The organism is Rhodococcus sp. NPDC056516 (assembly GCF_042794655.1).
Classification (GTDB): domain Bacteria; phylum Actinomycetota; class Actinomycetes; order Mycobacteriales; family Mycobacteriaceae; genus Rhodococcus_F.
Map to the genome: position 1 here is coordinate 481,272 of NZ_JBHTTG010000001.1, position 55,381 is coordinate 536,652.

General features: G+C 61.8%; 54 protein-coding genes and 1 pseudogene (1 of these 55 running past the window's edge). 32 read left to right on the forward strand and 23 right to left on the reverse strand.

Annotation, left to right across the window (positions count from 1 at the left end):
* Positions 1-117: 117 nt before the first annotated feature.
* Positions 118-849: a TetR/AcrR family transcriptional regulator gene (locus ACFQ6Y_RS02265; protein WP_378628469.1), complete on the reverse strand. Its 732-nt coding sequence runs from the start codon at positions 847-849 to the stop codon at positions 118-120.
* A 145-nt stretch (positions 850-994) separates the two neighbouring features.
* Here ACFQ6Y_RS02265 and ACFQ6Y_RS02270 point away from each other — a divergent pair, with 145 nt between their 5' ends.
* The 6 genes from ACFQ6Y_RS02270 to ACFQ6Y_RS02295 all read left to right on the forward strand — a co-directional run bounded on the left by ACFQ6Y_RS02270 (position 995) and on the right by ACFQ6Y_RS02295 (position 8,175).
* Positions 995-2,017, forward strand: coding sequence for an ABC transporter substrate-binding protein (locus ACFQ6Y_RS02270; RefSeq protein WP_378628471.1), 1,023 nt, complete (start codon positions 995-997; stop codon positions 2,015-2,017).
* Positions 2,014-3,561, forward strand: coding sequence for a multicopper oxidase family protein (locus ACFQ6Y_RS02275; protein ID WP_378628473.1), 1,548 nt, complete (start codon positions 2,014-2,016; stop codon positions 3,559-3,561). The genes ACFQ6Y_RS02270 and ACFQ6Y_RS02275 overlap by 4 nt, the downstream gene beginning before the upstream one ends.
* Before the next feature lie 10 nt (positions 3,562-3,571).
* Positions 3,572-3,919 (forward strand): plastocyanin/azurin family copper-binding protein, encoded by a 348-nt coding sequence (locus ACFQ6Y_RS02280; protein WP_378628475.1) that lies wholly within the window; start codon positions 3,572-3,574, stop codon positions 3,917-3,919.
* An 89-nt stretch (positions 3,920-4,008) separates the two neighbouring features.
* Positions 4,009-5,730, forward strand: a complete 1,722-nt coding sequence (locus tag ACFQ6Y_RS02285) for an ABC transporter ATP-binding protein (RefSeq protein ID WP_378628478.1) — start codon at positions 4,009-4,011, stop codon at positions 5,728-5,730.
* Positions 5,727-7,460, forward strand: a complete 1,734-nt coding sequence (locus ACFQ6Y_RS02290) for an ABC transporter ATP-binding protein (RefSeq protein WP_378628480.1) — start codon at positions 5,727-5,729, stop codon at positions 7,458-7,460. Before ACFQ6Y_RS02285 ends, ACFQ6Y_RS02290 begins: the two co-directional genes overlap by 4 nt.
* Before the next feature lie 25 nt (positions 7,461-7,485).
* Positions 7,486-8,175, forward strand: coding sequence for a vancomycin high temperature exclusion protein (locus ACFQ6Y_RS02295; protein WP_378628483.1), 690 nt, complete (start codon positions 7,486-7,488; stop codon positions 8,173-8,175).
* Positions 8,176-8,270: 95 nt separating this feature from the next.
* Here ACFQ6Y_RS02295 and ACFQ6Y_RS02300 read toward each other — a convergent pair whose 3' ends face one another.
* From ACFQ6Y_RS02300 to ACFQ6Y_RS02335, 8 genes are all read right to left on the reverse strand, one after another.
* Entirely contained in the window at positions 8,271-9,107 is an 837-nt protein-coding gene (locus ACFQ6Y_RS02300; protein WP_378628485.1) for a methylamine utilization protein, read from the reverse strand.
* Between the two features lie 73 nt (positions 9,108-9,180).
* Entirely contained in the window at positions 9,181-9,504 is a 324-nt protein-coding gene (locus ACFQ6Y_RS02305; protein WP_378542181.1) for a biphenyl 2,3-dioxygenase, read from the reverse strand.
* Positions 9,504-9,851, reverse strand: coding sequence for a plastocyanin/azurin family copper-binding protein (locus tag ACFQ6Y_RS02310; protein WP_378531099.1), 348 nt, complete (start codon positions 9,849-9,851; stop codon positions 9,504-9,506). The genes ACFQ6Y_RS02305 and ACFQ6Y_RS02310 overlap by 1 nt, the downstream gene beginning before the upstream one ends.
* Before the next feature lie 27 nt (positions 9,852-9,878).
* Complete coding sequence (locus ACFQ6Y_RS02315; protein ID WP_378628488.1) at positions 9,879-11,468, reverse strand: multicopper oxidase family protein; 1,590 nt, start codon at positions 11,466-11,468, stop codon at positions 9,879-9,881.
* The gene (locus tag ACFQ6Y_RS02320; RefSeq protein ID WP_378628491.1) at positions 11,465-12,784 is read right to left on the reverse strand and encodes a hypothetical protein; all 1,320 of its coding nucleotides are present in this window, start codon (positions 12,782-12,784) and stop codon (positions 11,465-11,467) included. Before ACFQ6Y_RS02320 ends, ACFQ6Y_RS02315 begins: the two co-directional genes overlap by 4 nt.
* Positions 12,781-13,452 carry a methylamine dehydrogenase light chain gene (locus ACFQ6Y_RS02325; protein ID WP_029256402.1) on the reverse strand — a complete coding sequence of 224 codons (672 nt, stop codon included), beginning with the start codon at positions 13,450-13,452 and terminating at the stop codon, positions 12,781-12,783. The genes ACFQ6Y_RS02320 and ACFQ6Y_RS02325 overlap by 4 nt, the downstream gene beginning before the upstream one ends.
* A 75-nt stretch (positions 13,453-13,527) precedes the next feature.
* Positions 13,528-14,136 carry a redoxin domain-containing protein gene (locus ACFQ6Y_RS02330; protein WP_378531105.1) on the reverse strand — a complete coding sequence of 203 codons (609 nt, stop codon included), beginning with the start codon at positions 14,134-14,136 and terminating at the stop codon, positions 13,528-13,530.
* 43 nt (positions 14,137-14,179) lie between these two features.
* Positions 14,180-14,770, reverse strand: a complete 591-nt coding sequence (locus tag ACFQ6Y_RS02335) for a MauE/DoxX family redox-associated membrane protein (RefSeq protein ID WP_378531107.1) — start codon at positions 14,768-14,770, stop codon at positions 14,180-14,182.
* Positions 14,771-15,118: 348 nt separating this feature from the next.
* Between ACFQ6Y_RS02335 and ACFQ6Y_RS02340 the strand changes: the two genes are divergently transcribed.
* Positions 15,119-16,657, forward strand: coding sequence for an APC family permease (locus ACFQ6Y_RS02340; RefSeq protein ID WP_378628493.1), 1,539 nt, complete (start codon positions 15,119-15,121; stop codon positions 16,655-16,657).
* On the forward strand, positions 16,654-17,439 hold the full coding sequence (locus ACFQ6Y_RS02345; protein ID WP_378628496.1) for an IclR family transcriptional regulator: 786 nt from the start codon (positions 16,654-16,656) through the stop codon (positions 17,437-17,439). Before ACFQ6Y_RS02340 ends, ACFQ6Y_RS02345 begins: the two co-directional genes overlap by 4 nt.
* A 2-nt stretch (positions 17,440-17,441) precedes the next feature.
* On the opposite strand, the gene cobU is transcribed toward ACFQ6Y_RS02345, so the two are convergent.
* From cobU to ACFQ6Y_RS02365, 4 genes are read right to left on the reverse strand one after another with little or no spacing between them, the layout of a single operon-like run.
* Positions 17,442-18,764 (reverse strand): bifunctional adenosylcobinamide kinase/adenosylcobinamide-phosphate guanylyltransferase, encoded by a 1,323-nt coding sequence (gene cobU, locus ACFQ6Y_RS02350; protein ID WP_378628498.1) that lies wholly within the window; start codon positions 18,762-18,764, stop codon positions 17,442-17,444.
* Complete coding sequence (locus ACFQ6Y_RS02355) at positions 18,764-19,552, reverse strand: ABC transporter ATP-binding protein (protein ID WP_378628500.1); 789 nt, start codon at positions 19,550-19,552, stop codon at positions 18,764-18,766. Before ACFQ6Y_RS02355 ends, cobU begins: the two co-directional genes overlap by 1 nt.
* Positions 19,549-20,583: a FecCD family ABC transporter permease gene (locus ACFQ6Y_RS02360; RefSeq protein ID WP_378628502.1), complete on the reverse strand. Its 1,035-nt coding sequence runs from the start codon at positions 20,581-20,583 to the stop codon at positions 19,549-19,551. Before ACFQ6Y_RS02360 ends, ACFQ6Y_RS02355 begins: the two co-directional genes overlap by 4 nt.
* Before the next feature lie 7 nt (positions 20,584-20,590).
* The gene (locus ACFQ6Y_RS02365) at positions 20,591-21,550 is read right to left on the reverse strand and encodes an ABC transporter substrate-binding protein (protein ID WP_378628504.1); all 960 of its coding nucleotides are present in this window, start codon (positions 21,548-21,550) and stop codon (positions 20,591-20,593) included.
* A 308-nt stretch (positions 21,551-21,858) separates the two neighbouring features.
* Between ACFQ6Y_RS02365 and ACFQ6Y_RS02370 the strand changes: the two genes are divergently transcribed.
* The 3 genes from ACFQ6Y_RS02370 to ACFQ6Y_RS02380 are packed head-to-tail and all read left to right on the forward strand — an operon-like array spanning position 21,859 to position 24,196.
* Positions 21,859-22,275, forward strand: a complete 417-nt coding sequence (locus ACFQ6Y_RS02370) for a GntR family transcriptional regulator (protein ID WP_003939899.1) — start codon at positions 21,859-21,861, stop codon at positions 22,273-22,275.
* Positions 22,272-23,141: an ABC transporter ATP-binding protein gene (locus ACFQ6Y_RS02375; RefSeq protein ID WP_378628506.1), complete on the forward strand. Its 870-nt coding sequence runs from the start codon at positions 22,272-22,274 to the stop codon at positions 23,139-23,141. The genes ACFQ6Y_RS02370 and ACFQ6Y_RS02375 overlap by 4 nt, the downstream gene beginning before the upstream one ends.
* On the forward strand, positions 23,138-24,196 hold the full coding sequence (locus ACFQ6Y_RS02380) for an ABC transporter permease (protein WP_378628508.1): 1,059 nt from the start codon (positions 23,138-23,140) through the stop codon (positions 24,194-24,196). The genes ACFQ6Y_RS02375 and ACFQ6Y_RS02380 overlap by 4 nt, the downstream gene beginning before the upstream one ends.
* Before the next feature lies 1 nt (position 24,197).
* Here the strand turns inward: ACFQ6Y_RS02380 and ACFQ6Y_RS02385 are convergent, their stop codons facing one another.
* Positions 24,198-24,839 carry a DUF4232 domain-containing protein gene (locus tag ACFQ6Y_RS02385; protein ID WP_378628510.1) on the reverse strand — a complete coding sequence of 214 codons (642 nt, stop codon included), beginning with the start codon at positions 24,837-24,839 and terminating at the stop codon, positions 24,198-24,200.
* Positions 24,840-25,029: 190 nt separating this feature from the next.
* Between ACFQ6Y_RS02385 and ACFQ6Y_RS02390 the strand changes: the two genes are divergently transcribed.
* Together ACFQ6Y_RS02390 and ACFQ6Y_RS02395 are read left to right on the forward strand one after the other, a co-directional pair.
* Positions 25,030-25,875 carry an alpha/beta hydrolase gene (locus tag ACFQ6Y_RS02390; RefSeq protein ID WP_378628512.1) on the forward strand — a complete coding sequence of 282 codons (846 nt, stop codon included), beginning with the start codon at positions 25,030-25,032 and terminating at the stop codon, positions 25,873-25,875.
* Between the two features lie 24 nt (positions 25,876-25,899).
* Positions 25,900-26,973 carry a VIT1/CCC1 family protein gene (locus ACFQ6Y_RS02395; RefSeq protein ID WP_042924901.1) on the forward strand — a complete coding sequence of 358 codons (1,074 nt, stop codon included), beginning with the start codon at positions 25,900-25,902 and terminating at the stop codon, positions 26,971-26,973.
* An 8-nt stretch (positions 26,974-26,981) separates the two neighbouring features.
* Here ACFQ6Y_RS02395 and ACFQ6Y_RS02400 read toward each other — a convergent pair whose 3' ends face one another.
* Positions 26,982-28,814 carry an APC family permease gene (locus ACFQ6Y_RS02400; protein ID WP_378629779.1) on the reverse strand — a complete coding sequence of 611 codons (1,833 nt, stop codon included), beginning with the start codon at positions 28,812-28,814 and terminating at the stop codon, positions 26,982-26,984.
* A 94-nt stretch (positions 28,815-28,908) separates the two neighbouring features.
* Positions 28,909-30,120, reverse strand: coding sequence for a DUF2254 family protein (locus tag ACFQ6Y_RS02405; RefSeq protein WP_378628515.1), 1,212 nt, complete (start codon positions 30,118-30,120; stop codon positions 28,909-28,911).
* A 117-nt stretch (positions 30,121-30,237) separates the two neighbouring features.
* Here ACFQ6Y_RS02405 and ACFQ6Y_RS02410 point away from each other — a divergent pair, with 117 nt between their 5' ends.
* Both ACFQ6Y_RS02410 and ACFQ6Y_RS02415 read left to right on the forward strand, forming a co-directional pair.
* Positions 30,238-32,604, forward strand: a complete 2,367-nt coding sequence (locus ACFQ6Y_RS02410) for an arylsulfatase (RefSeq protein WP_378628517.1) — start codon at positions 30,238-30,240, stop codon at positions 32,602-32,604.
* Between the two features lie 44 nt (positions 32,605-32,648).
* Positions 32,649-32,786: a hypothetical protein gene (locus ACFQ6Y_RS02415; RefSeq protein ID WP_153211511.1), complete on the forward strand. Its 138-nt coding sequence runs from the start codon at positions 32,649-32,651 to the stop codon at positions 32,784-32,786.
* A gap of 8 nt (positions 32,787-32,794) precedes the next feature.
* On the opposite strand, the gene ACFQ6Y_RS02420 is transcribed toward ACFQ6Y_RS02415, so the two are convergent.
* From ACFQ6Y_RS02420 to ACFQ6Y_RS02430, 3 genes are all read right to left on the reverse strand, one after another.
* A complete protein-coding gene (locus ACFQ6Y_RS02420; protein WP_378628520.1) occupies positions 32,795-34,450 on the reverse strand; it encodes an FAD-binding dehydrogenase in 1,656 nt (551 codons plus the stop codon).
* A complete protein-coding gene (locus ACFQ6Y_RS02425; RefSeq protein WP_378542219.1) occupies positions 34,447-35,112 on the reverse strand; it encodes a TetR/AcrR family transcriptional regulator in 666 nt (221 codons plus the stop codon). Before ACFQ6Y_RS02425 ends, ACFQ6Y_RS02420 begins: the two co-directional genes overlap by 4 nt.
* A gap of 142 nt (positions 35,113-35,254) precedes the next feature.
* Entirely contained in the window at positions 35,255-36,586 is a 1,332-nt protein-coding gene (locus tag ACFQ6Y_RS02430; protein ID WP_378628522.1) for an MFS transporter, read from the reverse strand.
* Between the two features lie 157 nt (positions 36,587-36,743).
* Between ACFQ6Y_RS02430 and ACFQ6Y_RS02435 the strand changes: the two genes are divergently transcribed.
* The 3 genes from ACFQ6Y_RS02435 to ACFQ6Y_RS02445 all read left to right on the forward strand — a co-directional run bounded on the left by ACFQ6Y_RS02435 (position 36,744) and on the right by ACFQ6Y_RS02445 (position 39,314).
* Entirely contained in the window at positions 36,744-37,907 is a 1,164-nt protein-coding gene (locus ACFQ6Y_RS02435) for an LLM class flavin-dependent oxidoreductase (protein ID WP_378628524.1), read from the forward strand.
* A gap of 150 nt (positions 37,908-38,057) precedes the next feature.
* Entirely contained in the window at positions 38,058-38,594 is a 537-nt protein-coding gene (locus ACFQ6Y_RS02440; protein WP_378628527.1) for a hypothetical protein, read from the forward strand.
* An 87-nt stretch (positions 38,595-38,681) separates the two neighbouring features.
* Positions 38,682-39,314, forward strand: coding sequence for a hypothetical protein (locus ACFQ6Y_RS02445; RefSeq protein ID WP_378628529.1), 633 nt, complete (start codon positions 38,682-38,684; stop codon positions 39,312-39,314).
* 10 nt (positions 39,315-39,324) lie between these two features.
* Here the strand turns inward: ACFQ6Y_RS02445 and ACFQ6Y_RS02450 are convergent, their stop codons facing one another.
* Complete coding sequence (locus ACFQ6Y_RS02450; protein ID WP_378531147.1) at positions 39,325-39,840, reverse strand: CGNR zinc finger domain-containing protein; 516 nt, start codon at positions 39,838-39,840, stop codon at positions 39,325-39,327.
* Between the two features lie 25 nt (positions 39,841-39,865).
* Here ACFQ6Y_RS02450 and ACFQ6Y_RS02455 point away from each other — a divergent pair, with 25 nt between their 5' ends.
* The 4 genes from ACFQ6Y_RS02455 (at position 39,866) to ACFQ6Y_RS02470 (ending at position 42,948) form a co-directional block, all read left to right on the forward strand.
* Positions 39,866-40,057 (forward strand): hypothetical protein, encoded by a 192-nt coding sequence (locus ACFQ6Y_RS02455; RefSeq protein ID WP_378531149.1) that lies wholly within the window; start codon positions 39,866-39,868, stop codon positions 40,055-40,057.
* 103 nt (positions 40,058-40,160) lie between these two features.
* Positions 40,161-41,768 (forward strand): AMP-binding protein, encoded by a 1,608-nt coding sequence (locus ACFQ6Y_RS02460; protein ID WP_378531151.1) that lies wholly within the window; start codon positions 40,161-40,163, stop codon positions 41,766-41,768.
* Positions 41,769-41,895: 127 nt separating this feature from the next.
* Complete coding sequence (locus tag ACFQ6Y_RS02465) at positions 41,896-42,180, forward strand: hypothetical protein (RefSeq protein WP_378542231.1); 285 nt, start codon at positions 41,896-41,898, stop codon at positions 42,178-42,180.
* Between the two features lie 36 nt (positions 42,181-42,216).
* Complete coding sequence (locus ACFQ6Y_RS02470) at positions 42,217-42,948, forward strand: hypothetical protein (RefSeq protein ID WP_378628532.1); 732 nt, start codon at positions 42,217-42,219, stop codon at positions 42,946-42,948.
* Between the two features lie 18 nt (positions 42,949-42,966).
* Here ACFQ6Y_RS02470 and ACFQ6Y_RS02475 read toward each other — a convergent pair whose 3' ends face one another.
* Positions 42,967-44,922: an ABC1 kinase family protein gene (locus tag ACFQ6Y_RS02475; RefSeq protein ID WP_378628535.1), complete on the reverse strand. Its 1,956-nt coding sequence runs from the start codon at positions 44,920-44,922 to the stop codon at positions 42,967-42,969.
* 243 nt (positions 44,923-45,165) lie between these two features.
* Between ACFQ6Y_RS02475 and ACFQ6Y_RS02480 the strand changes: the two genes are divergently transcribed.
* Both ACFQ6Y_RS02480 and ACFQ6Y_RS02485 read left to right on the forward strand, forming a co-directional pair.
* Positions 45,166-46,062, forward strand: a complete 897-nt coding sequence (locus ACFQ6Y_RS02480) for a hypothetical protein (RefSeq protein ID WP_378628537.1) — start codon at positions 45,166-45,168, stop codon at positions 46,060-46,062.
* A 106-nt stretch (positions 46,063-46,168) separates the two neighbouring features.
* Entirely contained in the window at positions 46,169-47,194 is a 1,026-nt protein-coding gene (locus ACFQ6Y_RS02485) for a hypothetical protein (protein ID WP_378531161.1), read from the forward strand.
* Positions 47,195-47,314: 120 nt separating this feature from the next.
* Here the strand turns inward: ACFQ6Y_RS02485 and ACFQ6Y_RS02490 are convergent, their stop codons facing one another.
* On the reverse strand, positions 47,315-48,289 hold the full coding sequence (locus ACFQ6Y_RS02490; protein ID WP_378628540.1) for a CehA/McbA family metallohydrolase: 975 nt from the start codon (positions 48,287-48,289) through the stop codon (positions 47,315-47,317).
* 161 nt (positions 48,290-48,450) lie between these two features.
* On the reverse strand, positions 48,451-49,332 hold the full coding sequence (locus tag ACFQ6Y_RS02495) for an alpha/beta fold hydrolase (RefSeq protein WP_378628543.1): 882 nt from the start codon (positions 49,330-49,332) through the stop codon (positions 48,451-48,453).
* Positions 49,333-49,445: 113 nt separating this feature from the next.
* Here ACFQ6Y_RS02495 and ACFQ6Y_RS02500 point away from each other — a divergent pair, with 113 nt between their 5' ends.
* From ACFQ6Y_RS02500 to ACFQ6Y_RS02535, 8 genes and pseudogenes are all read left to right on the forward strand, one after another.
* Positions 49,446-50,090, forward strand: coding sequence for a TetR/AcrR family transcriptional regulator (locus ACFQ6Y_RS02500; protein ID WP_378628546.1), 645 nt, complete (start codon positions 49,446-49,448; stop codon positions 50,088-50,090).
* A gap of 9 nt (positions 50,091-50,099) precedes the next feature.
* Positions 50,100-50,549 carry a MaoC family dehydratase N-terminal domain-containing protein gene (locus ACFQ6Y_RS02505; protein WP_378628548.1) on the forward strand — a complete coding sequence of 150 codons (450 nt, stop codon included), beginning with the start codon at positions 50,100-50,102 and terminating at the stop codon, positions 50,547-50,549.
* Positions 50,546-50,986: a MaoC/PaaZ C-terminal domain-containing protein gene (locus tag ACFQ6Y_RS02510; RefSeq protein WP_378628551.1), complete on the forward strand. Its 441-nt coding sequence runs from the start codon at positions 50,546-50,548 to the stop codon at positions 50,984-50,986. The genes ACFQ6Y_RS02505 and ACFQ6Y_RS02510 overlap by 4 nt, the downstream gene beginning before the upstream one ends.
* Positions 50,987-51,148: 162 nt before the next feature.
* The gene (locus ACFQ6Y_RS02515) at positions 51,149-51,448 is read left to right on the forward strand and encodes a DUF4259 domain-containing protein (RefSeq protein ID WP_378531173.1); all 300 of its coding nucleotides are present in this window, start codon (positions 51,149-51,151) and stop codon (positions 51,446-51,448) included.
* A 75-nt stretch (positions 51,449-51,523) separates the two neighbouring features.
* A complete protein-coding gene (locus ACFQ6Y_RS02520; protein WP_378628555.1) occupies positions 51,524-52,585 on the forward strand; it encodes an NAD(P)/FAD-dependent oxidoreductase in 1,062 nt (353 codons plus the stop codon).
* A 120-nt stretch (positions 52,586-52,705) separates the two neighbouring features.
* Positions 52,706-53,893 carry an AAA family ATPase gene (locus ACFQ6Y_RS02525; protein WP_378628558.1) on the forward strand — a complete coding sequence of 396 codons (1,188 nt, stop codon included), beginning with the start codon at positions 52,706-52,708 and terminating at the stop codon, positions 53,891-53,893.
* Entirely contained in the window at positions 53,890-54,609 is a 720-nt protein-coding gene (locus ACFQ6Y_RS02530) for a M50 family metallopeptidase (RefSeq protein ID WP_378447295.1), read from the forward strand. Before ACFQ6Y_RS02525 ends, ACFQ6Y_RS02530 begins: the two co-directional genes overlap by 4 nt.
* A gap of 209 nt (positions 54,610-54,818) precedes the next feature.
* A pseudogene (locus tag ACFQ6Y_RS02535) lies at positions 54,819-55,381 on the forward strand (SDR family oxidoreductase); it runs 237 nt beyond the window's last position.

The window sequence follows — 55,381 nt, forward strand, 5'->3', positions numbered from 1 at the left end:
TGGACCACGCCCCCCCCCCACCTAGCGTTTTCGCCCCCCGCTGGCGCCTCCCGCCGCCCCCACACCCCGCCCGGCGGGGGGGGGGGCTGCGCCCTCCCCCCCCCCCCCACCCCTCGGTCATTTCTGTGACTCTTTGATTGCGTCCAGTCGCGCTTCGAGACCGTCGAGGACACGGTCGAGTGTGTAGCGATAGTGTTCTGCCCGTGTCGCTTCCGCAGTATCCGGTGGCCCCGCGAATTTCCCGATCAGTGTCTCCATCGATGAACGGGGATCGGCGGGCCCGTCGTTGCTCAGTCGTTCCAGCATCGCGCCGTGATCGGGTGAAGGCTGACCGCTGGGAATGCGCCTGGCGTCGTTCATGGCGATCAGCGTGGTTGTCGAGGTGAAGGCGACGGTATAGGCCTGGGCGGCTTCCGCTCCGAACCCGGCGTCTGTCAGCGATGCCAATCCGGCCTCCATGAGTACCCGGCTGCGCTCGGTGGCAACTCCGTTCATCAGCAGCCACTGCGCCGCGCCCGGACACCCGATCAACGCTTCTCGCATCTGCAAGAGTAGATGTGTCAACCATTGACGCCAATCTTCTTCTGCGGACGGCACGTTCACGGCCGACATCGCACCGTCGACCACCGCCGCCGAGAGTGCTTCGCGATCTCCGACGAGCCGATAGACGACGGAGAACGACGTATCGAGTTCGCCGAGAAGCTGCCGCAGCGACCAGCCCTCGACTCCGTGCTCGCGACTGAGCCCGAACGCAACGGACAGCACTGCGTCCGCAGTGATCCCGGTGTTGTAACTCCGGCGGCGCGGTGATTTCGCGGCGGGCTTTTTGTCAGGTGATGGCGCAGTCATGGTCCGACCGAGCTTAGCGGCGTCGGATCGGGTCGCGTAGTCGGCGCAAGCGATTGACGGATGAACTTAGGTGAGGTTTACTTGCCAAATCCGAGCAGTGCTCGGATTTGTGCGAATCCCCGATTTTTCGAAGCTGAAGGACACCATGAAGTTGAAAACGCGACCCGGTTATCTATCAAGGCTGGGTGCTTCGCTGCTGGTCAGTGTCGTTGCCCTGACTGCGGCCGCCTGTAGCTCGAGTGAGGCCGGACCGACGACGGAACCTGTCGAGGGAACGCGTGTTGTGTCCCATGAATTCGGTGAGACGTCGGTTCCGGGCGACCTCGGGCGAATTGTTTCCCTCGACGAATACGCCGCACTCGGTCTCCTTGCCGTCGGTATTACGCCCGACGTGGTCTTCACGTCGTGGGGATCGGAGATCGGCCAGGACATCCTGGCGTCAGCTGGTACCGAGGTGGTCACAGTGCCGCCGCTCGGTGCACCCCCGATCGAGCAGGTCCTCGCCCAGGATCCGGGACTGGTCATCTTCACGTCGATGGGTGATCGGAGCTACTACGACTCCCTCGCATCGACCGTCCCCACAGTGCCGGTCCCGGCCGTCACCACTCCGTGGCGTGAGAATCTTGCCTTCTTCGGGCGTGCTTTCGATCGTCAGGCGGTCGCCGACAAGTTGACTGGCGCTTTGGAGAGCAAGATCGCTGACGTCTCTGCTCACTCCGGTGGTGAAACGAACACAGTATCGGTGTTGATGAGCAGTTCAGGAATTCTCGCCACCACCACCGAACAGGCACCGCCGTCGTTGTTGTTGGCGGAGAGCGGCTTCGGGCGTCCGGAATCCCAGCGAGCCAACGCCGCTGGAGGTCTGCCGTATGCACCCCTGTCCGACGAAGCAATTCCCGCGCAGGACGCTCGGATCGTGGCCGTGTTCGACGAGGGCGTGTACGAGTTCGGCAAGGTTGCCAGTGTTCCCGGATTCTCGAGTCTTCCAGCGGTGCAGGAGAACCGAGTGGCCAAAGTCAACGGAGACATGTGGCTCGCGACTCATCCTTTCGCCACCTTCTGGATGATCGAGGACATGGATGCCATGGCTACGGGCAATCTGGCTGGTGCGGGTACCGAATCTCTTGCCGCGAAGCGCTATCAGGATTTCACGGCGCTGACAGCATGAGTTCGAGTGCGTTGAGTCGGCGTCTGGCTCTGAAATGGGGAGCGTTGACGCTCGGCTCTGCGGCACTCAGTTCGGCGGCGTTGAGTGCGTGCAGCCGTGATTCGGCGAACGAAACCAGTTCCGAGATTTCGCCGTTCGACGACGAGGTTCGTGCTGCCGAGCAATTGCGTTTTCGTAGCGGACATACAGTCGAACGAAACCTGACATCTACGCCGGCTCGGGTGAGCCTGGGCGGTAGAGAGGTCGACACGTGGTCGTACGGCGCAGAAGCGGTGGGTCCGGAAATCCGAATCTCCAAGGGAGACCGGCTCAAAGTCCGGTTGCAGAACAATCTTCCGGCGGAGACCTCGGTTCACTGGCACGGCATTGCGATCCGCAACGACATGGACGGTGTCCCGCCGATCACCCAGGAACGAATCCAACCAGGCGAGGAATTCACCTATGACTTCGTGGCCCCGGACCACGGAACCTACTGGTACCACTCTCATTCAGGGTTGCAGGCTGATCGAGGGCTCTTCGGTGCGCTCGTGGTCGAGGACCCGAACGATCTGACCGGCGCAGACGAGGACGTTGTCATCGTGATCGACGACTGGCTCGACGGGCTGGGAACAACCCCGGAGGCAGTGCTTCGCGCATTGTCACCGGACGTGCAGGGAGGACACCACGGGCACGGCGGCACTCCATCGGAAGTCGATGGTGCAGAGATTGATTCTGCCGCAGAACTTCTCGCCAGTGGTCACGGAAATTCCGAGGCGCTCGGTGGAATGGCAACGCACATCACGTATCCACTGCACCTGATCAACGGACGGCCTGTGGAAGATCCCTTTGTCATCAGTGTGACGGCCGGAACTCGGCTTCGATTGCGGGTGATCAATGCCGGGGCGGAGACTCCGTACCGTTTCTCGGTCGCCGGGCACGAGATGACCGTTGTCAGTGCTGACGGGCAGGACGTTGCCTACACAGCCGGAGACGAGATTCTGATCGCACCCGCGCAGCGATACGACGTGTTGGTGACGGTGCAGCCCGGTTCGTGGCCTATTGCCGCGAAGGTGGAAGGGAAGCCAGGTGGAGCCGCGTGCCTGCTCCGGACACCGGATTCGGTAACGAGCGTCGATCTGACTTCTCCTGCAGTGCTGTCAGGTTCCGGCGGTCGACTCGTTCTGGAATCGGAGCTTCGTCCGTCAGGCGCACGGGAACAGCGGGTGCCGGATCGTGAGTATTCGGTGGATCTCATTCAGGCCGGCGATCGATATGTCTGGGGCATGGCGGGCGCCGATGCAGGTCGGTTGATCATGAAGCAGGGCGAGCGGATACGAATCGTCATGAACAACAACACCGATATGTGGCACCCGATGCACACCCACGGGCACACCTTCTCGGTTCCCTCGTACGGTGGGCTTCGCCGAGACACCGTGATCTCGCTTCCGCGTACACAATTGGCGATCGACTTCGACGCCGACAATCCAGGACGGTGGATGTTCCACTGTCACAACGCGTACCACTTCGAGGCCGGGATGACTGCCGACCTCCACTATGTTCGATGAGGAGAGTGCAATGTCAGTTCGCACCGGGTTGACCACATTGATCGCTGTTGCAGCGGTGTTCACACTGACGTCGTGCGGTGACGATTCGACGGGATCTACCGAGCAAGCGCCGGTCGAGATCTCGGTGAAGAACCTTGCGTACACACCGGACTCCGTCACGGTACACAAAGGACAGACCGTCACGTGGATTTTCGAGGACCAGGGTATGCCACACGATGTCGTGTTCGCAGAACTGGGGACCAAGAGTGAACTGCAAGGAAGTGGAACCTACAGTCAGACCTTCGACAAAGTGGGAACCTTCACGTACACGTGCACACCACATCCGAACATGACCGGCACGATCATCGTCGAAGAGTGAGTGGCGCAATGAAAGTGAATGAGGCTGCAGCCTCGAAAGATTCTACTGGTCTCGTCGACCGAGACGCTTTGGGCAGGATGATCGCGCCCGTGAGAAATCGACTCCTCCTGGGGGCTGGTTTGTCGGCGCTGTCGGTGCCGCTGCGTTTCCTGCCCTACGTAGCGGTGGTCGAGATCGCGCGAGTGCTTCTGACCGACGCGTCGTTGAATCTGGTCTGGTGGTGGGCCGCGATCGGCGCAGCGGGCACAATTCTCGGTTTTGTCGTCTACAACGCGGCCCTGACGGTGTGTCACACTGCCGACGCGCATTTCAAGTACTCGATCCGCTCGCGTATCGCTCGGCATCTGTCTCGAGTTCCTCTGGGCTGGTTCGCAAACGGCGGAACCGGCGAAGTGAAGCAAGCGATGACCGACGACGTCAAACGGATGCATCTCCTCGTCGCCCATCTTCCCGCCGACGTGGTGCCTGCCATCCTGTCGCCGCTAGTGGCTCTGGTCTATCTGGTGGCGATCGACTGGAAGTTCAGCCTGGTCCTGGTGGGTTACATCGGAGTGTGTCTCGCTCTTGCCGCGCCGTCGATGCGCAGAGCGTATCGAACGAACGTCGACTCGTGGAATCGCGCCATGTCGACATTGACCTCTGCAACAGTCGAACTGGGTGACGGTATCGAGGTCGTCAAGACCTACGGGAATGGGAGTCGAGCGTTCGCGCGCTACTCGAGCGCAGTCGATTCGATGGTCGCGGTGTGCGTGCGATGGATGTCGGGGATGGGAAGACCGGTGGTCGCGATGTCGATCCTTCTCTCGCCGGCGGTACTCATCGTGGTTATCACGGGGTCGGGGATCGCACTGCTCTCCGGGGGTTGGGTTACCCCGGTAGCTCTGGTGGCTTTTCTCGTCGTCGGAATAGGCGTTCCATCTTCGGTTCTCCACCTGGGAACGATGGCCAACCTCTACCGCGAAGGCCAACTCGGAGCGACCCACGTCGAGAGCATTCTCGGCGAAGAAGAGCTGGCTGAACCCCGGGAGCCGGTCTCGGCTCGCGGTACCTTGGTTGAATTCGATTGCGTCGGATTTGAATACACCACTGGAACGCGCGTCCTCGAGAACATCTCCTTCGAGATGCAACCGGGCACCGTCACCGCGATAGTCGGACCGTCCGGCTCCGGAAAGACCACGTTGGCGCGTCTGCTTCCGCGGTTCTGGGACGTGACGGATGGATCTATTCGCCTCGGTGGAAGCGATTTACGAGATCAGTCCAGTCGTGAAGTCTTGAAATCGATGGCTATCGTCTTCCAGGATGTTGTGCTCTTGCGGGACACCGTGCGCGAGAACATTCGGCTCGGCAGACCAGATGCAACGGATTTGGAAGTGGAGACAGCGGCGAGGCGGGCGCAGATTCACGACGTGATCATGCGACTGCCGGACGGGTATGACACAGAGATCGGTGGTGGTTCGGGCGGTGAGCTGTCGGGTGGGGAGAAGCAACGCCTGACGATCGCACGCGCCATCCTTCAGAACCCGCCGATCGTCATCCTGGACGAGGCGACTTCGCAGGCCGATCCCCACAGTGAATCGGCTGTTCAACGCGCCCTGGGCGAGATCAGCGCAGACGGCGGCACCCTGATGGTGATCGCTCATCGACTGCACACCGTCCGATATGCAGATCAGATACTCGTTCTCGACGCCGGACGGATCGTGGAAAAGGGTACGCACGAACAGTTGTCGGCACTCGGCGGAACCTACGCGCGGATGTGGGCGCTCCAGAACCCCCTCGTCGAAGACATATCTCCGCGAAAGGCGCTGCAATGATTCGAGACCTGGACGAAATCCTCGGGCGCGACAATGGGATGCGAGGTCAGATAGCGGGTTTCACGCTCGCCGGGATACTCGAGGGTGTCGTCTTTGCACTGATGATTCCGATACTGAAAGCGGTGGTTCGCGGCGATTACGACGCCGCAGTGCCGTGGGTTGTCACGGCTGCTCTCGTGGCGGTGGCCTGTGGCGCCCTACGGTGGATCGCCGAGAATCGGGCGTACCGCATCGGAATCGAGGGTTTTGCCGGTGGAATCATGCATCGCCTCGGTGAGCACTTGGTGCAGGTTCCGCTCGGGTGGTTCAGCAAGGCAAACCGTGGAGCGTTCACTCGCCTGGTCACCGAGGGCACGGCGATCTTGATGAGCATCCCGGGGATGATCATCGCGCAACTCGTCACTGTCACCGTGACTCCCGCGACCGTGGCGATCGCTGTCTTGTTCGTGGACTGGCGACTGTCCCTCGCGATGGTCGTGTTTGTTCCACTGGGAATTCGGGCTTACCGCAATGTGCAGCGGGCGGTTGTGCCCGAATACGAGACGATTGGCAAGAGCGAATCCGAGTTGGCATCGCGCGTCGTCGAATATGCACAGGCACAGCAAGTTCTACGCTCGGCCGGAAAGAGCGACGAAGGCTGGAATCGGCTGGACGACGCTCTTGTGTCCAATCGGGATGCGCACCTGCAGGAAATCGGTTCGGTCGACAAGTATCTGCTGCGGTTCATGATCGTCATTCAGGTTGCCTTTCTCACCGTGCTGGCTCTGGCGGCACTGCTGGTCACCACCGGGTCCATCGACACCGCAAGCGTGATAGTTGTTCTCGTGTTGGCCGTGAGGTTCGTGGAGCCGATGCAGATGCTCGCAGGGTTTGGCGAAGGGATCTCACTGGCTCGGGTGTCGCTCGGATCCGTCCGAGAGATGATCGGCGTCCCGGTGCTGGCGGAGCCCGAGGTATCGAAAGAGCCCACGTCGTACGATATTCGGTTCGATTCGGTCTCCTTCGGCTACGGGTCCGTCTCCGTGATCCGCGACCTCAGTCTCGAGTTCCCGGAAAGTTCGGTCACCGCTTTGGTCGGCCCTTCCGGTTCCGGAAAGACCACGCTGGTTCGGCTGATCTCGAGATTCTGGGATGTCGACGAAGGAACGGTATCGATCGGGGGAGCGGATGTTCGCGAGATCGGAACGCGTGCGCTGATGACGCGGATATCGACTGTCTCGCAGCAGGTTTACCTGTTCGACGGAACCATTCTGGAAAACGTTCGGTTGGCGAGACCGGATGCCACGGAGTCGGAGGTCCGCCAAGCGGTGAGCGATTCCCGACTCGGCGAAGTGATCGATCGTCTGCCGAGCGGTGAAGAGACAAGGGTGGGTGAAGGGGGATCACTGCTGTCCGGTGGTGAACGTCAGCGGGTCTCGATTGCGCGGGCATTCCTCAAAGACACTCCGATCGTTCTCCTCGACGAAGCAACTTCTGCCCTCGACGGAGAGAACGAAGTCGCGATCACCGAGGCGATTCACTGCTTGGCTCGTGGTCGAACCGTCGTGGTGATCGCTCATCGCCTGTCGACCATTCAGGGAGCAGATCACATCGTCTACCTCGAAGACGGTGGGGTCGAGGAGGTTGGTACCCACGAAGACCTGATCGCGCGTGGTGGAAAGTACTCGGATCTGTGGGCCGAGCGCAGTGGCGCGGAGGGATGGAGGATCGACCGAGCACCTAAGCGGTGAAGAAACCGTGTGGTTTGATCGACGAATGGACGAAGCCGCTGCAGATCCAGTGAAACCGCCGCGGAAGCGCAGGTGGCCTCGTTGGGTCGCGGGTATCGCCGTGCTCGGAGCGGTTGTCTACGCGGGCTCGATCGTCTGGATTTCCGTCGCGTCGGCCGGCCACACGTCGGACGCAGCGGAAGCTCCCGAGGCTCCGGTGGTAATCGTGCTGGGCGCGCAGATCAAGGACGGCAAGCCGATGGCGTTCCTGAAAGGACGGCTGGACGCAGCCGTCGAGCTGGTGGAGGCGGGGAAGGCAAGAGCGGTCCTGGTCTCCGGCGACGCGAACGGCGGCTCGGGTGACGAGATCGCGGCGATGACGAACTACCTGGTGGAGCAGGGAATCGATGAGCGTCGCATCGTAGGGGATCCGTACGGCCTCGATACTTATGACACCTGCTTTCGAGCCATACGTACGTATGGTGTCACCAAGGCGTTGATCGCCACCCAGGGGTACCACGTGCCCCGTGCTGTGGCGTTGTGCCGAGACGTCGGCATCGACGCTGACGGTGTGAACAGCGATTGCGGGTGCGCAACTCCGACGCTGATCAAGAACGCCGCTCGCGAGTGGGCTCTCGCCAAACCCAAGGCGGCGCTCGACATGCTGTGGGGGCGGGACGCAAAGGTGACGTCGCCGTCGGAGGATTCGGTCCAGACAGCACTCTCGGTGTCCTGACGCGCTGAGAGCGCGCACAGTTTGTGTCGAGCGAACACACGCTCCGGGGAGTTGGAGCGTGTGTTCACTCGATGGACGGGGTGCTAGGTCGACAGTCAGATCAGTGCTGCTGCGGCAAATGCTCCCAGCGCTATCAGCGCAGCGCCGGTGACGCTCTGCACTCGACGGTCCACGACGCACATGATCGAGAGGAATCCCGGCATCGAACCACCGCGCTTGGTGTGCACGATTGCCGCGAGGCTGGGCATACAGCGGCCAAGTGAAACGACTGTAAACAGCGCCGCACCAAGTACCGGCGAACCCGAGGCAATGACGCCGAGTGTGAGAATGTAGTACGCACTCGACCGGATGAAGATCAGAAATCCCGGACCGATGATCGCACCGAAGATCAGCGAGACCTTCCACGGCGCCATGCTGCGGCGCAGATGACGCGGAAGCTGTTGGCGCCGCATCGGCGTCGGCATCTTGACTGCACCCAACTCGTGCAGCCCGTACGCAACCGCGACGAGGGCCCAGACGCCTAGCGCCCAGCCGACCGGGACGTAGCCGGACACCGCCGCTCCGATCGCGCCGATCAGTGCGCCGGTGACGGCTCCTGTCGTGACGGAACCCAGTGCGTGCCAGCCGAGTCGGCGTACCGGAGTCGAGGATCCCTTTCGGTCAGCTTGCTTCGGAGCGGCAACAACTCCGGCAACGGACATGCCGCAGGTCGACCAGTTGGCGGCCAGCGAGGTGACCAGCCCCGCTCCGACAACGGCAGTGGTCAAAGCTGTTGTTGCAGAAGGTGCAGCCACGAGTGCAATACCGGCACCCGCGGCAGCACCCGCCGCGATGAGGCTGGCACGAGTTGCGGTCCCTACCGAGCCTTGAAGGGTCGGCCGGATGTCGGGGACATCGGTCTGGAGCGGGCCGTGTGAGAGAACGGTAGTCATCAGATCCTCCAAAATGTGTGTGGTTCAATGAAAGTAGTGAGCCAATCTCACAGCGAAAAAGGTTGAGCCAGAGTCACAGCACTGTGATGACTCCGATCATGTACGGGTGTACGGAGCACGAGTATTCGTAGACGCCGGCGCTCTCGAACGTGTGCCGGTATGCGCCGTCCCCGGTGATGCCGCTGTCGAACAGGCCGGGCGACTCGACGTGATGCAGGAGTCCACCGTCGTCGAAGCGCCACTCGACGGTGCCACCACGCTCTACTGTGACGTCCATCGGACTGAACTGAACATTGCTGATCTCGACCACCACGTCGGGGACGGGATCTTTTGTGCCGCATGCTGGAACACACGTTGCGGCGACGGCGAGGCCGAAGCCGGCGATCCACCTCCTCACTATTGAACGATCACGGTGCCCACCATCATCGGGTGGGGCGTGCAGTGGTAGGTGAAAGTTCCGGCGTCGTCGAACGTGTAGGAGAAGGTCCCCTCGGTGAGCAAGTCGCTCTTCAGTTTCCCGTCGAGTTCACCGTTGCCGACCACATCGTGGGGGAGTCCGCTGTCGTCGAACTTCCATTCGACGGTCTGTCCTTTCTCGATGGTGACCGATGCCGGTGTGTACGCCATGTTCTTCACCTCGATCACGACGGCAGGTTCGTCCGACGACGCACCTGCATCACTACTGCAGGCGGTGAGGCTCAAGGCAGCGCACGCGGCGAGGAAAGCGGGAACGAGTTTCTTCATGAGGGGTTCTCTCCATTCTTCAACTTGTCAGCGGACGTAACGCAGATTTGCCGTCATGCCGGCTTCGAAGTGGTAGGCGTTGTGGCAGTGGAACATCCACTCGCCGGGATTGTCGGCGTCGAACTCGATGGCAAGCTCGGCACCTGGTAGGACGTTGACGGTGTCGCGGCGAAGTCCGCCGTAGTCCGGTACCGCAAACGTGTGGCCGTGGGTATGCATGGGGTGCCACATCGTGGAGGTGTTCTTCATCGTGATGCGAACCCGTTCGCCCTGTTTCATGACGAGTTTGCCCGCATCGGCACCCGCCATGCCCCAGACGTAACGATCTCCGGCTTGGATCAATTCGATGTGGTAATCGCGGTCGGGTGACCTCGTCTGGAGACGTACGGATTCCGCTGGTCGTAGCGCGCTTTCGGGTACCAGCCTGCCGGCCAGTTCCGAGAGGTTGCCGCCCACATCCGGATTCGCGAGAGCCAAGGCGTCAGTGCTCCGCAGGACGGTCGATGCGTAACCGTCTCGACCCTCGACCTTCGCGACCACCGGCCACGTTCCCGACTTCACCGTCACCAGTACGTCGTAGCGTTGGGCCATGCCGACGATGATGGTGTCGGCAGGAGTTGGCACCACGTCGTAGCCGTCGGTGGCGACAATCGTCATCTCGTGTCCGGCCACGGCAAACCGGTACGGAGTTTCGGCTGCCGCGTTGATGATTCGTAGTCGAAGGGTCGAACCAGGCGCTGCAGTGATGACAGCAGGATCATTGGGTGGTCGCCCATTGATCAAGTGCAGTGGATACGCGATGTGTTGAGTCATTCCGCCGAGTGCCTCGGAAGAACCGTGTCCGCCGCTCACCAACTGTTGCGCGACGGACATGTCGGCTTCAGAGTGTTCTGCCGGAGTTGTTGCCCCACCGCCGTGTCCGCCATGCCCGCCCGAAATTGCCGGGTTCAGGGCCATCAGGACGGAATCCGGGGTGGTACCCAATCCGTCGAGCCAGTCGTCGAGCACCAGGACGGCATCGGCGTCGGCTCCGGTGATGTCGTTCGGGTCCTCGACGATCATGGCGCCGAATAGCCCCCGATCGGCTTGTAATCCGCTGTGCGAGTGGTACCAGTACGTTCCCGGATCCGGTGCGATGAAGTTGTAGTCGAAACTCGACCCGACGCCGATGGGGGCCTGCGTGGTGGGTGCAGCGCCGTCCATGTCGTTGCGGATCCGAATTCCGTGCCAGTGCAGTGTTGTTTCGGCGTCGAGACCGTTCTGGACGGTCGCACTGACACGGTCTCCGGACTTCAGTCGAAGGTCCGGCGCCACCGCAGCGCCTCCGTACGTCCACGTGTCCACGAGGCGTCCGCCAAGATCTACCGTCGAGAATCCGGCGGCAAGGGCAAACGCAGCGGTGGTTCCGTTCCAGGCTCGCGCCGATTCGGCTGCAGCAACTTCGGGGTCGGTGGGCAGGATGTAGTCGAGATCGGCTGTGGGCGTCGGAGTTGCTGCAGTGGAACTGCATCCGGCAATCGTCCCCATTGCGCCGAGCCCGAGTGCTCCGGCGCCGAGTGCTCCCAAACTCAGGAAACGGCGCCGGCCCATCACCACACCGGATCCGGGACGACTCATCGGAGCACTTCTGGTGTGATCAACCCACTGACATCGCCGACGTTGCCCGAGACATCGACAGAACTGACCTGCTCGCCGGTGCTCGCGTTGTAGCCCACGATCTTCTGCGGTGCAGAACCTTCGATTTCCGGCCCCGTGCCCAGCACGTAGAACGTGGCGCCGTCGACGGAGAAGGTCATGCTCTTGATGTCCGTCAGGCCGAGGTCTGCCAGCGTCAGACTTTTCACCGGTGCGTAGTTCGCCGCGTCGGACAAGTCGATCTTGACCAGTGAGCCTCCGCGAGCGGAGTCCGGATGAATGGCCGTGTCCGTGTATGCGATTGCGAGTCGGGTTGCGTCGGCGTTGATGATGTTCTCCGAGAATCGACCGGAATCCTGCCCGGCGTTCCCGATCGGCTTGACAACTTCCTGAGGCAGTCCGTTGGAGAAGTCGAAAACGTAGACATCTCCGTTCTCGCTGACCAGCAATGCTTTTTGTGCTTCCGATGCCCAGGTGACCTTGCGTGTGGAGACGAAATCTTCGGGTAGGACCTTGCTTCGGGCGGTTTCCTTCGGGACGCCGTCGTCACCGATCGTGACGTGCAGCAGTTCCCGGGTGTCCTCACATACGCTGTACAGCTCGTGATCGACCATCCACGTGAACGGACCGCAGCCGACTATCTGGAGTGCACCGGTCGCTTCCTTCTTCTCGAGGTCGACCACCCGGATGCCGTACAACCCGTCATCCCAGGTGACAAAGAACTTGCCGTCGGAGGTCACGGCATTGGAGCCGGGACGGGAATGTACGCGTGCGACGTCCGGAAGCATGACCTCGGCGGGTTCCAGCAGATTGCCCGAGTAGGTGCTGACCGTGAAATCTGCTGCGCCGCGGGAACCTCTGGGACGCCACACCTCCGCCGCGAGAACCGCAGGGTCTTCGGCGGAATCCCCGATAAATCCGTGAATGACCGGATCCCAGATTCCCGGACCGACGGTAATTCGACTTTCGGCCACACCGGTTTTCGGATCGATCACATTGACACTGAGCTCGAGCTGGCCGAATCCACCCTCGACGCCCAGTAGGCGGTCAGCTGCGATCGGCGTGATCGAACCGACGTGCAGTGGTTCGGGAATGGTATCGCCGATTTCCTGGTCGTCGTGCCCGAGTGAGATCCCCTCGCCCGGGGCGGTGAACGGAACTGTCGGATAGGTGACATCGCCTGCGTTGGAGGGTTTGTCGTCGTCGGACGAACTGCATCCCGCCAGCGCGAGTACGACGGTGAGTGGGATGACGGCAACGGCGGGTCGCGCCAGTTTTCGGGTTCGCGGACTGCTCATGATCCGGCACCGACCTTGGGGCGCTCGGCCGGTCGAGTCTGGCAGTCCTCACCGATGATGGGCGCCATCGTGCAGGTGTATGCCTGAGACTCGTCGGAGACACACCAGATGATTTCCTGGTCGTAGCTTCCGGAGACCGGATTGTACATCACGGCCTGCATGTCCGGTTCGCCGCAGAATGCGTTGGAACACGAAGGCGCACCGCAGCAGTCGTAGTAGGCGATCAGATAGGTTTTGCCGGTATCAGGGTTGGTGCAGCATCCGACCCAGAACTCTGCGCCGGGCTTGCTGCCGGGGGCGCAGGTGGTGACACCGCCGCCGTTGCATGCGGCACAGGACGTTCCGTCCATGTTGCACCAGCGCCAGTACTCGCACTCGGCTGGATCCTTGCCGTCGTAGACGGGGACAAGAGGCTCCGGCCCGGGCGCCGGCGCAGGAACTTCGGGCTCCTGGGCGAAGGCGCTGCGAGTCACGGGAAGCGTGCTGATCAGTGCCACCCCTGACACACCCATGGTCCACTTGCCGATCCGACTGATCATCGAGCGCCGCGAAACTCGTTCGGAGAGTTTGCGCCCCGTTCGGCTGGTGAGCGAGCCGCCCTGGCCCGCCATCCATTCGGCCTGGGCCTGAACTGTCGCCTCGTCGACGGGATATCGATTCTCCGTCATGTTGTGCTGTGGGAATTCATTGTCGTCCAACGATTTTCTCCTGATTCGTGAAGAGGATCGAACTGTGCAGGAAGATCAGGCCGCGCTGCCGGATTTCGCCTGGGCATGAAGGTGCTGGAGTGAGGGGGTACCGGATTCGAGCGCATTGAGCAGGCTCTCCACTTGAGCCATGTGATTGCACAGGCCCTTTCCTCGGATCTTGCCGTGCTCGTCGAGAATCACTCCGTAGGGAGTTGTACCCACCTGGTACGCGATGCCGACGTCTCGGGCGTCGATGTAGCTGAGCTCGGAACCGATCCCGCTGCCGGCCAGAAACTCACGGTGCTCTTCGGGTGTTCCGTCGGAGATGATCACCACATCGAGATCGGATTCAGCTCGGGCCATTGCCCTTACGCCGGGAAGTAGACTCTTGCACGTCGAGCAGCTCGGTGCGGTGAACAGCAGGAGTTGCGGCTTGTCGCGGTGACCGCCGACTCCGACGGTTCGTCCCTCCTGGTCGATCAGACCGGCAAACGACGGGCCGACTTGTTCGACCTTGGGCCCGGTATCCATCATGCGGGCGCCGAGCGGTCCGAGACGTACTTGTACGCGGCCGATTTCACGAGCCAGGGCAAGAACCATCAAGAACAGTATGGCTACGGCGATCACCAGGATCACGGTCGCGACGAGTAGGAAAGTGGTCATCGTAGTAGTCCTGCCTTCGAGTTTTCGGGGCTGTGGGTGTGGTTCACGAGCCGTACCGGGATGCGGTTTCGGCAGTGCGGAGTCGGATGGAGGCACTCGACAGGTAGTCGTCGACCGGGCGTCGCCCTAGATGGACGACCGAACGAATTTGTGCGAGAGCAACTCCAGCCAGAACGAGGAGAAATCCGATGGTTGCCGCCACGATCTGGACGCCGATCTCGGCCTGATTGGGGGCGACCGACACGGCCACGGATATCACCGCGAGTGTCCCGGCGCGAACGGCGTGGAACCACCCGATATGCGGAATCTTGCCGACTCCGAATGCAAAACAACCGCAGTCCAGATCGCGTCGACCGCGTAGGAGATTGATCGTGAGCCCCGTGAAGAACGATGCGAACATCACAGCAGCGGCCACGGCTGCGAGTCGATGGACAACGCCGAGAACCAGCAGGGCACCCACGACGGACTCGGCGACGGGAAGGGCGCGAGCGATCGGAACTTCGAGTCGCGCCGGCAGCACTTTGTATCCGCGCACGGAACTGAGTACCCCGTCGTGGTCGTTCAGCTTGGGAATGCCGGCGAGCAGTAGTACAAATCCGATGGTCGCCGCAGTGGTGGCGCTGACGAAGTCCATGCTTCCTCCGTTCTGTTCGGCAGGGCCGGTGGTGTGTGGGACACATCCTGTACGGGCAGTGCTGCGAACCCGCGTCGACCGCGATACGCCTGGACGAGGTGCAACTGAGAGAGCAGTTCTCGTGTGAGAAGTGGAGAACTAGCAGGTGGAAGCGCCGCTCGTAGGCTTGGGACACCACGGGCCACTATTGATCCCGCACGATGCTGGGTGGCAAACAAAGTCGGATTCTCACTTGAAAGTTCTGTGCGCGCCATCGTGGAAACTGCGCCGAAACATAAGCGGACTAACTTGACCGAATTCTGACAATTCGCTCGTAGGTTCGGGCCTGGACGCGACGGACGGTGACACATGGCCGTGAGTGCGGCACTGCGTGCAGCGATCGCGCGAGCGCAGAATGCGGATCAACACAGTGAGCCCGTGTTCTCCCCGCTCCGTGGTCTCGGGCGAGGACGTCTGACCCCGATCGACCTGTTGGGGCAATCACTCTCCACGATCGCGCCGGCAACGGGAATGGTGTTCATCGCCCTGTGGATGATCACTTACAGTCCCGGCTACGTCGGGTTGGCTGCGATTGCTGCGACCACTTCGGCGGTGTTTCTCGTTGCCTTCTGCATCACTCAGTTCACGCGGAGACTGGCCGCAGCAGGATCGTTGTACAGCTTCGTCTTCCAGGGCTCCGGTATCCAGGCGACACTGACGGCGGGCGCCGCACTGGTACTCGGCTACCTCGGAATCTCGGTATCGGTTTTCTCCCAGGCGGTTCCGAGTCTGCTGGATACCGTCGCCCTTATCGGACTCGACGTGCGAGGGACTGCCGCGACGGTCATCACGACGGTGGCGATTGCCCTTGCCGTCGCGTGGATTGCAGTGCGAGGCGTTCGGTTCGCCACCCGAGCGATCCTCGTTGTCGAGGCTTGCTCTCTGATTCTGATAGTCGTGGTCATGCTGGCGACGCACACCAGCGCGACAACCGCTGTTGCCCTGCCGAATCCGTCGCTGAGCGCTGTGCCGTTTCTCGCCATGCTGACCGTACTGAGCATGGCGGGCTTCGAGAGTTCGGCCTTCTTCGGTCCGGAAGCAAAACGACCACTCATCAGCGTCACGCGCACGGTCCTCATTTCGCCGATCATCTGCGGGGTTCTCTTCGTTTTTGCGGCCTGGGCGGCGATGACCGGTCACGGCGCAACGATCGTCGGAGCGTACTTCGAAGGAACGGCATCCGGAGCCAGCGCGGAAGTGGTTCTGGCAGTCAAGATCGGAATGACGTGTTCCTGGTTCGCATCCACTCTCGGTTGTGCGCAGGCGGGCTCGCGGTTGCTGTACTCGATGGGGATCGAACGGGTACTGCCGTCGCCGCTTGCCCTTGTGCACCGACGATTTCGTACCCCGTACGTCGCGGTACTTGCGTTCGTCGCGGCAAGCGCGGTGGGAGTCTTCGTCTACTCCGATACGGTTCGCGACGATTCCGGATCCTTCGACGGGGTAGTCGAGACAGCGTTGGTCTGCGCTTACACCCTGGTGGCCTTTGCTTCGTGGAAGTTCTTGCGCCGAATCGGCGAACACACGTCACTGACCCGGATATGCACCGTGTCCGTGAGCGCTACCGGCGCTGGTCTACTGGTCTACATCGTGCTCGACGGTGCGGTACACGGGATGTGGGCCCTGCCGATCGCTGCTCTTGCTGTCGCTGCGTCGGGGACCGTGTGGAGCGCCTTGCTCCGTAGAGCCAGACCTGAAAGCCTTCTGATGGTGGGCGCCTTCGACAGCGTCGAAACGGCAGACCTGTTGCCCGGTGCCGGCACACTGCTGATCGACGGTGACGGGCGAAGACGACTTGTCCCGGATCGCGATACCGCTGAAGGTAACTCGCCGGAGCATGGGTGGTGACCGCGGACCGTGCAACCGCTGGTCCGCGATCAGGCAAAAGGATCGGCGAAGAGACCCACTTCAGTGGACAACAACCGCGTGCGGTCCAGAAGGCGCTGGGGATGCTCGAGGCGGTGGCTCATCTGGGACCGGGAACGACTGCGAAGGAGATCGCCACTTTTGCAGGCGTTCCATCGGCCACGGCGTACCGGATGCTGAATCTGCTGGTGGCGGAGGGCTTTCTCGTGCGGGTGCCGGACCTGTCAGGGTTCGCGTTGGGGCGTCGAACTGCTGAGCTCTCACATGCAGCGTCGGCGAGCGGTCCGGCGCCGACCCTGCACGAGCGCGTCGAAGACATGCGGACACACACGAGGTTCGGACTGCACGTAGCCTCGTTTACCGGTGGGCGCTTGCGTTTTGTCGACAAGGATCCCGACCACGAGATCATCGGAATTGCCGCACTGCCGAAGAACCTTCACGCGAATGCGCTGGGGAAAGTGCTGTTGGCGAATGACGAGCGGTTGCTGCCGGGCTTGGAACTGCGCCGGGTCACGGAGTTCACGATCGGTGACTTCGATGTTTTGTCTGAACAGCTGAGGTCTGTTCGCCGGCAAGGATTTGCGTTCGAGAACCAGGAGTGTCGCCTGGGTCGATCCGCACTGGCGGTGCCCGTTCGGGATCACGCGGACCAGGTGGCTGGCGGGTTGTGCGTCCAGGGAGCGAGCGGACGAGTGACTGAAGGCGATCGAGAGTTGGTCGGCTTTCTATTCGATTGTGCACGCCAACTCACCGGATTGCTCTGACGTCACACGCGCAGGCTCAGGGGGAGTCCGGCGGTCATCAGGACCACGGACTCCGATTCACTGGCGATGCGGCTGTTCACCAGACCGAGTAGATCGCGGAACAGTCTCCCGGACTTCGTGTCCGGGACGACGCCGCTTCCCACTTCGTTCGTGACGGCGACAATCGGAACCGGACAAGCGGTCCAGGCGTCGGCCAACCGGTCGATATCTGCGTGGACGGCGCTGAGATCTTCTGTCGCCCACGCCCGATGTCGATCCAGACATGCGGTCAACCACGTGCCGAGGCAATCGAGCAGGACCGGTGTTGTTGCGGTTGCGAGAATCTCGGTCACTTCGGAGGTCTCTACCGTCGTCCACGTCGACGGCCTCCGCGCGCGATGCGACGCAATTCGTTCGATCCAGTCGGGATCGTCGTCCTGCGGATCCCCGGTGGCGATGTACGTGACGTGCCGGTAGCCGGTAAGCAAGCCCTCTGCGTAGGTGGACTTGCCCGAGCGGGCGCCACCGGTGACCAGAGTTCGATGGCTCTGTCCTACCCCGATCGCGAGCACAGCTCCATCCGCAACCGCTCGCGCCCCGGAGAAGCGAAGTGCTTCCGCGAGTTCGTTTTCGACTGGGTTGTGGTGCCCGAGGTGTACGGCGACCACATCGGTTCGATCGGTGATCGCGGTGCAATTGCGTAGTCGGGTCACCGTCTCCGCGAAACTCGGCAGATCATGGTGCCCGGTGCCGTGGTCAGTTTTGTAGCCGAAGGTCTCTTCGAGAAAGACTGCGTCGAAACGGGCGTCGGCGAGTGCGTCGACAGTGAATTCGGGCAGAGGCCCGGTGTCGGTGGCCCAGAAGATTCGGGTTCCGGATGCGTCGGTGATGTCGTAGAGAAGGGTGGGTACTTCGTGCGCGGCCTCGAGCGCGCGAACACGATAGGTGCCCAACATGATCGACTGACCGGCCTCGAGCGGCATGAAGGTCACCGGATCGCCTGGACCCACCCAGTCTCGGCAGAGATCGAGCGCGTCGGGTGGTCCGAGAACCTGTAGTGGTTCGGTGCGAGAGGCCCAGGACCGGAACAGCAACGCCATCGGGCCGAGGTGATCGGGGTGAGAGTGTGTCAGCAGAATGTGTTCGACGTGCGCCAGCGTGCGACCGAATCGCGACGCAGCACGCGGTACTTCGGGTCCACAGTCCAACAGGATGCGGTTGTCCATCAAGGCAGCAGTGTGTCCGCGAATGGTGCCATTCGACATTGCCGCCAGGCAGGAAGGGCAGGTACAGAATGGGTTCGGCCAACCGTCGGCAGCACCGGTGCCGAGCATCACCAGTTCCATCAACGGGTGCCTTCCTGCCGAATCGGAACAACTATGGGACCACTGGGCCGGTCCAGGATTTCGACCCGAGCGCCGTACACACGGCCGAGGAGGTCTGCTTGCAGCACCGCTGAGGGAGTGCCGTCGGCGACGACGCTGCCTTTGTCCAGCAGCACGATTCGCCGACCGTACTGACCCGCGAGAGTGAGGTCGTGCATCGCGGCGATGACCGTGATGTTGTCGGCTTCACGCAGTTCCTCCACCAAGTCGAGAACCTGCTGCTGGTGACCGATGTCGAGGGCGCTGGTGGGTTCGTCCAGGAGCAGTACCTGAGGTTCTTGAGCCAATGCCCGAGCGAGGACCACGCGCTGCAATTCGCCGCCGGAAAGTTCGGTGGCTCGTCGATCTGCGAACTCGGTGAGGTCGAGTCTTTCGATCACCGAAGAGATCACCGAACGGTCTGTGGCGGTTTCGGTTCCGAAGCGTCGTAGATAGGGAGTGCGGCCGAGCGCAACCAGTTCGGCAACCGTCGCGCCCTCGGGTACCACCGGGCGTTGCGGCATCAGCGCGACTACGGCTGACGTGGCCTTGCGGCTGGAATTGCGTGGGCTGAGTCCCCCGACCGAGAGTTCACCGGTGGACGGAATCAATCCGGCGAGGGCGTGCATCAAGGTCGTTTTGCCTGCGCCGTTCGGCCCGACCACGGCAACCCAATCGCCGGGTGTCACATCGAGATCGATGCCGTCGACGACATCCTTGCCGCCGAGGTTGACTCGGAGGCCGCGGCACCGGACTGCGCTGTCGGTCATGCCGAAACTCGACTGCGGCGCAGAACCAGAAGGAAGAACGGAGCGCCGATCATCGCGGTCACAACCCCGATGGGGAGTTCGGCCGGTGCCATGACCGTGCGGGCTGCGACGTCGGTGAGGACGAGAAACGCCGCACCCAGCATGAGTGACAGAGGGAGCAGCAGCCGATGCGACGGGCCGACGACCAGTCGAACCGCATGGGGAACAACGATTCCGACAAAGCCGATGAGCCCACTTGCGCTCACTACTGCGGCTGTTCCCAGTGTTGCGGCGAGCACCAGCACCAGGCGTGATCTGGCGGGATCGACGCCGAGGCTGGCGGCTTCGACGTCACCGACGGCCATCACGTCGAGTACGCGCCGGTGTACCAGGATGACGGCTGATGCCAGCGCGACGTACGGCAGGACAACGAGAACTTCCGACCAACCGTCGGTGGACAGTCCGCCGAGTAGCCAGGAGTAGACCTCGCGCAGTGAATCGTCGAACCGCTGCTGAACAAAAGTCTGCGCTGCATTCGTGAACGCTGCGACAGCGACACCGGCGAGGATGATGACTACCGCGTTCTGCGGCCCGCCAATGCTTCGGCCGAGCGTATAGGTGGCGAACACTGCCAGCACACCACCGACGAAGGCGGCCATGGGAATTCCGAACATGCCCAGTGCTCCGCCCGAAACGATGGCGAGGGTTGCGCCCAGTCCGGCTCCGCTGGAAACGCCGAGGAGATACGGATCCGCCAAGGGATTTCGGAACACGCCCTGGTAGGCGGCGCCGGCCACGGCCAGCATTGCTCCGACCAACGCGCCCAGGACTACTCGCGGAAGCCGGATCTGCCAAAGAATCGCCTGCTGTGTCGCGGTGAGACCGGAATCGAGATTGATGCCGGGTAATCCGTCCAGAAGTTCGAGAATGGTCCGATCAGGCGTCAAACCGGCCGGCCCCACCAGAACACCGATCAGCAAGGCAGCGCACAGAATCAGCGCGGCGCCGAGCAGAACGACGGTCCGTCGTTGGGAGATACCGGCTTTGATCATCGAGTGCTCAGGCCGTGGGAACTTGGGCAACGATGGCCGCGACAGCCTTCACCTGATCGGCGACTCGGGGTCCCCACCGGCTGGAGAGGTCCTCGTCGAGCACATGAATCTGGTTACCGGTGACAGCTTTCATGCCGCTCCACCCGGGTCGAGCGGCGACGGATTCTGCTGTCACTCCGCAGCATTGGGAGTCTGCGAGAAAGATGAGATCGGGATTGGCCTGTACCACGAATTCGGCGGACAACTGCGGATAGTCACCCTGCCCGGCGGCGTCGGCGATGCTCTTCATGCCGAACAGCGAGTAGATCTGCCCGACGAAGCTCGAACTCGTGACGGTGTAGAGCGAGGAGTCGAGTTCGTGGAAGTACGTCAGCGGCTGTTGGCGCGCAGGAACACTGGCGACAGCGGCGTCGATGTCCGAGCGCATGGTGTCGACAACTTCGGTGCCCTTGTCCTCGTGGCCGGTGGCCTTCGCGACGCGCTCGATCTGGGCGTAGACGTCGTCGATGCTCGTCGCTGCCGGTAGCAGGAGCGTCGGCACCTTCGCCTTCTGCAGTCCGGAGACAAGATCGTTCATGTCGTCTGACGCGATCACCAGATCAGGTGCGTAACCGAGGATGGCTTCGACGTTCGGCTGAAAGCCCGAGAGATCGGTGACCGGGATGCCGGCTGGGTAGTCGGACTGATTGTCGACGGCCTTCACCTGATCGCCCGCGCCGACGGCCCACAGGGTCTCGGTGGCGCTGGGACTGAGTGACACGATCGACTGCGGACGTGACTCGATGGTGATGTCCGTGCCGGAATCCGTGGGACCGGAAACAACAGTCACCGGGAACGAACCGTCCGAGGCGGCTGTCGTTGTGGGTGCGTCGGATGTCGAGTTACTGCAGGCACCGGCAAGCAGTGCGGTACTCACCGTCAGCGCTGCAAGTACGGATCTGAATCTACGTGTCGGCCGACTACTCACAGCCACCCCTCCGCTAGTGGACGAGGGTCGCGAGCAGCGCGGCCGCGAGGGGAAGCGCCACGAGCGGTCCTTCGTCCGAGAACCATCGTGTCGCCACGAGGCCGGTGACCTGACTCGTTCGCCTCGAGTAGTGACGGGCGAATTCACAGTTGCGTCGACAGTGCCGGGGTTTCACCGAACTTCACACGAGCAGCGTGGCACCCCGGTGAACCGGGGCATCTGCACTTTACAGGGGTCGTCGGGCTTGACCCGGGAGGTCAAGGCAGGGTAAATATCTATTCCACTAATGAACTAGTGAAAGGGCTCGGATGATCGACTTCCGTATCGACCGCCGATCCGGCATTCCCACATACGTGCAATTGGTCCTTCAGGTGAAGCAGGCGCTCAGGCTCGGTGATCTCCAAGTCGGGGATCGACTGCCCACAGCCAAGGACGTCGTGGGAGCGCTCGCGATCAACCCGAACACAGTCCTGAAGGCCTACAAGGAACTCGAGCGCGACGGACTTGTTGCTCCGCGGCCTGGATTGGGCACGTTCGTCGTCAAGTCCCTGGCCAAGCCCGGTATGGCGGAAAGCTCTGCGCTACGGCGCGAGTTGGCCCGCTGGGTGGCAGATGCCGTGGCCGCTGGACTCGAGCGCACGGACATCGAAGCACTGGTGAGTTTGGAACTCGAGAAGACGTTCATCGAAACGGATCCGTCCGGAAAGCAGGGGGAGACATCATGACTGAGCAAGAATCGGCGCTCACGATGCAGGACGTAGACAAGCGCTTCGGCAAGAAGAAGGTGCTCGACGCCTGCACTTTCGAGGTCGCAACAGGAAGTATCACTGCCCTGGTCGGGGTGAACGGCGCCGGTAAGTCCACGCTGATGTCCTTGGCTGTCGGGTTGACGATGCCTGATCACGGTTCGATCTCGGTACTGGGCAGCACGCCGGATCAGGACGGCATCTGCCCAGGCCTGTCCTACCTCGCTCAGCACAAGCCGCTGTACCCCAAATTCACTGTTGCAGAACTCCTTCGATTCGGTGCATATACCAACGACAAGTGGGATGCGAAGTACGCCCTGGATTTGGTGGAGCGCGCTGGAATTTCTCTCGATGTGAAGGCGAAAGCCCTGTCGCCAGGTCAACGAACCAGGGTTGCACTGGCTTTGGCACTCGGGCGCAGACCGCAGTTGCTCCTCCTCGACGAGCCTCTGGCAGATCTTGATCCCGTGGCACGGCGGTCCGTCGCGACCACCCTGCTCGAAGACGTTGCCGAGTACGGCACCACGGTTCTGTTGTCTTCACACATCGTCTCTGAACTGGCGGATGTCTCGGATCGACTACTTCTACTGGGCGGTGGAAACGCGAGATTGTCCGGTCCGTTGGATGAATTGATCGCTGCCCATTACGTATTGATCGGCGACGGCGATCCTTCGGACGTGGTCGGCGCCGGTGCGGTCATTCATACCGACAAGGGGATGCGGTCGAATTCTCATGTGGTGGAGGGAATCCGTCCGAGCCCTCGGGCCGGCTGGGTGATCGACGACGCAACTCTCGACGACGTGGTGCTCGGGCATCTGAGCGCAGAAACGATGGTGGCGGCATGATCTGGGTTACGTGGCGGCATCACCGGACGTCGCTCATCGTGTCATTGGGATTCATCGCAGCTTTGGCTATAGCAGCGATAGTCGGCGGAATCGGAACTCGAAGTAGCTTGGGGGCAGAGGGCCGAGGAACGTACTTCGGCTGTGTCGGGGTCGGATGGGACTGTTGGGCGGATACCGCCGTTACCGGTGTGAACACGATCGCCGCTGCCCTGCCGGTACTACTCGGGGCGCTGGTGGGTGCGACCGTCTTCTCCCGTGACATCGACCAGCAAACGCATGTTCTCGGTCTGACGCAGTCGGTCAGTCGAGCGCGGTGGTTCTGGATGCGAGTTCTTGTTGTCTTTCTTCCGCTCACTGTTGCGACCGCAATCCTCGGCTTCGTTCTCGAGGCCGCGCGAGTTGGATTCGAGAGTTGGAGCTATGTGGTCAACGTCGGACCCGTTCAGTCGTACGGAATGAGTTCGATGCTCTTCCCTCTGTTCAATTCCAGCGGAATTGTCTTGGGTGCATACACTTTCATGGCATTGGTCGCCGGAGCTGCGGTATCACTGCTGGTGCGATCACCCATCGCCGCGGTGGCCGTCACCTTGGTCGCTGTCGCAGGTTTGATGGTGGGATTTCAGAACCTGGCACGGCCGCACTATGCCGAGCCGACTGTGCTGACACAAGGTATCGACCACGACACTTTCTACGCAACGTACGTCATGGATTCCTCGATGGCGTGGGTAATACGGAGTGGATACACCGACGCCAACGGGAAGCCGGTCGAGATCGACTATCAGGCGTGCACTACAGATACAGCCGGAAGTGAATACGATCAGCGATCCGACGAAAGTGACGTGGATTTCTACGTTCGCCAGAAGGCATTCTTGGCCCAACTCGAAGCCGAGTATCGTGCGTGTGTGCTCGCCCAGGGAGTGGACCACTACGAAACCTGGTACCACTCGGTCGACCAGGTCAGACGATTCCAATTCACGGAAGCTGCACTCGTCCTGATCCTTTCAGGCCTGTTCCTCCTGCCGGCGGTTTGGGGTCTACGACGCCTCAAGCCGTGACTCAGCGGGCGACCGGCGCGACCGTCAGCTGGTTGATGTTTGCGCCGGTCATCGAGCAACCCTTGGTGGGGTAGGCGAGGAAGACCGAGTCGTAGCTGTTGGGTGGGTAAACCCTCAGTCCCGCAACGTCGGTCACGCCGCACTGATCTGCCGGATAGTTCTCGACGTTCGTAGCTCGCACCAAAGACGTTGCGGCAGAGCCAGGGGCAAGGGAGACGAGTGATCCGGATCCGGAGCGGCCGGCGGCAGCACCCACTTCGCTTCCGGACGCTCCCGTGACATACGAGACGCCGGGGAAACCGTCGAGCGTGCACGTGCGGCCGCCCGTGTTGGTGAAGACCACCGGAAGCTCCACCGAACCAGCGGCGCCGCTCGGTTGGCCGAGGGTGACGTTCAGTTCCCCGATCGCGCAACCCTCGGGATTGGGTGCCGTCGAGGTTGTGGTTTGGGGGTGATCGGTATGGGTCGTCGAAGGTGCGGCAGCACCGGTCTGGGTCGTCGGCGCAGAGGCGGTCGTCGTTGAGGCGGGTGCCGGTGAACTCTCGGCCGTTCCCGTTTCATCCGAGCCGCAACCGCTGAGAAGGGCGAGAGCAGCAAGTGGAGCCGCCAACATGCCGACGTTGCGCATGCGGTTCGAATTCATCGCTCTGTACTCCTCAGGCTGGTCGACAACTGTTTCCGAATATCCGTGTCCGGTATATCCGAGTTTGAAGCCGGATGTGCAGAAACGAATCAGGCTCGCCGGTGATCAGGACCTACTTCCCGGATGGATTGCCGCTGCGGATCTAGCATGAGAAATGACCTGTCCGGATCGCGACCACCGGGAGTAGCGCATGTTCACCTTCACCAGCGACGACGGAGTGGTCATTCATGTCCACGAATGGCCCACCGAGCAGGAACCTCGCGGGGTTGTTCAACTCGCGCACGGTATGGGTGAGCACGCAAAACGCTACGCACACGTTGCCGAAGCCCTGAATGCTCGCGGTTTCCACGTCTACGCGGCGGACCACCGTGGCCACGGTGAGAGCATGCACGCCGGCCCAGGCAACATCGGCGACGACGGCTGGAACCGCTTGGTGGCAGACATGGTGACCCTCACGGGCATCCTCCGCGACAAACACCCCGGTCTGCCCGTCGTACTGCTCAGCCACAGCCTCGGTTCGTTCGCTTCGCAGCAGTACATCCTCGATCATTCGCACCTGATCGACGCCGTCGCACTGTCGGGGACCACCGCGGTGGATCAACTCATCGAGAGCCTCGTCAACGACGGCCCGGACGTCCTCGCCCAGTTCAACGCCGAATTCGAACCGGCCCGTACTCCGCACGACTGGCTCAGCCGTGACGAAGTGCAGGTGGATTTGTACATCAACGATCCACTGTGTGGTTTCAGCCTGGACGACGCCGGCATGGGCGGACTTATCGCAGCGGGGCCGAGGTTCGTCGACGTCGAGGGGGTGCGACAAGACCTTCCGATCCTGGTCTTCGTCGGCACCTCGGATCCTCTCAACGCCGCGCTGAGCCGTACCGACGTCGCAGTCGAACGGTACAACTCGGCGGGGATCGAAGACGTCACCTATTACACCTATCCGGGCGCCAGGCACGAGATCTTCAATGAGACCAACCGCGACGACGTCATCAATGATCTGACGACGTGGATGGACCGCGTACTCGAAGCGTGACCGCCTCACCGGAAGGGGAACACGATGTCCACAGTTCCGGCCGCACGACCCGATCCAGACCCGCGAGATGTCAAGCGCTGGAGGCGATACCTCGCCGACGAGCAAGCCGAGGCCGCCGTCTACCGCGACCTCGCGGGTAGGCGCAGCGGCGAGGAGCGCGAAATCCTTCTCGCACTGGCCGACGCGGAGGGTCGACACGAGGCGCACTGGCGAGCGCTTCTCGGCGATCACGTCGGCAAACCACTGCGCGGTGATATCCGCACTCGGATACTGGGCTTTCTGGCCAGGCGCTTCGGCTCCGTGTTCGTGCTCGCTCTTGCGCAGCGCGCCGAGACACGATCCCCCTATCCGAACGACGCCGACGCGACCGCATCGATGGGCGCGGACGAGAAGATCCACGAAGAAGTGGTGCGGGCCTTGGCCACCCGGGGCCGCAACAGACTTTCGGGGACATTTCGTGCCGCCGTTTTCGGAGCCAACGACGGCCTCGTCAGCAATCTCGCTCTCGTACTCGGCATCAGCGGTAGCGGCGTCTCCAACCAGATCGTTCTGATCACCGGCATGGCCGGGCTTCTGGCCGGTGCCCTGTCGATGGGCGCCGGCGAGTACGTTTCAGTCCGCTCTCAGCGAGAGTTGTTGGAAGCGTCCAATCCTGGTCCCGCCGCCAGCGAAGCTGTCGGACTGCTCGACGTCGACGCGAACGAATTGGCCCTGGTCTACCGGGCCCGCGGCATGTCGGCCGAGGAAGCGGACCAGCGCGCCGCCGAGGTCCTCGCGAACAGCACCTTCGGCGCCGCTGACGTTGTCGACGACCATGAAGCCGTCGGCACCGGGTTGGGCGCAGCGGCGGCAAGTTTCTGCTTCTTCGCCTCGGGCGCAATTATTCCGGTGTTGCCGTATCTGTTCGGCCTGGAAGGCATGACGGCCCTGATCGTCGCGTCCGTACTCGTGGGGATCGCGTTGCTGACCACCGGCGTTGTGGTCGGGTTGCTGTCGGGCGGACCTCCGTTCAAGCGGGCCCTACGCCAACTTGCGATCGGCTACGGCGCTGCCGGCGCGACGTATCTGCTCGGCATGTTGTTCGGGACTTCGCTCTGAGCGTCTGCTTACGCGCGTAGGGCGGGATCGCGGTGAGCCGGATCGATCCGGACCGGAATTTGGCACACCACGGCCTCGGTGTGTTTGCGTAGTGCGTGAGCGATCTCGTCGGTCCGTTGGCGCGGGAGGAACCGGTGCCATCTGGTCGCCGGGTCGATGGTGGCGACTACGACAAAGGTTTCCCGGTGGGGGAAGTGTGTGCGGATGTATCGGGCGAGGGTGTTCCCCACGGAATTCTCGGTGTCCTCGATGACAATCAAACGCGAATTCGGGTGTCGGGCTTGCCATCGGCGTGTGAAGTCCGTCGTCGATTCGTGGGCCAGGCAGACTCGAATTGCGATGGGCTGTGACGACATCGCTGTTGCCGCGGCCATCGCGCGGGTGGAGAGTGACGTAATTTCGGACACGGGGACGAGCACCGCTGGTTTGTATCCGATGGACAGAGAAGCGTTCTCACTCTGAACGGTCAGTCGGGCACCGATGTGTGTGTATGCCCCGCGGATGCGTTCCATGCCGAGGACGAGCGCAGGGAGGGCGAGAGCGATCAGCCAGGCTCCCTCGGTGAACTTCATGGCGGTGGTCACCACTGCTGCGATCGAGGTCAACAAAGCGCCGAAACCGTTGAGCGCCAATCGCCATTCCCAGCCCGGTGTCCGTTCAGTGAGCCAGTGGCGCACCATGCCGAACTGCGCGAGCGTGAATCCGATGAACACACCAATGGCGAACAGCGGTACCAAGGTGTTCATGTTTCCGCCCGATCCGACAAGTAGCAGAGCGCCGACGCCACCGAGAGACAAGACGCCGTACGTGAAGACGTCGCGCGTCGACTTTCGGCTGAAGCGGTGTGGGAGCACGTTGTCGTCGGCGAGGATTCGCATCAGGTTGGGGAGTCCGCCGTACGAGGTGTTGGCGGCCAACGCCAGCAGAATCACTGTGGCGAATTGGACGACATAGTAGCCCACGCCATTTCCGAGGGCAGCAGCAGTGAGCTGCGACAGTACTGTTGTTCCAGGGACTGGGGCCAGTGAGAACTTCTCGATCAACACGGCAAGGCCGATCAACATGGTGCCCAACAGGATTCCCAGAGCTACTTCGGCACGCTGAGCGCTACGCACGCGAGGCTTCTTGAAACTGGGGACCGCATTGGCGATGGCTTCGACACCGGTCAATGCGGCGCAACCACTCGAAAATGCCTTGAGCAGAAGGAGAATGCCGATCGTGTGTGCGTTGTCGGCGAGGAAGGGAGCCGTGGCGGCGGCAGCGTTTTCCCGAAGTAGTCCGGCACCGATCACCGTGAAGATGCTGACGATAAAAACCACGGTGGGCAACATGAATACCCGCGCGGAATCTGCGATGCCCCGCAGATTCAGTGCCGTGATGCCGCCGAGTATCGCCAGTGCGATCCAGACCGTATAGGGAAGAAGCGCAGGGAAGGCGGAGGTCAGAGCCGCGACACCGGCTGCGATCGATACCGCGACGTTGAGGGTGTAGTCGACGATCAACGATGCGGCGGCAGTCAGGCTTGCGCGAGGACTCAGATGCTTCTTTGCGACGGCGTATGCGCCACCGCCTTCGGGAAATGCGGCGATCACCTGGCGATACGACGCCACCAGGACCACAAGCAGCACAGCGATGGCGACCGTCACCGGCACGGTGAAGCCGATCCCCGCGCCGCCGGCGAGGGCCAACACCAATACGATGGCCTCTGGACCGTACGACACCGAGGCCATCGCGTCGAGCGACAGACCCGTCAGTCCGGTTGCGACGGAGAGCTTTTGCTTCTCAGGTTCGCCGCCGGCGCGGGTGGTCGACGATATGACTCCACGGTGTCCGAGTATCACTGCATGTCTCACCGAGTCAGTATCGTCATTTCCCGTAGCTCTGAGACTGATCTTGACGATGCCTTGACGCGACGGCCCGCCAATCTGTACGGGTTCACAACGGGGGTTCGAGTCGCGGGAAGCCTTGTGACAGATGATCAATCCAGCGGGCGCGCGTGGCGAGAATATCGCGGTTCCGAGACTCCGATTGAGCGGCGACGTGCGAAAGTAGGTCGCGAAGTCGGCCCAGAACGAGCGGCGAGTTCGATGCAGAGGCTATGACGTCATCCAGCCCGGTTCTGACGAAGGAAGTGAAACCGGGCAGCGGAACCACCACGCGCAGATCACCACGCTCGTCAAGGGCCCGGATCGAATCTGTGCGTACGGCGGCCACCCGCGAGAGGAGGTCCTCGATCTCGTCCAGAGCCTGGACGGCCGTCGCAGGATCGTTGATCGCGGGTGAGAGCGCTCTGAGTGCGATGTCAGCCAACAACCGAATCGCAAGTACGGGGTCCTGGGTGAAGATTCGCTCACTTCCGCTGACCAAGCCGTCGAGGATCGCGTCGGCGGGCATGGTTTCGCCGTAGACATCGGCGAGCGGCAATCCGTCGCGCAGCGTGGTACCCGGAGACACTCGGAGGACCACCACGGATCGGCAAGTCCGAGCGCTCTGCAGCAGATCTTCGACGAGGATCTGCTGCAGAACAGCCGGCGGCCGAGGCCACTCGATCGTCGTGATCACCGGAAATGTTGGTAGAGGCGGCAACTCCCGATCGGTGTCGGGGTACACGGCGGCGAAGACTGCTCGTCCACGGCTCGAGATGGAGGCCAGTACCGGAGCCAACTGGATGGCCGAGAAGGCACGCAACTGGAGCAGCCGGATCAGCGTCAGCGTGGCCAAGAGCGCCAGCACTGCGAGACTTGGCACGACCACGGACACATCCGTTTCGCTGCTGATGGCGAGCGCTGCCGTGATGTCGAAAACCGACTGGCCTATCGCGAAGGCAAACGTCCGCCACACGATGGGGTCGTCGCGGAACAATAACAAGCGAGGGGTGAAGGTGGTCGCGGCCCATTGGACGACGAGGAACAGCAGCGAGAAGATCACTGCCACTACACCCAATAACCCCAGTCCGAGGGCAACGAGCATTTCGCTGACCTGACGGGCTGGAATCGTCGGGCCGCTCCGGATATACGGCATTGCCAGTCCGGCCGCCAGTCCTACGACGACGCACAGGATCTGGGTCAGGCCCGCACGCACACGGCGCCGGGGGACGAGGAAGGCATGCCCGATCGGGGTGGGAGCGAAACGTCCGGGCTGGTCCACACTTCAAGCCTCCACGCTGCGGCGATGGTGCGCCTTCACCCGAAACGGATGATGTCGACGTCGTCGTGATCCTGAAACGCTTGAAGGAGCCATGTGAGAGACAGAAGGCGAGACGTCATGACGGATCCGACAGGCCAGAGCCGCGCTGTACTACCGATTCCGGATCGACAACATCTTGGTCTGGTGACGTACGACGCGAAGGATCCGGACACGGAGTTTCCGCCGATCACTCCGCTACTGCCGCCGGCCGGTGCACCCAATGTTCTGGTGGTCCTGTTGGACGACGTGGGATATGGCGCGAGCAGTGCCTTCGGCGGACCAGCGGACACACCGACCGCTGAGCGATTGCAAAGTAACGGGCTCACGTACACGCGGTTTCACACGACTGCGCTGTGCGCACCGACCCGCGCCGCACTGCTGAGTGGGCGCAACCACCATTCGGTCGGCATGGGGTCGGTCACCGAAACCGCGACCTCAGCTCCTGGCCTTTCCGGTCTGCGCCCGAATACCAAAGCCGCACTGCCGATGACGTTGAAACTCAACGGATACTCGACGGCGCAGTTCGGCAAGTGCCACGAGGTGCCGCCGTGGCAGACATCCCCGGTGGGACCGTTCACGTCGTGGCCGACGGGAGAAGGCGGATTCGAGCACTTCTACGGATTCATCGGCGGGGAGAACAACCAGTATTACCCGGCGCTGTATGAGGGCGTCGCGCCTGTCGAGCCGGACAAGACACCGGAGGAGGGTTACCACCTCACCGAAGACCTTGCCGATCACGCGATCGACTGGGTTCGCATGCAGAAGTCCTTGGCTCCGGACAAGCCGTTCTTCGTCTACTTTGCTCCCGGCGCTACCCATGCGCCGCACCATGTTCCGAAGGAGTGGGCCGACAAGTACGAGGGCCGGTTCGCAGGAGGTTGGGACGCTCAACGCGAATCGATTCTCGAGCAGCAGAAGCAGCGGGGAGTCGTTCCCGCGGATGCGGTCCTCACCCCGCGTCCCGACGCCATTCCGGCGTGGGAGGACATGAGTGAGGCGATGAAGCCCGTCCTCGAACGCCAAATGGAAGTCTATGCAGGATTTCTCGAACACACCGATTTCCATGTCGGCCGACTTGTCGATGCGATCGAAGAACTCGGAGCTCTCGACAACACCCTCGTGTACTACATCATCGGAGACAACGGAGCGTCCGCAGAGGGGACGATCAACGGAGCCTTCAACGAGATGGCCAACTTCAATGGACTCGCCGCCATCGAGACGCCCGAGTTCATGGCTGAAGTGAAAGACAAGTTTGGTACCAAGGACGCGTACAACCACTATTCCGTGGGGTGGGCGTGGGCAATGTGTACGCCGTATCAGTGGACGAAACAGGTTGCGTCGCATTGGGGTGGCACTCGCAACGGAACGATCGTGCACTGGCCGGCAGGGATTCGGACCAAGGGTGAGACGCGGTCGCAATTCACCCACGTCATCGACGTCGCACCGACGATCCTCGAGGTCGCGAAACTGCCGGAACCGACCTTCGTCAACGGCGTCCAGCAATCACCGATCGAGGGGACCAGCATGGTCTACACCTTCGACGACGCCGAAGCCGCCGAACGTCACGATCTGCAGTACTTCGAGATGGCCGGCAATCGCGGTATCTATTACAAGGGTTGGAGTGCGGTCACCAGACACAGCACTCCGTGGCTGTTCGCGGAGGCACTCCCCGCTCTCGACGACGACGTGTGGGAGCTCTACGACGGGTCGCGGGATTGGACGCAGTCCAAGGATTTGGCGGCCGAGTTGCCGGAGAAACTCGCTGCACTGCAACGCTTGTGGTTGATCGAAGCGGTCAAGTACAACGTGCTCCCCATCGACGACCGCAGATTCGAGAGGTTCAACCCTCACATCGCGGGGCGCCCGCAGTTGGTGACCGGGAACAGACAGGTTCTGTTTCCCGGAATGAAGCGACTGAGCGAGCACAGCGTGCTGAGCATCAAGAACCGATCGTTCAGTGTGACAGCAGCTGTCGATGTCGCGGATGGCATCACAGCAAACGGTGTGATGATCGCGCAGGGAGGCAGGTTCGGGGGCTGGGCACTCTACGCGCGGGAAGGTCGCGCCAAATTCGTCTACAACTTACTGGGCATGACCGAGTTCGTCATCGGCTCCGACATTGACATTCCGGCAGGATCACACCAGATCAGGGCTGAGTTCGCCTACGACGGAGGTGGTCTCGCGAGAGGTGGCGGTGTCACGATCTATCACGACGGTCGCGAAGTGGGCTCGGGTCGCGTCGAGCAGACACAACCGATGGTCTTCTCCGCCGACGAGACTACCGACATCGGTGACGACTACGGCATGCCTGTCAGTGTTGATTACAGTGGCGCAACCACATTCAACGGCCGTATCGACGTCGTGCAGATCGATGTCGGTGACGACGACCATACCCACCTGATCGATCCGGAGGAGGTGGCACGAGTGGCGGTGTCCAGACAGTGATTTCACCGACAACAGCAGTCGCCATCTCCTGAGGGAGGGTCGCAATGCCGACCGTCATCCGAACTGTCCACGATCTGGTTCGCCACGCGCGCGGACCGACGCACCATCACCACCATCAATCCGTGCACGAGGCGCGGCGAATGCGTGCCCACCACATTCTGGTCACGCATTCGCTCGCCTGATTTCGGGGCTACAGGTCGCGCGCCAATGCTCGTCCGGCTGCGCGTCCCGAGAAGATGCAGCCACCGAGGAAGGTCCCTTCGAGTGCGCTGTAACCGTGGACTCCGCCGCCGCCGAAGCCCGCGACCTCACCGGCTGCGTACAGGCCGTCGAAGACACTGCCGTCGGCCTTGATGACCTGCGAATCCAGGTTGGTCTCCAAGCCGCCGAGTGTCTTGCGTGTGAGCAGATGCAACCGGACCGCGATCAGTGGTCCGTTCTTGGGATCCAGGATCTTGTGCGGCGCAACGACGCGCACGATTTTGTCTGCCAACAAATTACGTGCACCGTGGATCGCGGTGACTTGGAAGTCTTTGCTGTACTTGTTGTCGACTTCGCGGTCACGGGCGATCATCTCGCGCTCGATGTCCTCGTAGTCCAGGAGCGGTTCGTCGGTGAGGGCGTTCATGCCGTCGACCAGATCGCGAAGGTTGTTACGCACAACGAAGTCGGCGCCCTTCTGCTTGAATGCTTCGACCGGTCCCGGCGCGCCCTTCTTGATTCGTTCGAGGAGGAGCTTGAAGTCGCGATTGGTGAAGTCAGGGTTCTGTTCCGATCCCGAGAGTGCGAACTCCTTCTCGATGATCTTCTGGTCGAGGATGAACCACGTGTACTCGTGACCGCTGTCCAGGATGTACTTGAAGGTCCCCATCGTGTCGAAGCCCGGGAAGTTGGGGGCCGGCAGACGCTTGCCGGTGGCGTCGAACCACATCGAGGACGGTCCGGGGATGATGCGGATTCCGTGGTTCGGCCAGATCGAATTCCAGTTCTGGATGCCTTCGGTGTAGTGCCACATGCGGTCGCGGTTGACGATGTTTCCGCCCGCGGATTCGGTGATTTCGAGCATCCGCCCATCGACGTGCGCCGGTACTCCCGTCAGCATGTGCTTCGGAGCCGTGCCGAGTCGCTCCGGCCAATTCTTCTTCACCAGTTCGTAGTTGCCGCCGATACCGCCGGAGGTCACCACGACGGCCTGTGCGGCGAACTCGAACTCGCCGACGGGGGTGCGTGAGCTCTTCACACCGCGCAGATCACTGGAAGGTTCGAGGACGGTTCCTCGCACACCGGTGACCGCGCCGTCGGTGACCACCAACTGATCCACCTGGTGGCGGTGCTTGAACGTGACCAGCCCGCGTTTCTGCGCGGCGATGACCTTGGTCAGAAAAACGTCGACGACACCTGGTCCCGTTCCCCAGGTGAGGTGGAAGCGCGGAACCGAATTGCCGTGTCCGAGAGCCATTCCGCGTCCGCGTTCGGCCCAGCCGACGTTGGGCATCAGGCGAAGGCCCAGATCGTGCAGGTACTGACGCTTGTCTCCGGCTGCGAACTCGACGTATGCCTTGGCCCACTGACGCGGCCAGTGATCTTCGCGGTCGCGGTCGAATGCGGCAGTGCCCATCCAGTCCTGCATGGCTAACTCGAGGGAGTCCTTGATGCCGAGTCGGCGTTGTTCGGGGCTGTTCACGAGGAAGAGTCCGCCGAGAGACCAGAATGCCTGCGCACCGAGGTTGGCAGCGTTCTCCTGTTCCACGACAAGGACTTTGCGGCCGGCGCGCGTCAGTTCGTAGGTGGCGACCAGTCCCGCCAGCCCTGCCCCGACAACGATGACGTCAGCTTGTTCGCTCACGACAGCTCCTCTTCCGATTGGTTGTTCTGGATTATTTCGCTGTAGGACAGCAGAATTCGAGTGAAGATATCGCGGCGCAACGCGAAGGCCGCGTTGGTGTCGGTATCGACGAGGCACTGCACGCTGGTGCCGTCGTGTACGGCGACCAGCGCCCGTCCCAACGACGTCGGGTCACCGACGATTTTTCGCCCGACATCGCTGAGTGCGGCCTCCACGATGGGAAGCAGCGTTCGAAGGATTGCGTCTTCGCGATCGGCGAGGGCTTTGCGAAGTGCCGGGTTGCGGAGTGCGTGGGCAGTGAACTCGGCGTTGATTCGGTACCACTGCGGGTCGACCGGAACCACCGCCACGATCCGGGCCACGGCGGCATGGATGTCGACGGTGTTCCCGGCGGTGATCGATTCCGTCGCCACCCTCAGGTCGGCGAGCATTGCTGCAGATCGCTGCTCCCACATCGCGAAGAACAATTCGTCGAGTGAGTCGAAGTTGGAGTAGAACGCGCCCCGGGAGTATCCGCCGCGTTCGCAGATCTGCTCGACGGTGGCGTGTCCGAACCCGGCTGCGGAGAAGACGTCCGCGGCCGCATCCAGGAGGCGCTGCCGGGTCTGACCACGGCGTTTGGTGACACGCTTGGCCGGCGAGTTGTCCGTTCCAGTCGTCATCGGTGCCTCCGTCGGGATGGAACCCAAACGATACACCGATGTATCCGATGCGTGGGCGTATCTCGATCGGTATCTACTTGTCCGGTATTTCTATGGATATCTAGCAAATATGCAAGAGATAGAGATATTTAGATGTCATCCACTACAGGTACAGATCACGCTTCCTGATCGCCGCAGTGGCGACGACGCTGATCGCCGAGGTGGCCACCAGATATCCACAGGCCAGCCACGGCGAACCGCCGGTGGCGCCGATCAGTGCAGTAAGGATCAGGGGAGTGACGCCGGAGGCGTAGATACCCGAGAACTGGTAGACGACCGACAACCCGGTGTATCGGGTTTCGGTGGGGTACAGGCTCGCGTAGAGCGTTCCCTGGGCTCCGTAGAACAAGGCGTGAATCACTCCGAAGACCACGATCATCGCGAGTCCGAAGAGCAGAAGGTTTTCGGTCCCGAACAGTGCGAAAGCGGGGAAGATCGCGAGTCCGTACGCGGCGATGCCCACGATGTAGACCCGTTGCGGACCGAACCGATCAGTGAGCAGGCCGGAGAACGGCAGCAAGATCGCCATGACAACTGCTGCGACAGTGACCACGAGGAGTACGGGGACCTTTTCGAAATGCAGAGTCTTGGTTGCATAGGTGATTGCAAAGACGCCCCAGGTGTTGAAGGCGGCGCCCTCGCCCCAGCGAGACAGCATGCCCAGTACGGTGTTTCGTGCAACCCTTCCGTGGAAGACTTCCTTGAGCGGTGCGGAGGAGCGTTGTTCGAGGTCGCGAACCGCCTGAAATGCCGGCGTCTCGTCGACCTTCAATCGGACCACCAACCCAACGATCACGAGCACCAAGCTCAGAACGAAGGCTATGCGCCAGCCGAAACGGAGAAACTGTTCGTCGTCGTAGACCGTTTGAAGTAGCGCGAACATTCCTGTGCCCAAGGCCAACCCGAGAGCCAGCCCGATCTGCGGGATGCTGCCGAACAAGCCGCGCTTCTTCTCCGGACTGTGTTCCACCGCCAGAAGAACAGCTCCGGCCCACTCACCACCGAGTGCAAATCCCTGCAGGATTCGAAGCAGCAGAAGCAGAATCGGTGCCACGACGCCGATTTGAGCGGCCGTTGGAAGAACACCCATGAGCGCCGTCGCGATACCCATGATGAACATCGTGAGAGCAAGCGTTTTCTTGCGCCCGATGCGATCGCCGATGTGACCGAACACCACTCCGCCGATCGGGCGAACGAGAAAGCCGACCGCGAAGGTCGCAAAAGAAAGCATGGTCCCGACAAAGGAACTTTGGTTCGGGAAGAACAGTTGGTTGAAGACGAGGCTGGCGGCCGTCGCGTAGAGGAAGAAGTCGTACCACTCGACCGTCGTGCCGAGCAGGCTTGCGGCGACGACGGTTCTCAGCCTGGAACGTCGCTCATCGTCGGTCTCGTTCGAGAACGGTGAATTGTGCTCGACTTCGGCAAACGTAGTCATCGGAGCCCCCGGGTATCGGTGCAAATTCACGAACGTATCGCCGGGACTGAAAGTGGGCACCCATAGAGATCAGGGTGATTTCAACCCTGTTCTTCGAGGTGGAGTGTGGATGTAATGACAGAAGAGTTCTGCCTGTTCGTCGACGAAAGGAATCCCCGTGTCACTGCGCTTCCACTGGTTCTTGCCTACTTATGGTGATTCTCGGAATCTGATGGCGGGTGGGCACGGTAGCTCGATGTCCGGTGATCGTCCGGCGACGCTGAAGTACCTCAATCAGATCGGTGCAGCCGCAGAGACGAACGGCTTCGAAGCAGTCCTCACGCCCACGGGCGCGTGGTGCGAAGACGCATGGCTGACGACGGCGATGATGGTCGAGACCACCGAGACGCTCAAGTTTCTGGTTGCTCTGCGCCCGGGATTGCTCAGCCCCACGTTGGCTGCCCAGATGGCCGCGACCTTCCAGTGGCAGTCGGGCGGTCGCCTGCTGCTCAACGTCGTGACCGGTGGAGAGGACCACGAGCAGCGCACGTTCGGTGACTTCCTCGACAAGAACCAGCGGTACGCACGTTGCGGCGAGTTCCTCGACGTGATCCGCCAGCTGTGGTCCGGTAACGGTCCCGTTGATTTTTCCGGCGAGTACGTCAACGTGGAAAAAGCTACGCTGCAGCGTATTCCGGATCCGGTACCGCCCATCTTCTTCGGCGGATCCTCGCCGGCAGCCGGAACCGTCGCTTCGCGTTACGCGGACACCTACCTCACCTGGGGTGAGACGCCGTCCGCCGTCGCAGCCAAGATCGCCTGGATCCGCGACCTCGCGGAAGTTCAAGGACGCCACCTCGATTACGGAATCCGTCTGCACGTCATCAGCCGGGACACCTCGGAACAAGCGTGGGCAGAAGCGGATCGGCTGCTCAGTGCGCTCGACCCGGCGACTGTCGAGCAGGCTCAGGCGAGTCTTGCGCGATCCGGCTCCGAAGGTCAGCGTCGGATGCTCGAATTGCACGGCGGCGGTTCGGCTTACAAGGAGGGTGTCGGAGCGAGGTCGCTGGAAATTGCGCCGAACCTGTGGACCGGCGTCGGATTGGTCCGAGGGGGAGCGGGTACCGCATTGGTCGGTTCGCACCAAGAAGTGGCCGATCGGATTGCCGAGTACGCGGCGATCGGCCTGGATCACTTCGTACTGTCGGGTTATCCGCATCTCGAAGAGGCGTATCAGTTCGGTGAGGGCGTGCGTCCGATCCTCGAAAAGCGTGGATTGGTCGCACCGCACGGATCGGCAGGCGGACCGGTGCGTACGCCCTTTGTCTCCAGCGGGAATTGAGTCGAACAGCAACATTTTCGAGAAGGGGACGTTTGTCCCGATTTTTCGGGCATGACCTCCCGGCGGGACCATTGGACCATTTCGGGCGCTAGATCCGATCTAGGCTGCGCACTGTTGCCGAACTCAAGGTGCAGTACGAAAGGATCCTCGATGAAGCTGGGCACGAGTGGAGTACGTCGCGTAGTGGGGACCGTGGCGGTTGCCGCTGCCACCGCGGCCGGCGTAGCGATGGTCAATCCTGCAACTGCGTCGGCCGAGGTGCTCCCGCCGGTTGTCTCGTACAAGGTGACCGGAAACGATCTGGCACTGACGATCACGAACAACAACTCGGGCATTGCCTCGCTGTGCCAGGCATTCGTCGTCAATGCCGCGGATTCTGCTGCCGTGCTTGACGATCCGCTGAAACTGCTTGACCCGAATCTTGTCGTGTACCCCAAGATCACCGATCCGAACTCGCTGTTTGCCGTGGGCAAGGGGCAGACGGTCACCAATACCGTGACCGATGTTCCGGACGGAACTTACGCAGTGCTCGGTGCCTGCTCCGATCTTTTCGATCTCGAGACGTTGGGCAAGCCAGTTCCCGGTGTGCCGAGTCTCGTTGTCATCGGTGGACCGTTCAGCGGTATCAATACCGGAAGCCTGAGCGACCTGTTCGGCAGTGGCAGCCTCGAAGGACTTTTCGGGTAGCTCAGCGTCTGTCTCCCCAAATTTCCGACTGAGCGGTCTATTCTTCAGGCATCTGGTGATCTGACCGACTTGCCTGGAGGTTCGGAAATGCGAAGTCGTGGATTCATACGAGCTTGCGGAAGCATCGCTGCGGCGTCGGCCGCCGTCGTGGGACTGGTTGTGATGTCTCCGGCGACGGCGTCGGCAGCACCGGCGATTCTCCCGCCGCCGGTGTCGGTGAGCGCAGCGGACAATGCGATCACCTTCACCATCACCAATCCGAATCCGCGGTTCAGCTTCATCAACTGCACGGTGGCGATCCTCAATGCCAGGGATGTCCCCGACGTGATTCGTGATCCGGCAAAACTGCTCCAGCCTGGCGTGCTGGTGTATCCGACCGTCAGCAACATCCTCGATCTGTTTGCAGTCTCGCCTGGCCAGACGATCACCCGGACGGTCGGTAATCTGCCCGCTGGGGTCTACGCCGTCGCGGGAGCGTGCGTTCGACTCCTCGATCCCACCAACCCGACTATTGCCATTCCGCAGGCCGTCGTGGTCGGCGGCTGGTTCGAGGGCGCCGGAACCGGAAGTCTCTCAGGTTCTTTGGAGGACCTGGGATACAACACGGTCCAGGACTTGATCGACGCGTGGAATCGAATCAGCTCGGGTAGCAGTAGCGGCAGTTTCCAGTTCGACTACCAAGGTGGCTCGGACTTCGAGGTGGTCGGTCCCGCGTCGTAGTCGGTACGGCTCACTTGCGCGCGCGGTGGCGTCGCACCGCATCGCGATTCGCACACGTGGGGGAGCAGTACCGCTGATTGCCGTTGCGGGAGGTGTCCGCGTAGATGTTGGTGCACTCGTCCAGGGTGCATCGACCTAATCGGTGCATACCGCGGCCGACGAGGTGCAGCGCCGTGCCTACCGAGAAGAGTGCCTTGAGGACCTCGGCGAGCGACTGTTGCGGATCGCGGTAGTGCAGATGCCACCCGTCGTTGGCGTGGTTGGTCATGCGCGGATACGCCGACGCTTGCTCGAGCATGACGTTCACCAACTCGGCGCGGGCAGCCTCGTCCGTGACGTCGACGATCTTCGACCACTCGATCAGGAGATCGAGGGTCTCGTCGAGATCTTTCTCGGCGATGGGGAAATCGAGAATGATGCCCGCGTCGACGCAGCGTTCGACCAACTCGGCCAAGGACGCGGGATTTCGATTGGCCAGGTCGGCTGCCAACGTCACCGCATATTCGCCGTAAGGGTTGAGATGCACAATGCCATTACATCATGCTCGTTGCATGAAGAAAACAGAGATCACGCCGATCGGTTGCATCCATCGCTGGGAGGTCGAATCCCGGCATCGGACCAGCGAGGGGACGGTCACCTACCTGCGCTGCCATTGCGGGTCGTGGCAGACCTTGCTCGCCGAATGGGTGTCGGGCGGTGCGGGCTCGGCCGTCGCCGCGCCGATCAAGGTCAGGTCCAGGTAATGGTCAGCTAATCGTTCCGTTTTGCCTCGGACTGCATGGAACGTGTTCTAGATTCAGGGTTGTATGCCTCGATATCGCGGCGCAGACTTTGAAAGGGAAGACGATGCAGTTCAACCTCGCTGATGTATTCGAAACCGTCGCCAGCTCGGTACCTGATCGCGTCGCCTTGACTTACGAGGGAGAGAACTTCTCCTACGCTGAGTTGGACGCGGAGGCCAATCGAACCGCCAACCTGCTCGCGCAAGCCGGTATCTCGCGTGGTGACCACGTGGCTCTGTTCCTGAAGAACAGCGTTGAACATGTCACGTCGATCCTCGGGTTGATCAAGATCCGCGCGGTCCCGATCAACGTGAACTACCGGTACACGCCCGCCGAACTGGAGTACATCTTCACCAACTCCGACTCGGTCGCGGTGGTCGTGGAACTTCCCGAACATCAGCGTGTCCTTGCTTCCCTTTTCGGTGCATGCCCGAAGGTGAAGACGGTGATCGTGATCGGCGAGATCGAGGCCGAACTGGTCGCTGCCGCGAATGAGCACGAGGTTTCCGTGGTTTCCTTCGACGACGCGCGTGAACAGTCGCCAGTGGGGGAGTTCGACTCTCGTTCGGGCGACGACGTGTACCTGCTCTACACCGGCGGGACAACCGGATACCCGAAGGGCGTCATGTGGCGTCACGACGACTTCTTCCGTAAGCCGCTCTCCGGCGGAAATCCGTACGGAGAGGGAGCGCGGCAGGACCTCGCCGAGATTGCCAGTGCTGCAAAGGAATTTCCGGAGCTATCGTTCCTCATTGCCGCCCCGCTGATGCATGGCGCCGCGTTGTACTCGCTGTTCACCTTCCTCACCCTCGGTGCGCGGGTTGTTCTACGACGAGAATTCGACCCGGCGAAGGTCGTCGAAGCGATCGAGAAGGATTCGGTACAGGTGATCTTGATCGTCGGCGACGGTATGGGACTGCCGTTGGTCGACGAGATGGAACGACGCAAAGACGAGGTTGATTTCAGCACCCTGTTCTCGATCACCTCGGGTGGCGCGATCTGGTCCACCAGCGTCCGGGACCGCATGCTGGCGGTGAAGCCGGACCTGCTGTTGCGGGACAACTTCGGAGCCTCGGAGTCAGGTAACGACGGCGCCTTCGCCATCGACGAGGCAGGAAATCTGCGAATGCCGCCCTCGCCGAACATGATTCTGGTCGACGAGCGTCTCGAAGAGATCCCAGCCGGCTCCGACGATGTGGGATACATCGCTCGCATCGGAAACGTCCCGCTCGGGTACTACAAGGACGAGGAGAAGACCGCCCGGACGTTCCCGACCCGCGCCGATGGCACCCGTCTTTCGGTGCTCGGAGACATGGGCAAGGTGGAAGCGGACGGCACCATTGTCTTCCTCGGCCGTGGCTCACAGTGCATCAACACCGGCGGCGAGAAGGTATTCGCCGAAGAGGTCGAGGCCGCCCTTCACGCGCATCCGGCGATCTCCGACGCGCTTGTTGTCCCCGCACCCGACGCGCGCATGGGGCAGCAGGTTGCCGCGGTGATCGCGACCTATCCCGAGTCTGACGAGCTGACTCTCGAAGCGGTTCAGGAACATTGCCGTAAGACGTTGGCCGGCTACAAGGTGCCGCGCACGATCGTGCTGGTCGACGAAGTCAAGAGGACTCCGGCCGGTAAGGCGGACTACCGCTGGGCGACGACACTGGCGTCGTCCTAGCAGTGTGGAGTGATCGGTGACGACCTTTCACATGGATTTCACCACGACATAAGGGACGTACCGGAAAGATGGCGCAGAGTAAGTCGTTCGCGCCTTGGGTCGTCACTCCACGAAAGGGTCTTTTCACATGCTCATCATCGGAATACTTCTGTTCGGAATCGTCATCGGAGCGGGAGCCCAGTTGATTCTGGGACAAAGGGCCGCACGGGTGGATTGGACCTTCGCGTTCATCGCGGGAATCGGTGGTTCTTTGGTGGGCGGACTGCTCGTGAGTCTGATTGCAGGCGACGGAATATCACTGCGCCCGAGCGGCATCCTGGGGTCCCTCGCCGGCGCCGTCATCATCACCGCGGGCTGGCAGTGGTACCGCCGGAAGAACGCAACTACAGCTACCCGTCCGTCTGATCACTGATTCCTCAGTTCCGTCAGGGGACGGAAGCGACGAGACATGAACGAACTGCTCGATGAAGTTCTCACCGCACATGGCGGAGTCGAACGTTGGCAGTCAGTTTCAGCGATCACGGCACGGGGACGCCTGGGCGGTCTGTTGCCTGGGCGCTTCCCCGGCAACAAGCTCGCGACGTTCACGGTCGAGGTGCAAGTTGCCGAGCAACGCACTGTCCTCCAGGACTTTCCGGGCGTCGGCGAGTGCGCTGTGTTCGACAAGGGGGCCGTGTGGATCGAGACCCGTGACGGGGAACAACTCGAGAGTCGAACCGACCCCCGTCCAGAGTTCTTCGGGTTGAGTGGAATCCGGCGCAATCTTCACTGGGACGCGCTCGACACCGCTTACTTCGCCGGATACGCCTTTTGGAACTATCTGAACGCACCTGTGCTGCTCACCCGCGACGACATCACTGTCACCGAAGGCGAACCGTGGCAGGAAGCCGGGCGGCGATGGCGACGACTGCAGGCGACATTCGCGCCGGGAATCGACACCCATTGCCGGCAACAGACCTTCTACGTCGACAGCGGTGGCCTCATCCGCCGCCACGACTTCGTCGCTGAACCTGTAGGAAAGTGGGCCAAAGCCGCCCTTTACTGCGACCAGCATCGCCAGTTCGACGGCCTCACATTCCCCACTCGGCGCCGCGTGCTTCCGCGGGGCCCAGGTGGTCGTGTCCTCTCGCGGCCGACGCTTTTGGCGCTCGACTTCGACGATATCGAGATCAAGCGATGAACACTTCTGAGCTATTCGTTACCTGTTGTCGAGGGTGAACAAGCGGAACACGGTCCGCATGCACAGGACGACCCCTACGAAGCCCAGTACCGCACTCACGAGCGCATAGCTGGACAACTGAGGTGTGAGCTGTGGTCCACCGGGAACGAACAGCAGGATCGCCGCGACTATCAGCGCAGCAACGCCAGCCGCCATTCCCAGGGCGTTGTTCGCCGACCGTCGGAGCCACCGCCTGTCGTCGGGGTGTGCGATGGAGCGGGTACGGAGTGTGAAGCTTCCCGACGCCAGTGAGGTCGTGATCTGGTCGAGCTGACCAGGCAGCCGCCTGACCACGGCCGTTGTGACCGCAATCGTCGACAGCATCGCCTGCGCCGCTGCGGTGGGGCTGGCGACCTGGGTCAACAGTCGGGGTACTTCGGCGCGCACCGCGGAGACGAGGTCGATGTTCGGATCCAGAAGCCGGAGGGCGCGTTCCACCGACGCGAGTGAACGGAAAGCCGCTGCGACGTCTCCCGGCACACCTATTCGGTGCTCTCGAAGCACGGTGAACATTCGCGCGAACGATCCCATGGAAACATTGGGCGCAAGACCGAGAAGGGTGATCTCGCGGCCTACTTGGTGACGCAGCGCTCCACGATCCACGTCGTCAGGCACGTCGAATGCCATCAGCATCGCGTCGACTGTTGCCACCGGGTCACCTGCCAGTGCAGCATTCAGGAGTACTGCGAACAGGATCCGTGTCTCCCCGTCCAGAACACCGACTGCGCCGAAGTCGAGTAGGCCGACGCGTCCGTCGTCAAGGATCATGATGTTGCCGGGGTGCAGATCGGCGTGGAACACCCCGTGGACGAAGATCCCGTCGAGCAGCGACGCAAGTAGCTCGTTCGCAATTCTGCTGCGGGAGTAGACGTCGACGTCGGTGAGCGCTGCCTCGCCGTCGGAAAGCGGTATTCCGTCAAGACGTTCCATCACAACCACTCGCCCGCTGCTGAGTTCGGGGTAGATGTGCGGAACGACAATATCTGGTCGGCTCGCCATGGTGGCGGCAATCGTGGCGGTGTTCGCGGCCTCGGTACGGTAGTCGAGCTCTTCGAGCAGCGACGTGACGAGCCCGCCGGCGAGTCGATGAACGCCGATATCGCGTGCCCAGGGAAAACGGGTTTCCGCAAGGGATGAAACGCGGAGGAAGATATCGCAATCCACGCTCACCTGTGCGCTCGCCTCGGGTCGTTGAACCTTCACAACCACATCGACGCCGTCGGTGGTGCGCGCGGAATGTACTTGTGCGACAGAGGCGGCGGCAAACGGCTCTACATCGAACCGTGCGAACACCGACTCGGGGGTGTCGCCGAGTTCCGATGCCAGTAGCTCCGCAATGCGGCCTGGATCAGCCGGGCGTGCCGAACTTTGCAGAGACGAGAGAGTGCGAGCCAGCTCAGGTGGTATGAGGTCGTCTCGCGTGCCGAGGATCTGTCCCAGCTTGACGAAAGTGACGCCGCACCGGTTGATCACTTCCACAAGCGCGTCCCCGAACTGAGGCGCGGACGGCCCGGCACGGAGAGCCGGCCCGCCTCCCGCTCGCACGACGATGCCCGTGATCTGGACGTACCGTTTCGTCCGTCGCCAGGATTTGCGGCTGCGCCGCAATGCTTCTGACGGACCCGGTAAGGACCCCGTAGGAATGACAACTTCGAGGAAGACCAGTACTGCCAGGCAGGCCGCGAACACCCAGAGTGCGACAACTCCGAAGAACGTGAGCGCTACTCCCACGCTCACCAGAAGTTGATCGTCCTGGCTGGCAATTCCTGCGAATGTCGCGGCGTAGCCCGACAAGGGGACACCCACCGAGAGCGCTATCACCGCGACCACCAGTGTTCGCGGCCAACCGACCCTCGTCCCCAGCGTTCGTCGCATCACGCCCGCAAGCGCTGCCGCAAGAAATGGCGTCGTGACGATCCAGACCATCAAGTCCATTGCGATAGCGTACGGGTTTGCAAGCTGCGTTTCATCCAGGAAAACCCTGAACCCTACCCCGACTGACGGGTAACAAGTTCGACAATGACCAAACGTCGAACATGCTCGGGCACTTCGGAGTTCATTCGCCTTGACGTCGAATCGTCCTGATCGAACGTCCAAAAAGAAGATAGTGACACCGCAGCAAAGAAACAATCACAGCGCACGGTGCGCTCAACCCTCGATCGCAGTGGATTATCTGGGATGCGTCGGGTCGAAGTGGATGCCGCGGCGATCGTGTCGGCCGAGTTCGACGAATCGTCGCTCTATCTCGGTGTCGAACACGATCCGTGGGAACGGGTGCCGCGTGTGGACGGCACGGGAGGAAAGCGGGCAGGGTTCGAGTTGCGTTACAGCTCATCGGTATTGCAGATACCTCTGCATGATCCGGCCCCGCTGCGCATCGACCGCGACACCTACCTGTGCGCGGAAGATCGGCAGGTCGGGTACACCAGCGAGTATGCGGATAAGTACTACAACGAAAACCATCGCCGCAAGCGCGCATTCGATGGCAACGTGCGCTGGTACTGGGGCAAAGACCCCATTACGCGTGGCGCCACAACTGTACGGGCCTACCGTGGTGAGGCTTCGTCGCCGGCGACGACCTTGCTGCTGCCCGGGATGGATGTCGCGCACGGGGTCGCAGGGGGCGGGAGGCTGTGGTTGGTTGCGAGGACCGCTACCCGTCCTGCCGTCGGTCGGTCGGTACTTTCCACCGGGGTCGATGGCGGGATCCATTCGCTGATCACCGGTGGCATCGACATCACCGATCGGTGCTGGCCTGTCGGTCCCGAGCCACTCGACCATCACGGGTACGTGCAGTACTGCCTGCGCGGTCTCGACCGAATGCGGTTCTCGGACAAAGTCGACCAGGTGAGCGCCACGTACGTCGGCCACTGGCCGAGCGGCCGGATCCATGTCCGATTCCGCCATCGTGACTACCCCGGACTGATGTTGACAGCTCGGCTGAATCTGTACGACGAGCAAGGTGTTCGTCTCGACAATCTCCTGTCCTACGCCTCGGCAGAGTTGCGGGAACAAGCCGACACCTGCGCCTACCCCGCGGCTTCCGAAGCGATCGCGGGAGTCCTACATGTCTGAGCTGAGCGGCGCAGGCGATCGGGCCGGAAAGCTCACCGAAACCAGTGGGAGGCGCGTTGACCTAGGCCGCAGACGACCGATACCCGAATGCATAACGGAGGCAGTGATGACCGAATGGGTCCAGATGTTGGTGACCATGGCCGACGGCCCGCGGCAACCGGTCTACGGGGTCGTGGTCCCGTACCGCAACTCCGACGAACCGTTTCACTACTACTACGGCAGCTACGGTGAAGAACCTGTGTTTCTTCCCGTTCGCCTCCCCGGCGTCCATCTGTATCGGTGGGGGCGCCGATCGAGGATCGAGTCACTCGACGGGCAGGTGATGTTCGTCAGCGACGGCACCACCGCTTGGGACTTCACCGCCGACCCAGACCATCCGCGCTGCACCGAACTCCACCAGGTGCACTCGCCCGGCGCGGGCCGACACCTCGCGATCACCCCGCGCGTTGAGCATTGGGTCGGCAACCATCATTCACGCCCGACAGGGCCGGTGACAGACGTCGAGTTCCTCGGCCGTCGATGCTGGTCGGTGGATCTCGCCCCACGCGAGAGCCGGAATCTGCCGAAGCCGTCGCTGCGGCTTGTCGTCGACGCCGAAACCGGTGCAGTACTTGCCCAACACTCCGGCGACGGTATCGACGGCGCCGCATACACCGACCTCACCGTGGGGGAGCACCTCGACCCCTCCCTGTTCACCTGGGACGGTCCGGTCGTCACCGACGCCGAATCGAGGAGCCTCGCCGGTCGCGGCGGACCGCCAACTACACCGCAGCAGGAATCGATACGCTGGTTTCATGAGGAGATCACCGCCGAACCCATCAGGGTGCCCCTGCTGACGGACCTGACTCCACGCTTCGTTCACTCGATCGAACCCGAATCCGGCGCATTCGCCGCCGAACTCGGTGATAAAGCGGGATGGATCGCCCGGCGACCACGATCGAACGAGCCGTGGAAAACCAAGACTCACGGATATCAGATCGCTTGGTCTACAGAAGATTTCGACTGGGTCTGCCAGATTCACCGAGGAACACTCGACGCAGCAGGAATCGAGTCGCTGCAGCACCAGTTGCATCCCGGGCGGCCGGTGGTGGGCGCGCCTGAACTCGTATTCGGCGGTTCGGACGGGTACTGAGAACTAGCGCGAAACGCACTCTTCCAGGAGAACGGGCATCTGGCAGCGTCATTGGACATGGCCGGAAACCTGCTGCACTGCCCACCGCGGCGACGAACAAACTTCCTTGGGTCTTGTTTTCTATCCCCTCAAGATGATGGGGTTGCTCAGCGCAGCCATGTGTCCGGAACGCGCGCGGGCCTCCATACGGACGAATGTCGAGGCCACGGGAAGTAGACGTGATAATTCGCCGATCCCGGTGTTCGACAACGATTCGGTGTGGATCGGCCCTGATTCAGTGTGAATTGTGATGGTGCGGAACGGTATACCCGTGATCGCTGCCCGAACCATTGCCGGTTCACCATTGGTGGTCAGCTCGCCGCCAATCTGCACGCACTGATTGTCAGCGGTTGCCGTCAGTGACAGTTCAATTGTGGGTGCCGAAGAGATCCAACTTCGGCCTGCCTTGATGGAAGTCACAAGTTCGTCTGCGCACAACCGATCGGCCGCGACAACATTGTGCGGTACACCCATTTGGCCACTCAAATGTGTATCGCTATTACCGATCGCCGGCATCCAGCAACCGGCTGGAACATCGATGACCAGCCGACTTGCCCAATGTGCAAGGGCCTTCTCGTTGTTCGCCTGCCACGGCAGATTCGAATCCCACGCGCCGTTCCATACTTCGATGGCGTCGAACCCGTCGTACGGATACATGAATGTTCCCGACGGGTAAGGCGCGTACGGATGTGCCACGACGCAGATGCCCCCGACTTCATGGACAACGTCAAGTTGGGCGGCGATGGTGTCGTCTGCGGTGTATCGCCAGTCGACCAGTTGCCCGGATGGGACGCCGAGGGCAAGCCAATGTCCGTCCCCGGTGGTGACTTCTTCACCGAGGATTATCACCAACTCACGCGCAATGCCCTCGTGCCGCCACGCCTCGTGAGCCGCGGTTGTGTTGTGGTCGGTAGTGGCCAGGAAGTCCAACCCCAGTGAGCGAGCGACCGCAGCCAATTCCGGCGGGGTCAGTGCTCCATCCGAATAGACGGAGTGCACGTGACAGTCCCCTCGGAACCATCGACCTGCAGGTCGATCTCGTTCAGCCACTTCCATCACAATCACAGTGTTGCAGCAGGACGTGCCCTACCCAGGAGTGGACTCGTCTGGTGATGATCGTCCTAGTCGACCGGGAACTGCACCTTCGATTGCTTGTGCAGCATCTGGAAGAGGCAGACCGGATTCGCTACCGCCCTACCGGCGCCTGATCGGCGAGATCACGTTCGCTTCGCGTCGTCATGATTGCGGACGAACTTCATGAGTCGGGGAATTACTTGATCAGGTATGTGTCCCAGGATTCCGTGGCCGGTTCCGGCATAAATCTCCACCTCGGCTTCAGGTGCAAGATCAGCTAACCTCGCGGCCACCTGCTCAGGGTTGGAGACCACCGTCTCAGCGCCGGAGATTACGAGCACGGGAACCGAGATCGACTGCACTTCTGCATCTTCGAGTATTCGCGCCCACCCGATACCAGGCCGGTAGTTCAGCGCTTCCTTGGCGAGGGCGAACTCGAGGTCGCCGAGAACGTACCCGGGGGACAGCCAATCGTTAAGCTTGCGAATACTTTTGTCGGTGCGGCGCATCCCGGCGCGGACCATCTTCAGCAGCACACGCCACGAGGGCTTGTCGAAGACTCCACCCGGTTCGATGAGCGTCACACTCGCCAGTCGTTCAGGGGTGTGCAGTGCTACGAGAACGGCATGCCACGCGCCCTGTGAGTAGCCGACCAGGTGGACGCGATCGACCTCGAGTTCGTTCAATACCTCGCTGATCCAGGTGGCGAAGTCGGACTCCCCGGTCAATGGAGAAGTCTGGACACTGCGGCCTGGTGTGCCGATCGTGTCCAGTGCGTACACGACTCGGTCTCGGCACAGGTCCTCGATGACGATGTGCCATTGCAGACAGTTGGCCCCGAGAGAGTGCACCAGGACGATAGGCGTCTCCGTGCCGGTCCCCGACCTACGGACATGGGTGGTTCCGAACGATGTCGGCACTTCGAGTTGTGTCGACGGAACCGGCCAGGTGTCTTCCAGTTCTCGGTAGATGCGGTCGTACGCCTGCTTCGATGCCTCGTTTTTGAATCGTCCGGTCTTCGGCATGAGTGCCCCTCTCACTGCGTTTCGATTTGATGGTATGAACGTATCATTAATGCGGTACGTGCGTATCATTAACGAGTCAGTTCCATCCATATCGAAAGGGAAAGGACAGCCTCATGCCGCGACTGGTCGACCATGAAGTGAGGCAACGGGAGATCACCGATGCGGTGCGGCGAGTGATTGTCGACGGTGGGCTCGCGGCGGTGACGTTTCAGTCAGTTGCTGCCGAGGCTGGGATTTCGGTGCGTCTCGTGCAGTACTACTTCGGTACGAAGCGGGAGTTCCTCCTCGCGACGCATAAAGCCGTTCGTCAGGATGCGGGTGCTCGCCTCATGCAGGAGTTGTCTGTTCTGGGTGCGGAAGCGACACCCCGCGAGGTTATTTCAGCGTTCCTTGTCGGCATGCTCCCGCTCGATCAGCAACGTCGAGAGGAAGCAATTGTTCTCGGCGCCTTTCACGCTGCCGCACTGACCGGACAGGGAATCGCCGCTGAGGAGACTCTAACTGCCCCACGTGAGTTGGCAGCGCTCATTTCCGGCCAGCTTCAACGGGTGACCAATCAGGACGCAGTCGTGCCGTCAATGGACCCCGACCTCGACGCCGAACTCATTCTGGCGGCTGTCGCGGGGCTCGCCCAAGGGATGCTTCCTGGTTACGGCACAGCAGAATTGGCGGTCCAGTTGGTTGAGCGTCTCCTCGATCGCATTCTCGGGCCGACGAAACCTCAGGCCACGAATCAACGCGAGGTCGGTCGCCGTTAGGATTCCGGGATGTCTCCTGTGAACCCAGCGCTCGCCGGGCGGGTGTTTCCCTCGTCTTCGTACCTTGTCGGACGCGAGAAGATTCGCGAGTTCGCTCTGGCCGTGCATTCGAGCAATCCCTTGCACCATGATGTCGGTGTCGCCAGGGATGCCGGGTTCGTCGATGTCATCGCGCCGACAACATTCACAACCGTTGTCCAGCAACGAGCGATCATGGCACTTCTGCGCACGCCGGATACCGGGCTCGATCCGACTCGTGTGGTGCATACTTCCGAGAAGATCGAGCATAAGCGTCCGATAGTCGCCGGCGATGACCTGTCTACGACACTGACGATTACAGGGGTGACAGTGCGAGCAGGCAGTGCGATCCTGTCGACAGTTTCCGAGATCCACGACGCGACCGACGCTTTGGTCGCGACGGTCACCTCGACCCTACTGGCCCGAGGAGAAGAGGCATGACCACACCCGCCGTGCCGGTTTTCGAAAACCTCGTCCTCGGTGACATAGTCGCGAAGGTCGATCTGGTCCTCACTCGTGATGACCTAGTTCGCTACGCCGGTGCCTCCGGCGACTTGAACCCGATCCACTTCAACGACGCAACCGCCACGTCGGCCGGGCTGCCGGGAGTTCTGGCGCACGGAATGCTCACTGCCGGAATTGCTTTGCAGGCAATCGTCGACTGGGTTGGTGACCCGAGCGGTGTGATCTCGTATGAAACTCGCTTTACTCGGCCCGTCGTAGTCGATGCCGTCGATGGTGCTGATCTCTCCATCACTGCGAAGATCGCGCGGATCGACACCACGGTGCGGACAACGCGGATCGATGTCACAGTCACGCATAGGGGCCAGACGGTTCTGGGAAAGACCCAAGCGCACCTTCAGTTCCCGGGGATCTGACAGGATCTGTAGCGCCAGCCTCAGGCTCAGAGCTGGTCTAATTGGTCGGGTTATCCACTATCGATACGAGCGACAGCGGGAGGGCTTGTGGGAGTCTGGGGTCCGGGAAACTTTGACAGTGACACCGTCGCGGATGGGTTGGGGGCCCTGACCGGTCGAATCGTGGACGACATCACTGCCGAGTTCGAAGACGATTCGAGTCTGGAGCCGGATGAATGGGGCGGGGAGATGGTGCCGGCGTGGCTCGAGATCCTCACCAATATTGCCCATACGAAACGAGTCGGTGTGACCTTTCCATCGACACAAGTGCTGATCGACTGGCGCGATCGATATCTGCGCGTGTGGGATGGCTACATCGACGAACTCGATCCGGACGAGGATCACAAGGTCGCTCGACGTGCAGTGCTCGTCCATACCTTCGAACAGGCGGTGGCCCTCGCCGCCGAGCGGGAACAGGCCTAGTCCTCCGTTAACCGCCGAAGTCCTCGCTTCAAAATTGAGTGGATCCAGGTTGCGGCTCGCAGATATGGTCCACTGGTGACGCATCCGAATGGTCGAAACGACAGTCCGATCCTGGTGATTGGTGCCGGTGTCGTCGGTGCGTCGATTGCGTATCGCCTGGCGCGCGTTGGTCTCCGAGTCACCGTGCTCGAGCGGGGCTCGGTGGCAGGCGGGGTGACCGGCAACTCTTTTGCCTGGGTCGGCCTCTCGAAGAGTGCCGCAGAAACCTACTCCGATCCGTTCCGGCAAGGCGCTGCAGTCGAATTCGACCGCCTGGAGCGCGAACTCGTCGAGCCAATCGGTTTGCGCCGCAGAGGCGCGATCACCTGGGAAGAGACGGATGCGGAGACCCGAGCGTTCGCAGATGCTCATCGAGCACTCGGTCATCCCGTCGAGCTCATCGGTGAAGATGAGGTCCTTGCTCGTGAGCCGGGATTGCGCACAGCACCCGCCGTAGCGACATATGCGCCTGACGACGGTGGAATCGACCCGGTTGCGTTAGCCGGTTCTCTTTTGCGAGGTGCCGAAGAGTACGGCGCCACAGTGCGTTCCAGGATTTCGGTGCTCTCTCTGCTCACGGAAGGTCGGAGGGTTCGCGGTGTATTGACCACTGACGGCCCCGTTTACGGATCGACCACAATCCTCGCCACGGGTACTGCAATCCCCGGACTCGCGGCGTCGGCGGGAGTCGACGTCGAGGTCGACGCCTCCCCGTGTTGCCTCATCAGATTCTCGACGCCGCAACCATTGGTGAACGGAATCCTCTCCACTCCGGACTTCGAGATCAGACAATTGAACGACACGACACTGGTTGCGGCTGAAGATGTTCCGGTCGGGTTCTCAGGAGATGCTCGTGAGCTTGCCGAGCCGACGCTGCAGGCTATCCGCAGTCAGCTCGTGGGCGGTGACCACGTGGAACTGATCGAGGCGGTAATCGCTGACCGTCCCATTCCGCGTGGTGGCCGCCCGCTACTGGGCTTCGCCGAAGGCGTGCCTGGGCTCTATCTGGCCGCGGCGCATCCTGCGATCATTCTGGCCGGAGCAATTGGGGCCCACGTGGCCGGGGACTTCGCCCGAGCGTCAAGCCGGGACTGCTAGACGACGATGCACGGAGCTTGGTTCGACGAGGTCGGGCCAGATATTGCGGTTCCTAGTTCTCTCTAGGACACGCGCTAGAGAGCGAGATATTCGTCTACTCGGCTTGTACCGTCGGTGGGCATGGACCCCGTGCGCAATCCGTATGCCCCCGGTGCCGGTCAGCGACCGCCGGAACTCGCCGGGCGCGACAAGCAGATCGATGCCTTCGACGTCGTGCTCGAGCGAATTGCGCGTGGCCGCCCGGAACGAAGTGTTGTCCTCACCGGATTGCGTGGCGTCGGTAAGACCGTCCTGCTCAATCAGTTGCGTTCGGCAGCGATCTCCCGAAGCTGGGGGACGGGGAAGATCGAAGCGCGGCCCGACCAGGATTTACGACGCCCACTCTCGTCAGCGCTCCACATGGCGGTCCGCGAGATCGCGGTCTCCCATCGCGATCCGGAGCGGGTCGAACAGTTCCTCGGAGTCCTCAAATCGTTTGCCCTACGCGCCACCGCGGACAAAGGAATGCGCGAGCGCTGGCAACCAGGCATCGACGCACCTTCGATCAAAGGTCGCGCGGACAGCGGCGACATCGAGATAGACCTGGTCGAGTTGCTGCTCGACGCGTCGTCGTTGGCCCGGGATGTCGGCGTCGGGATCGCCATCTTCATCGACGAGATGCAGGACCTCGGTGCCGCGGACGTCTCGGCGATCTGCGGGGCCTGCCACGAGTTGAGTCAGGACGCGGCACCGCTGATCGTCGTCGGGGCGGGACTTCCGCATCTACCCGCTGTGCTGTCGGCGTCGAAAAGCTACTCGGAGCGCCTGTTCAGCTACCACCGGATCGACCGCCTCGAGCGTGAAGCTGCAGATCAGGCTCTGATTGCACCTGCCGAGCGTGAGGAGGTCGAGTTCACCGAATCCGCGCTCGACGCTCTGTACGAAGCGGCCGACGGGTACCCGTACTTCGTTCAGGCCTACGGGAAAGCCACGTGGGATGTGGCGGCGTCGAGCCCGATCACGGCAGAGGACGTGCGCGTCGGCGCGCCGACGGCGGAGGAAGAACTCGCTGTTGGATTCTTCGGATCACGGTACGAGAGAGCAACGCCGGCGGAGCGTGAGTACATGCGCGCCATGGCCGACCTCGCCGGTGACGACGGACCTGTCGCGACCGCAAAGATCGCCGTCGAGCTCGGTCGAAAGCCGGCTTCCCTGTCGCCGGCACGGGACGGGCTGATCAAGAAGGGCCTCATCTACTCGGCCGAACGTGGGTCCATCGGATTCACAGTCCCGCACTTCGGCCGATACCTGCGCGGACAAGCGGAGTGAACGCCCTCGAAACCGCGTGGGATCGGGTGGCGGCTGTCAGCCCCAATCCGCCGGCGTGGGTAGTTCAGCTGGCCGCGTTGATTGCCGTGATCATCGTTCTCGAGCCGCACCTGTGGAGGATCGCACGCAACGTCGTCACCATCGCACACGAGGGTGCTCATCTGATTGTCGCTGTCCTGGTCGGTCGACGGTTGAAAGGTCTTCGCCTGCATTCGGATACGTCGGGTGTCGCGATTTCGTCCGGCAAGCCGACCGGCTTCGGCGTCATTCTCATGACGTTCGCGGGGTACGTGGGACCGTCGATTCTCGGCCTCGGTGCGGCCGGTCTGTTGGGGGCACAGCGTGCGGTCTCGGTGCTGTGGATCGGTGTGTTCGTGATCGCGGTCATGATGGTCCTGATCCGAAACCTCTACGGAATCTTCTCACTTGCGGTCGTGGGAGCCGTGTTGTTCGGGCTCGTCTGGTGGGGGACCCAGGAGCAGCAAGTCGCCGCAGCGTACTTCCTGACGCTCTTCCTGCTTTTTGCAGGACCGCGCCCCGTCGTGGAACTTCAACGGCAGCGAATGCGACGAGGTGGGGCACCGGACTCGGACGCAGACCAATTGGCCAGGCTCTCACCGATACCCGCGATCGTCTGGGTCGGTTTGTTTATGCTCGTGAACGTCGCGGTGCTCGTGCTCGGCGGATGGTGGATCCTGCGTCCGGTGGGTGGCTGATCGCTTTGATCCGTTGTTCCGTCAGGACAACGGATCAATGATTCTTGATGCTCCGCGGACGTAGTCATCGCGGTAAGGCGCTCATATCGTGGAAGTCGACGAGTGGTCGTGTCGGAACTTCCCGTAGCCACATCCGCAGCGACGAAGAACGTCGACGATGACAAGGATTCGTTTTGGACGACAAGAACTTCCGCGGAAGAACCGCGATCATGTCCGGGGGAAGCCGCGGTATCGGACTTGCCATCGCCCGTGCGATAGCGCGCCGCGGCGGAAACATCGTGTTGCTCGCCAAGACCGATACGCCGGATCCCCGGCTGGCCGGGACAATCCACACCACTGTCGACGAGTTGAACGAGCTCGAGGGTCATGCCGTTCCTGTAGTCGGTGACGTGAGGAACGACGACGATATCGCGCGGGCCGTGGCGGCAGCGGTAGAGCACTTCGGTGGCATCGACATCGTGGTCAACAACGCGAGCGTCCTCGACATCTCGAAAAGCGAAGACCTCACGATGAAGCGATTCGATCTGATGCAGCAGGTCAACGTCCGTGGCACTTTCGCGCTCACCCGAGCGTGCCTTCCGTACCTTCGGGTTTCGGCTAACGCGCACGTATTGACGCTGTCGCCACCGCTCAACTTTTCGCCGCACTGGTTGGGTGCTCATCCGGGCTACATGCTGGCCAAGTACGGAATGACATTGGCGGCCTTGGGTATCGCCGCGGAGTATTCAGGTACACCGATTTCGAGCAATTGCTTGTGGCCGGAGACCATGAT

What these genes read in the sequence shown, in the direction of transcription:
- ACFQ6Y_RS02290 (WP_378628480.1), top strand. Translation starts at nt 5,727, where the DNA reads ATGATTCGAGACCTGGACGAAATCCTCGGGCGCGACAATGGGATGCGA.
- ACFQ6Y_RS02455 (WP_378531149.1), top strand. Translation starts at nt 39,866, where the DNA reads ATGAAGAAAACAGAGATCACGCCGATCGGTTGCATCCATCGCTGGGAG.
- ACFQ6Y_RS02375 (WP_378628506.1), top strand. Translation starts at nt 22,272, where the DNA reads ATGACTGAGCAAGAATCGGCGCTCACGATGCAGGACGTAGACAAGCGC.
- ACFQ6Y_RS02295 (WP_378628483.1), top strand. Translation starts at nt 7,486, where the DNA reads ATGGACGAAGCCGCTGCAGATCCAGTGAAACCGCCGCGGAAGCGCAGG.
- ACFQ6Y_RS02495 (WP_378628543.1), bottom strand. Translation starts at nt 49,332, where the DNA reads ATGCCGAAGACCGGACGATTCAAAAACGAGGCATCGAAGCAGGCGTAC.
- ACFQ6Y_RS02525 (WP_378628558.1), top strand. Translation starts at nt 52,706, where the DNA reads ATGGACCCCGTGCGCAATCCGTATGCCCCCGGTGCCGGTCAGCGACCG.
- ACFQ6Y_RS02510 (WP_378628551.1), top strand. Translation starts at nt 50,546, where the DNA reads ATGACCACACCCGCCGTGCCGGTTTTCGAAAACCTCGTCCTCGGTGAC.
- ACFQ6Y_RS02465 (WP_378542231.1), top strand. Translation starts at nt 41,896, where the DNA reads ATGCTCATCATCGGAATACTTCTGTTCGGAATCGTCATCGGAGCGGGA.
- ACFQ6Y_RS02415 (WP_153211511.1), top strand. Translation starts at nt 32,649, where the DNA reads ATGCCGACCGTCATCCGAACTGTCCACGATCTGGTTCGCCACGCGCGC.
- ACFQ6Y_RS02370 (WP_003939899.1), top strand. Translation starts at nt 21,859, where the DNA reads ATGATCGACTTCCGTATCGACCGCCGATCCGGCATTCCCACATACGTG.
- ACFQ6Y_RS02315 (WP_378628488.1), bottom strand. Translation starts at nt 11,468, where the DNA reads ATGAGTCGTCCCGGATCCGGTGTGGTGATGGGCCGGCGCCGTTTCCTG.
- ACFQ6Y_RS02395 (WP_042924901.1), top strand. Translation starts at nt 25,900, where the DNA reads ATGTCCACAGTTCCGGCCGCACGACCCGATCCAGACCCGCGAGATGTC.
- ACFQ6Y_RS02360 (WP_378628502.1), bottom strand. Translation starts at nt 20,583, where the DNA reads ATGATCAAAGCCGGTATCTCCCAACGACGGACCGTCGTTCTGCTCGGC.
- ACFQ6Y_RS02380 (WP_378628508.1), top strand. Translation starts at nt 23,138, where the DNA reads ATGATCTGGGTTACGTGGCGGCATCACCGGACGTCGCTCATCGTGTCA.
- ACFQ6Y_RS02340 (WP_378628493.1), top strand. Translation starts at nt 15,119, where the DNA reads ATGGCCGTGAGTGCGGCACTGCGTGCAGCGATCGCGCGAGCGCAGAAT.
- ACFQ6Y_RS02280 (WP_378628475.1), top strand. Translation starts at nt 3,572, where the DNA reads ATGTCAGTTCGCACCGGGTTGACCACATTGATCGCTGTTGCAGCGGTG.
- ACFQ6Y_RS02445 (WP_378628529.1), top strand. Translation starts at nt 38,682, where the DNA reads ATGCGAAGTCGTGGATTCATACGAGCTTGCGGAAGCATCGCTGCGGCG.
- ACFQ6Y_RS02300 (WP_378628485.1), bottom strand. Translation starts at nt 9,107, where the DNA reads ATGACTACCGTTCTCTCACACGGCCCGCTCCAGACCGATGTCCCCGAC.
- ACFQ6Y_RS02385 (WP_378628510.1), bottom strand. Translation starts at nt 24,839, where the DNA reads ATGAATTCGAACCGCATGCGCAACGTCGGCATGTTGGCGGCTCCACTT.
- ACFQ6Y_RS02485 (WP_378531161.1), top strand. Translation starts at nt 46,169, where the DNA reads ATGACCGAATGGGTCCAGATGTTGGTGACCATGGCCGACGGCCCGCGG.
- ACFQ6Y_RS02505 (WP_378628548.1), top strand. Translation starts at nt 50,100, where the DNA reads ATGTCTCCTGTGAACCCAGCGCTCGCCGGGCGGGTGTTTCCCTCGTCT.
- ACFQ6Y_RS02335 (WP_378531107.1), bottom strand. Translation starts at nt 14,770, where the DNA reads ATGGACTTCGTCAGCGCCACCACTGCGGCGACCATCGGATTTGTACTA.
- ACFQ6Y_RS02480 (WP_378628537.1), top strand. Translation starts at nt 45,166, where the DNA reads ATGCGTCGGGTCGAAGTGGATGCCGCGGCGATCGTGTCGGCCGAGTTC.
- ACFQ6Y_RS02475 (WP_378628535.1), bottom strand. Translation starts at nt 44,922, where the DNA reads ATGGACTTGATGGTCTGGATCGTCACGACGCCATTTCTTGCGGCAGCG.
- ACFQ6Y_RS02355 (WP_378628500.1), bottom strand. Translation starts at nt 19,552, where the DNA reads ATGACCGACAGCGCAGTCCGGTGCCGCGGCCTCCGAGTCAACCTCGGC.
- ACFQ6Y_RS02500 (WP_378628546.1), top strand. Translation starts at nt 49,446, where the DNA reads ATGCCGCGACTGGTCGACCATGAAGTGAGGCAACGGGAGATCACCGAT.
- ACFQ6Y_RS02490 (WP_378628540.1), bottom strand. Translation starts at nt 48,289, where the DNA reads ATGGAAGTGGCTGAACGAGATCGACCTGCAGGTCGATGGTTCCGAGGG.
- ACFQ6Y_RS02410 (WP_378628517.1), top strand. Translation starts at nt 30,238, where the DNA reads ATGACGGATCCGACAGGCCAGAGCCGCGCTGTACTACCGATTCCGGAT.
- ACFQ6Y_RS02330 (WP_378531105.1), bottom strand. Translation starts at nt 14,136, where the DNA reads ATGACCACTTTCCTACTCGTCGCGACCGTGATCCTGGTGATCGCCGTA.
- ACFQ6Y_RS02440 (WP_378628527.1), top strand. Translation starts at nt 38,058, where the DNA reads ATGAAGCTGGGCACGAGTGGAGTACGTCGCGTAGTGGGGACCGTGGCG.
- ACFQ6Y_RS02265 (WP_378628469.1), bottom strand. Translation starts at nt 849, where the DNA reads ATGACTGCGCCATCACCTGACAAAAAGCCCGCCGCGAAATCACCGCGC.
- cobU (WP_378628498.1), bottom strand. Translation starts at nt 18,764, where the DNA reads ATGGAACTGGTGATGCTCGGCACCGGTGCTGCCGACGGTTGGCCGAAC.
- ACFQ6Y_RS02460 (WP_378531151.1), top strand. Translation starts at nt 40,161, where the DNA reads ATGCAGTTCAACCTCGCTGATGTATTCGAAACCGTCGCCAGCTCGGTA.
- ACFQ6Y_RS02270 (WP_378628471.1), top strand. Translation starts at nt 995, where the DNA reads ATGAAGTTGAAAACGCGACCCGGTTATCTATCAAGGCTGGGTGCTTCG.
- ACFQ6Y_RS02310 (WP_378531099.1), bottom strand. Translation starts at nt 9,851, where the DNA reads ATGAAGAAACTCGTTCCCGCTTTCCTCGCCGCGTGCGCTGCCTTGAGC.
- ACFQ6Y_RS02325 (WP_029256402.1), bottom strand. Translation starts at nt 13,452, where the DNA reads ATGACGGAGAATCGATATCCCGTCGACGAGGCGACAGTTCAGGCCCAG.
- ACFQ6Y_RS02425 (WP_378542219.1), bottom strand. Translation starts at nt 35,112, where the DNA reads ATGACGACTGGAACGGACAACTCGCCGGCCAAGCGTGTCACCAAACGC.
- ACFQ6Y_RS02390 (WP_378628512.1), top strand. Translation starts at nt 25,030, where the DNA reads ATGTTCACCTTCACCAGCGACGACGGAGTGGTCATTCATGTCCACGAA.
- ACFQ6Y_RS02470 (WP_378628532.1), top strand. Translation starts at nt 42,217, where the DNA reads ATGAACGAACTGCTCGATGAAGTTCTCACCGCACATGGCGGAGTCGAA.
- ACFQ6Y_RS02320 (WP_378628491.1), bottom strand. Translation starts at nt 12,784, where the DNA reads ATGAGCAGTCCGCGAACCCGAAAACTGGCGCGACCCGCCGTTGCCGTC.
- ACFQ6Y_RS02275 (WP_378628473.1), top strand. Translation starts at nt 2,014, where the DNA reads ATGAGTTCGAGTGCGTTGAGTCGGCGTCTGGCTCTGAAATGGGGAGCG.
- ACFQ6Y_RS02430 (WP_378628522.1), bottom strand. Translation starts at nt 36,586, where the DNA reads ATGACTACGTTTGCCGAAGTCGAGCACAATTCACCGTTCTCGAACGAG.